The 45,698-nt window shown below is 52.9% G+C and carries 43 protein-coding genes and 3 tRNA genes; 21 read left to right on the top strand and 25 right to left on the bottom strand.

What is annotated here, in order from left to right; all coding sequences use genetic code 11:
* The first annotated feature begins 195 nt into the window (after positions 1 to 195).
* Positions 196 to 1,134, top strand: a complete 939-nt coding sequence (locus tag RBR60_RS02115) for an ABC transporter substrate-binding protein (protein ID WP_320354067.1) — start codon at positions 196 to 198, stop codon at positions 1,132 to 1,134.
* A 180-nt stretch (positions 1,135 to 1,314) separates the two neighbouring features.
* On the opposite strand, the gene RBR60_RS16780 is transcribed toward RBR60_RS02115, so the two are convergent.
* Entirely contained in the window at positions 1,315 to 1,689 is a 375-nt protein-coding gene (locus tag RBR60_RS16780) for a chemotaxis response regulator CheY (protein ID WP_413815441.1), read from the bottom strand.
* A 783-nt stretch (positions 1,690 to 2,472) separates the two neighbouring features.
* Positions 2,473 to 2,565 (bottom strand) — tRNA-Ser (locus RBR60_RS02125).
* 104 nt (positions 2,566 to 2,669) lie between these two features.
* On the opposite strand from RBR60_RS02125, the gene RBR60_RS02130 reads away from it, so the two are divergent.
* A tRNA-Pro gene (locus RBR60_RS02130) sits at positions 2,670 to 2,746 on the top strand.
* A 192-nt stretch (positions 2,747 to 2,938) separates the two neighbouring features.
* On the opposite strand, the gene RBR60_RS02135 is transcribed toward RBR60_RS02130, so the two are convergent.
* Together RBR60_RS02135 and tadA are read right to left on the bottom strand one after the other, a co-directional pair.
* Positions 2,939 to 4,225: an adenylosuccinate synthase gene (locus RBR60_RS02135; RefSeq protein WP_320354070.1), complete on the bottom strand. Its 1,287-nt coding sequence runs from the start codon at positions 4,223 to 4,225 to the stop codon at positions 2,939 to 2,941.
* A gap of 114 nt (positions 4,226 to 4,339) precedes the next feature.
* Complete coding sequence (gene tadA / locus RBR60_RS02140) at positions 4,340 to 4,822, bottom strand: tRNA adenosine(34) deaminase TadA (protein ID WP_320354072.1); 483 nt, start codon at positions 4,820 to 4,822, stop codon at positions 4,340 to 4,342.
* A 72-nt stretch (positions 4,823 to 4,894) separates the two neighbouring features.
* On the opposite strand from tadA, the gene RBR60_RS02145 reads away from it, so the two are divergent.
* The 5 genes from RBR60_RS02145 to RBR60_RS02160 all read left to right on the top strand — a co-directional run bounded on the left by RBR60_RS02145 (position 4,895) and on the right by RBR60_RS02160 (position 9,071).
* A tRNA-Arg gene (locus tag RBR60_RS02145) sits at positions 4,895 to 4,971 on the top strand.
* Between the two features lie 604 nt (positions 4,972 to 5,575).
* Positions 5,576 to 6,043 carry a GNAT family N-acetyltransferase gene (locus RBR60_RS02150; RefSeq protein WP_320354074.1) on the top strand — a complete coding sequence of 156 codons (468 nt, stop codon included), beginning with the start codon at positions 5,576 to 5,578 and terminating at the stop codon, positions 6,041 to 6,043.
* Positions 6,044 to 6,262: 219 nt separating this feature from the next.
* Positions 6,263 to 8,134 carry a bacteriohemerythrin gene (locus RBR60_RS02155; protein WP_320354076.1) on the top strand — a complete coding sequence of 624 codons (1,872 nt, stop codon included), beginning with the start codon at positions 6,263 to 6,265 and terminating at the stop codon, positions 8,132 to 8,134.
* Positions 8,135 to 8,339: 205 nt separating this feature from the next.
* On the top strand, positions 8,340 to 8,651 hold the full coding sequence (locus RBR60_RS16785; RefSeq protein WP_413815440.1) for a hydrogenase/urease maturation nickel metallochaperone HypA: 312 nt from the start codon (positions 8,340 to 8,342) through the stop codon (positions 8,649 to 8,651).
* Between the two features lie 105 nt (positions 8,652 to 8,756).
* Complete coding sequence (locus RBR60_RS02160; protein WP_320354078.1) at positions 8,757 to 9,071, top strand: hypothetical protein; 315 nt, start codon at positions 8,757 to 8,759, stop codon at positions 9,069 to 9,071.
* 6 nt (positions 9,072 to 9,077) lie between these two features.
* Here RBR60_RS02160 and RBR60_RS02165 read toward each other — a convergent pair whose 3' ends face one another.
* The 4 genes from RBR60_RS02165 to RBR60_RS02180 form a co-directional block, all read right to left on the bottom strand.
* Positions 9,078 to 10,064, bottom strand: a complete 987-nt coding sequence (locus tag RBR60_RS02165) for an MBL fold metallo-hydrolase (RefSeq protein ID WP_320354080.1) — start codon at positions 10,062 to 10,064, stop codon at positions 9,078 to 9,080.
* 94 nt (positions 10,065 to 10,158) lie between these two features.
* Positions 10,159 to 10,851, bottom strand: coding sequence for an RNA pseudouridine synthase (locus RBR60_RS02170; RefSeq protein WP_320354082.1), 693 nt, complete (start codon positions 10,849 to 10,851; stop codon positions 10,159 to 10,161).
* Between the two features lie 8 nt (positions 10,852 to 10,859).
* On the bottom strand, positions 10,860 to 11,750 hold the full coding sequence (locus tag RBR60_RS02175; protein WP_320354084.1) for a LysR family transcriptional regulator: 891 nt from the start codon (positions 11,748 to 11,750) through the stop codon (positions 10,860 to 10,862).
* Positions 11,751 to 12,119: 369 nt separating this feature from the next.
* Positions 12,120 to 12,818 carry a hypothetical protein gene (locus tag RBR60_RS02180; protein ID WP_320354085.1) on the bottom strand — a complete coding sequence of 233 codons (699 nt, stop codon included), beginning with the start codon at positions 12,816 to 12,818 and terminating at the stop codon, positions 12,120 to 12,122.
* A 357-nt stretch (positions 12,819 to 13,175) separates the two neighbouring features.
* Between RBR60_RS02180 and RBR60_RS02185 the strand changes: the two genes are divergently transcribed.
* Positions 13,176 to 14,831 carry a Na/Pi cotransporter family protein gene (locus tag RBR60_RS02185; protein ID WP_320354087.1) on the top strand — a complete coding sequence of 552 codons (1,656 nt, stop codon included), beginning with the start codon at positions 13,176 to 13,178 and terminating at the stop codon, positions 14,829 to 14,831.
* A 226-nt stretch (positions 14,832 to 15,057) separates the two neighbouring features.
* Positions 15,058 to 16,533 (top strand): methyl-accepting chemotaxis protein, encoded by a 1,476-nt coding sequence (locus RBR60_RS02190; RefSeq protein ID WP_320354089.1) that lies wholly within the window; start codon positions 15,058 to 15,060, stop codon positions 16,531 to 16,533.
* Between the two features lie 153 nt (positions 16,534 to 16,686).
* Here RBR60_RS02190 and RBR60_RS02195 read toward each other — a convergent pair whose 3' ends face one another.
* The 3 genes from RBR60_RS02195 to RBR60_RS02205 all read right to left on the bottom strand — a co-directional run bounded on the left by RBR60_RS02195 (position 16,687) and on the right by RBR60_RS02205 (position 19,157).
* Entirely contained in the window at positions 16,687 to 17,148 is a 462-nt protein-coding gene (locus tag RBR60_RS02195) for a peptidylprolyl isomerase (RefSeq protein WP_413815442.1), read from the bottom strand.
* A gap of 297 nt (positions 17,149 to 17,445) precedes the next feature.
* Positions 17,446 to 17,946, bottom strand: a complete 501-nt coding sequence (locus RBR60_RS02200; protein ID WP_320354092.1) for a hypothetical protein — start codon at positions 17,944 to 17,946, stop codon at positions 17,446 to 17,448.
* On the bottom strand, positions 17,943 to 19,157 hold the full coding sequence (locus RBR60_RS02205; RefSeq protein WP_320354093.1) for an acyl-CoA dehydrogenase: 1,215 nt from the start codon (positions 19,155 to 19,157) through the stop codon (positions 17,943 to 17,945). Before RBR60_RS02205 ends, RBR60_RS02200 begins: the two co-directional genes overlap by 4 nt.
* Positions 19,158 to 19,362: 205 nt before the next feature.
* On the opposite strand from RBR60_RS02205, the gene RBR60_RS02210 reads away from it, so the two are divergent.
* From RBR60_RS02210 to RBR60_RS02240, 7 genes are all read left to right on the top strand, one after another.
* Positions 19,363 to 20,373: a tRNA-dihydrouridine synthase family protein gene (locus tag RBR60_RS02210; protein ID WP_320354095.1), complete on the top strand. Its 1,011-nt coding sequence runs from the start codon at positions 19,363 to 19,365 to the stop codon at positions 20,371 to 20,373.
* A gap of 211 nt (positions 20,374 to 20,584) precedes the next feature.
* Complete coding sequence (gene potA, locus RBR60_RS02215; protein ID WP_320354096.1) at positions 20,585 to 21,679, top strand: spermidine/putrescine ABC transporter ATP-binding protein PotA; 1,095 nt, start codon at positions 20,585 to 20,587, stop codon at positions 21,677 to 21,679.
* Positions 21,669 to 22,526 (top strand): spermidine/putrescine ABC transporter permease PotB, encoded by an 858-nt coding sequence (potB, locus tag RBR60_RS02220; RefSeq protein ID WP_320354098.1) that lies wholly within the window; start codon positions 21,669 to 21,671, stop codon positions 22,524 to 22,526. The genes potA and potB overlap by 11 nt, the downstream gene beginning before the upstream one ends.
* Positions 22,527 to 22,545: 19 nt before the next feature.
* Positions 22,546 to 23,328, top strand: coding sequence for a spermidine/putrescine ABC transporter permease PotC (gene potC / locus RBR60_RS02225; RefSeq protein ID WP_320354100.1), 783 nt, complete (start codon positions 22,546 to 22,548; stop codon positions 23,326 to 23,328).
* Complete coding sequence (locus tag RBR60_RS02230; protein ID WP_320354101.1) at positions 23,325 to 24,362, top strand: extracellular solute-binding protein; 1,038 nt, start codon at positions 23,325 to 23,327, stop codon at positions 24,360 to 24,362. Before potC ends, RBR60_RS02230 begins: the two co-directional genes overlap by 4 nt.
* A gap of 72 nt (positions 24,363 to 24,434) precedes the next feature.
* Positions 24,435 to 26,141, top strand: a complete 1,707-nt coding sequence (locus RBR60_RS02235) for a potassium channel family protein (protein WP_320354103.1) — start codon at positions 24,435 to 24,437, stop codon at positions 26,139 to 26,141.
* A 147-nt stretch (positions 26,142 to 26,288) separates the two neighbouring features.
* Positions 26,289 to 27,746, top strand: a complete 1,458-nt coding sequence (locus RBR60_RS02240; protein WP_320354105.1) for a catalase — start codon at positions 26,289 to 26,291, stop codon at positions 27,744 to 27,746.
* Positions 27,747 to 27,937: 191 nt separating this feature from the next.
* Here the strand turns inward: RBR60_RS02240 and rbr are convergent, their stop codons facing one another.
* The 6 genes from rbr to RBR60_RS02270 all read right to left on the bottom strand — a co-directional run bounded on the left by rbr (position 27,938) and on the right by RBR60_RS02270 (position 33,659).
* On the bottom strand, positions 27,938 to 28,513 hold the full coding sequence (gene rbr / locus RBR60_RS02245; RefSeq protein ID WP_320354106.1) for a rubrerythrin: 576 nt from the start codon (positions 28,511 to 28,513) through the stop codon (positions 27,938 to 27,940).
* A 49-nt stretch (positions 28,514 to 28,562) separates the two neighbouring features.
* On the bottom strand, positions 28,563 to 28,973 hold the full coding sequence (locus RBR60_RS02250) for a transcriptional repressor (protein ID WP_320354107.1): 411 nt from the start codon (positions 28,971 to 28,973) through the stop codon (positions 28,563 to 28,565).
* 137 nt (positions 28,974 to 29,110) lie between these two features.
* A complete protein-coding gene (locus RBR60_RS02255) occupies positions 29,111 to 29,731 on the bottom strand; it encodes a PqiC family protein (protein ID WP_320354108.1) in 621 nt (206 codons plus the stop codon).
* 16 nt (positions 29,732 to 29,747) lie between these two features.
* Positions 29,748 to 31,316 (bottom strand): intermembrane transport protein PqiB, encoded by a 1,569-nt coding sequence (locus tag RBR60_RS02260; RefSeq protein WP_320354110.1) that lies wholly within the window; start codon positions 31,314 to 31,316, stop codon positions 29,748 to 29,750.
* Positions 31,297 to 32,568 (bottom strand): PqiA/YebS family transporter subunit, encoded by a 1,272-nt coding sequence (locus RBR60_RS02265; RefSeq protein ID WP_320354111.1) that lies wholly within the window; start codon positions 32,566 to 32,568, stop codon positions 31,297 to 31,299. Before RBR60_RS02265 ends, RBR60_RS02260 begins: the two co-directional genes overlap by 20 nt.
* Positions 32,565 to 33,659 (bottom strand): M20 family metallopeptidase, encoded by a 1,095-nt coding sequence (locus RBR60_RS02270; RefSeq protein WP_320354112.1) that lies wholly within the window; start codon positions 33,657 to 33,659, stop codon positions 32,565 to 32,567. The genes RBR60_RS02265 and RBR60_RS02270 overlap by 4 nt, the downstream gene beginning before the upstream one ends.
* A gap of 153 nt (positions 33,660 to 33,812) precedes the next feature.
* Between RBR60_RS02270 and RBR60_RS02275 the strand changes: the two genes are divergently transcribed.
* Positions 33,813 to 35,105 carry an NAD(P)/FAD-dependent oxidoreductase gene (locus RBR60_RS02275; RefSeq protein WP_320354113.1) on the top strand — a complete coding sequence of 431 codons (1,293 nt, stop codon included), beginning with the start codon at positions 33,813 to 33,815 and terminating at the stop codon, positions 35,103 to 35,105.
* Between the two features lie 77 nt (positions 35,106 to 35,182).
* Here the strand turns inward: RBR60_RS02275 and RBR60_RS02280 are convergent, their stop codons facing one another.
* The 3 genes from RBR60_RS02280 to RBR60_RS02290 are packed head-to-tail and all read right to left on the bottom strand — an operon-like array spanning position 35,183 to position 37,588.
* The gene (locus tag RBR60_RS02280; RefSeq protein ID WP_320354115.1) at positions 35,183 to 36,457 is read right to left on the bottom strand and encodes a D-alanyl-D-alanine carboxypeptidase; all 1,275 of its coding nucleotides are present in this window, start codon (positions 36,455 to 36,457) and stop codon (positions 35,183 to 35,185) included.
* Positions 36,458 to 36,482: 25 nt separating this feature from the next.
* Positions 36,483 to 36,935 carry a D-aminoacyl-tRNA deacylase gene (gene dtd / locus RBR60_RS02285; protein ID WP_320354117.1) on the bottom strand — a complete coding sequence of 151 codons (453 nt, stop codon included), beginning with the start codon at positions 36,933 to 36,935 and terminating at the stop codon, positions 36,483 to 36,485.
* 11 nt (positions 36,936 to 36,946) lie between these two features.
* Positions 36,947 to 37,588, bottom strand: a complete 642-nt coding sequence (locus tag RBR60_RS02290; RefSeq protein WP_320354118.1) for a hypothetical protein — start codon at positions 37,586 to 37,588, stop codon at positions 36,947 to 36,949.
* Positions 37,589 to 37,748: 160 nt separating this feature from the next.
* Between RBR60_RS02290 and RBR60_RS02295 the strand changes: the two genes are divergently transcribed.
* The 3 genes from RBR60_RS02295 (at position 37,749) to RBR60_RS02305 (ending at position 40,679) form a co-directional block, all read left to right on the top strand.
* Positions 37,749 to 38,255 (top strand): hypothetical protein, encoded by a 507-nt coding sequence (locus tag RBR60_RS02295; protein ID WP_320354119.1) that lies wholly within the window; start codon positions 37,749 to 37,751, stop codon positions 38,253 to 38,255.
* 257 nt (positions 38,256 to 38,512) lie between these two features.
* Positions 38,513 to 39,283 carry a hypothetical protein gene (locus RBR60_RS02300; RefSeq protein WP_320354121.1) on the top strand — a complete coding sequence of 257 codons (771 nt, stop codon included), beginning with the start codon at positions 38,513 to 38,515 and terminating at the stop codon, positions 39,281 to 39,283.
* A gap of 91 nt (positions 39,284 to 39,374) precedes the next feature.
* The gene (locus tag RBR60_RS02305) at positions 39,375 to 40,679 is read left to right on the top strand and encodes a CBS domain-containing protein (protein ID WP_320354123.1); all 1,305 of its coding nucleotides are present in this window, start codon (positions 39,375 to 39,377) and stop codon (positions 40,677 to 40,679) included.
* A gap of 46 nt (positions 40,680 to 40,725) precedes the next feature.
* On the opposite strand, the gene RBR60_RS02310 is transcribed toward RBR60_RS02305, so the two are convergent.
* The 5 genes from RBR60_RS02310 to RBR60_RS02330 all read right to left on the bottom strand — a co-directional run bounded on the left by RBR60_RS02310 (position 40,726) and on the right by RBR60_RS02330 (position 45,266).
* Positions 40,726 to 41,892 (bottom strand): aminotransferase class III-fold pyridoxal phosphate-dependent enzyme, encoded by a 1,167-nt coding sequence (locus tag RBR60_RS02310; RefSeq protein WP_320354125.1) that lies wholly within the window; start codon positions 41,890 to 41,892, stop codon positions 40,726 to 40,728.
* A gap of 56 nt (positions 41,893 to 41,948) precedes the next feature.
* Positions 41,949 to 42,869, bottom strand: coding sequence for a class I SAM-dependent methyltransferase (locus RBR60_RS02315; protein ID WP_320354126.1), 921 nt, complete (start codon positions 42,867 to 42,869; stop codon positions 41,949 to 41,951).
* Entirely contained in the window at positions 42,823 to 43,662 is an 840-nt protein-coding gene (locus RBR60_RS02320; RefSeq protein ID WP_320354128.1) for a class I SAM-dependent methyltransferase, read from the bottom strand. Before RBR60_RS02320 ends, RBR60_RS02315 begins: the two co-directional genes overlap by 47 nt.
* 8 nt (positions 43,663 to 43,670) lie before the next feature.
* On the bottom strand, positions 43,671 to 44,528 hold the full coding sequence (gene dapF / locus RBR60_RS02325) for a diaminopimelate epimerase (RefSeq protein ID WP_320354130.1): 858 nt from the start codon (positions 44,526 to 44,528) through the stop codon (positions 43,671 to 43,673).
* 75 nt (positions 44,529 to 44,603) lie between these two features.
* Entirely contained in the window at positions 44,604 to 45,266 is a 663-nt protein-coding gene (locus RBR60_RS02330; RefSeq protein WP_320354132.1) for a DJ-1/PfpI family protein, read from the bottom strand.
* Between the two features lie 167 nt (positions 45,267 to 45,433).
* On the opposite strand from RBR60_RS02330, the gene RBR60_RS02335 reads away from it, so the two are divergent.
* A partial coding sequence (locus tag RBR60_RS02335; protein ID WP_320354133.1) for a phage integrase N-terminal SAM-like domain-containing protein occupies positions 45,434 to 45,698 on the top strand: 265 nt, incomplete at its 3' end.

Consider the following 45,698-nt stretch of genomic DNA (forward strand, 5'->3'; position numbering starts at 1 on the left):
ATGATCGGAAGTTCATTAAAAAACCTTGGAGATCGGATTTTTCTGATCCGTGGAAAAGAAGCCCCAGGAGAATGTGTTCCCGGCATGCCAGAATTTTTTAAGTATCTGGTTTGATATGGAAAATATTCTGGTTCATCCTTGCCTGACGTGTGTGCAGTCTTTTTTTGTCAACCCCATGCTACCGGAGAGATAAAAATGGCGGAAAAACCTCTGATCAGAATCGGCCATATCAAAATTACCGACCATCTCATTCTTGGTGTTTCCAAAAGCAAGATGATGACTAATGAGGAAAAGTTTGACCATTGTTCCCTGGAAACCGTTGCCAAAATGGGGTGGAATGAAATTGCTGATGCCCTGACAGAAGGGAGCATTGACGGGGCCTTTGTGTTGGCCCCGACAGCCATGGACCTGTTCAAGTCCGGTGTGGGCATTAAGCTTTTGCTTTTTACCCACAAATCCGGGAGCATCCTTGTCAAAAACAAGGCAGCCAACATTCAGAAAATAGAGGATTTCAGCGGCAAGATTGTGCTGATCCCTTACCAGCTTTCCATTCACAATATGCTGTTTCATAAAATTTTGTCGGAAAAAGGGCTGAATCCGGGCAGAAGCGGAGAGGCTGGCGTCGATGTTTTTCTGGAAGTGATGGCTCCGGCCATGATGAACGATGCAATCAAGTATGACGATGAAGGAGAAATTGCGGGTTTTATTGTGGCAGAACCCATTGGCTCCCAGGCCATTTCCGGGGGATATGGGGAAGAGTTCTGTCTTTCCAGGGATCTCTGGCCGGATCATCCCTGCTGTGTCTTTGTTGTGCGAAGTGATGTGGTAGCTAAATATCCTGATGCAATTCAGGAAATCACCAATTCCCTTGTACGGTCGGGGCAGTTCATCCATGAAGCTCCTGAAGCGGCTTCGGAGATTGGCAGCCTTTTTCTGAGCCAGGACAAAGGGGTCATTGAGAAAGTTCTTAAGGATCCAAGGCAAAGGATCAGCACCCATGAACTGCGACCTGTGATCCAGGATCTTGAGGCTATTCAGGAGTATATGATTTCAAAGATGCATGTTATGCGCGATAAAATTGATATGGAAAAATTTGTGGACTTCCGGTTTGCGGATGCAGCTGGGGCCAAATAACGCGTCCACGGGCCCTGGATTGGAAAAAGAGGTGGGAAAATATGACAACGACGGGAGCTTCCGGAGGGAAGAAACCGTCGTTGCTCATTGGGGGCGGGGTGTGAAAAGCAAAGAGCTATGGAAGATTTGAAATTTTTAAAGACAAATCCCTGGGGCAGTGGTCGTGGGGGCGAAGTTGTATCAGGAAATGATTTTTTCCAGTTTTTCTGCAATGGCTTCCGCAGTAAAAGGCTTGACCACGTAGTTTGAAACACCAGCCTGCACAGCTTCAATTACGTTTTGTTTCTGGGCTTCTGCTGTGACCATGAGAAAGGGGATGTTTTTGTAAGCCGGGTCTGACCGGACTTTTTTCAGTAGCTCCAGGCCAGACATTTTGGGCATATTCCAGTCGGATATAATGAGGTCAAAGCTGTTTTTAGACAGCGCCTCAAGGGCTGTGGTCCCGTCATCCGCTTCTGTGATGTTGGTAAAACCCAGTTGCTTGAGAATGTTTTTAAGGATGCGTCGCATGGTCGCAAAGTCATCCACCACCAGGATTTTGATTGAAACATCCATTGTCGGGAAGCCTCCTGATTTGTGTGGCGTTGTTGTGATGGGAAGGGGTTCAAGAAGCAAAAACGCCGCACCTGTGAAAACAGTTGGAAAAACGGATTGCTGCCTTGCAGCTTGAAAGACTCGGTAGTTCTTTGAGACCTTGGCATGGTTACGTTCAATAATTATAGCAAGTTTAATTTTTTGGCAAGAAACTTTCCTTTTGGGGGGCATACACCATAGAGATGCCGTTTGGAAGGGGGACGGCAAAGATCTGGACCTTGCTGAGAGGGTATCGCCCATATAAGGAAACAGCGGAAGTCCTCTTTCGGATCTTCCGCTGTTTCATGATGGGCTCAAAGTGGGCGAGCCATGAAGGCAGGACTGTAATGATGGGACTCATCTTGTGAGTATATGGGTGTGACGATGTGGCAGGTTAATCATGAAGGAATCATACAATCCAGTCAGGTTTTTAGCCCTTTTTATCCTGGAAAGGATGAAGCCTGAGTAAAAAATCCAGAAAATAAAACGGAACGCGATAAACGCACTCCGTATTTTGTTTGTGAGAAGACCAACAACATATCCGTATTCAAAAACAGATCGCTATATACAGGGTGACGGAGTTTTTGTCAAATGTATTTTTATATTTTTTGTGATTGTCTGTATTTTAGAACGAAATAATTCTTGAGAGTATGCGGACCAAGATATTTTATGCCATGCTGGGCGGGCTTCTGAATCTTTTTTTGTGCAAATTTATGAATTTATAAATAAAAAAGGCTGTCATCTGACAGCCTTCCTTTATATGTCTGGCGGAGAGACGGGGATTTGAACCCCGGAGGCGTGTGTTGCACGCCTAACGGTTTTCGAGACCGCCGCCTTCAGCCGCTCGGCCATCTCTCCATTTCTTAATGGCCAATACCTTTTGCACATTTTTCTGTCAAGCAGAACTTGTAAAAAGGCATTGACAGTAGTTATCTCCTCATGTAAAAGTGCTGCGTTGTTGTCGGGAAGTGGCTCAGTCTGGTAGAGCACAGCGTTCGGGACGCTGGGGTCGCTGGTTCGAATCCAGTCTTCCCGACCAATAAAAAGCGTTATTCAGGGTTCTGCAATGCTGCAGAACCCTTTTTCGTTTTATCTTTGCTTTTTTGTTGGGATTTGGGAGAAACGAAAGGAAAAGACTAAGGTCTTCATTGGTTTGGGTGGGCATCACCCGGAAAGATGGATTTCCGGATGATGCCCTTGTTTTTTTACGCAAAAGACTGATCCGTGGGGATCAGAAAAGCGGACGCCGAATGATTGTGGCTTCTCTGCCAGGGCCTACGGAAACCATGGAGATGGGAACACGGCTCAGGGTTTCAATGCGTTCGAGGTATTTTCTGGCTGTTTCAGGAAGAGCTTCATATTCCAGAATACCGGAAACGTCCTCTTTCCATCCGGGCAGAATTTCGTAGACGGGAATGCAGCGCTCCAGGGCTTTCAGAGCTGTGGGTACGTAGGAGATGGGTTCGCCATCCAGAATATAGCCTGTGCAGATTTTAAGCTCAGGCAGTCCTCCCAGAACGTCCAGTTTGGTGATGACAAGGCCGGTGAGTCCATTGAGGCGTACTGCATTGTTCAGTATGACCATGTCCAGCCATCCGCATCTGCGTTTCCGACCTGTGGTGGCCCCAAATTCTGCGCCTTTTTCCTGAATGAAATCACCCGTGGCGTCCAGAAGTTCGGTGGGGAAGGGACCCGCCCCTACACGGGTGGTGTAGGCCTTCACAATGCCGAGGATTTCTGTGAGACGTCCGGGGCCTACGCCAGCGCCAGCGCCAGCATTGGCTGACACGGTGTTGGAAGAAGTGACAAAGGGGTAGGTACCATGGTCGATATCCAGGTGGGTGCCTTGGGCGCCTTCGAAGAGTACAGGGCGTCCTTTTTCCATGGTCTCGTCCAGCTCCAGTGTCACATTGGCGATATAGGGCAGAAGGCGCTGGGCATAGGCGGTGTACTCGGTATGCACGGCGTGGTAGTCCAGGCCCGGGACATGGAAAAAGGTGGTGAACATGTGGTTTTTTTCTTTGATATTCACGGCAAGCCGGTCCGCAAAGACTTCTGGATCCATGAGTTCAACAAAACGGATTCCTCTGCGGGAAGCCTTGTCCTCATAACAGGGACCGATGCCCCGGCCTGTGGTTCCAATCTTTTTTTTACCGTCACTGGACTCCCGTGCATGGTCGAGGACCTTGTGATAGGGGAAGATGACATGGGCCTTTTCACTGATGCGCAGATTGTGGGGGCCGATATCCACGCCTTTACCCGCAAGATAGTCGATTTCTTCCAGAAGCACCGCAGGATCCACCACGACGCCATTGCCGATGTAGCAGGTTTTACCCTGAAGGATGCCCGAAGGCACCAGGTGGCTGATAAATTTTTCACCGGCCACAACCATGGTATGTCCGGCATTGTTGCCGCCTTGAAAACGTACAACGCTGTCTGCATGTTCGGAGAGAAGATCAACGATTTTGCCTTTGCCTTCATCGCCCCACTGGGTTCCCACAATTACGATATTGCCCACGTCTGACTCCTTGTTTTTTCTGGTAAAAATCCAGAAAAAAACCGGAACGCCGGTGGCGCGGTTCCGGTCGAAGAGGGTTTTTGACCTTATATAATTCCAACGGAAAGAGCAGGGTTACACCTGCGGTTTTTTTGCATCCTTTGCGTTCTGTCGTTTCTGACGGAAAAAAAGCTGAAGCTTTTCCCTGCACGGGGCTTCAAGAACGCCAGCCCGTACGTCCATTCTGTGATTCAGGCGCACATCATGGGAGAGATCATAGAGGGAGCCTGCACCGCCCCATTTGATATCCGCCGCTCCGTAGACCAAGCGTGTAATGCGCGCATGTACCATGGCGCCCATGCACATGATGCAGGGTTCGATGGTAACATATAAGGTGGTATCCGGCAGTCGGTAATTTCCCATAAGCGCAGCTGCTTTCCGAAGAGCAAGAATTTCGGCATGGGCCGTAGGATCGCAGAGGCTGATGGTCCGGTTCCAGGCTGTGGCCAGGATCAGGCCGGTTTTTTGAACAATCACTGCACCTATCGGAACTTCATCCATTTGTCCAGCCTTTTCCGCGGCAGCCAAGGCGAGTTGCATGTAGTATTCATCTTTCATAAAAAACTTGTATACGCAGATTTTCTGTTTGACAAGGCTGAAAGCTTACTCTATAAAGCGTCTCAGTTTTGAGCGCCCGTAGCTCAGCTGGATAGAGTACCGGACTACGAATCCGTAGGTCGCACGTTCGAATCGTGCCGGGCGCGCCATAAAAAAACAAGGGTTTACAGCAAAAAGCTGTAAGCCTTTTTTGTTTTTTGAAAAATGGAACACCATAAAGAGCACCATAAAGAATACCAAAAAAACAGCCCTGGTATTGGGTGTTCCAGATCTCTGTGGATTTTATAATACTCCAGGTGCAGGCTCTACTTTTTGAGAACCTGCATCTTTTTATTCTATCACAATAGCCAGTCCTTCAATTTCATTTACGGCAGGGCGTTTTTCAGGTTCCTTGCGTGTGGGCGCTCTGTGGATGCGTCATAGTGCTGTCTTGCTCCGATCCTTCCCCCCGTCCTTTGAGAACCAGCCCATCTTCTTCCTGTATGCCTCGCCTATTTTTATAGCTTCCTTCGCCTGTGCCAACAATTCCGCAAGTTTCCCCTCCCGTGTTCCTTCTCTTCATCCCCGGATACCATCCCGCCTCCTTATCTCTTGAAGATCCACAAGATTCGAACATTCATCTTCCTTGTGCATCATGGTATAGTGGATCCAGTTTTCAAGACCCGCAGAAGATGCAGGGGATGGCTTCGATGGCGAAAGGACTTTGGCTCCGGAGAGGCGGGTGGAGACCTTTTTTTGAAGGGAGTAGAAGGCGTGATACGTTTACTGGAGAAAAGGGATTATGCGCACATCCTCGACCTTGCCAGGGAAGTGGAGCCTTTGTTTGGGAAAATGGCGGGGGAGAAGGCGTTCGATGATGGCATAGAAGCCTGTGTGAAAAGCAGAAGCGGTTTGTGCTGCGAAGGGCCCGGAGGTGTTGAAGGGATCCTGATCCTGGATCGGGTGGGTAATGCCATTGAATGGTTTGTGGTCAGTGAAAGGAGCAGGGGAAAGGGCTTGGGAAAAAGACTTCTGGGAGAAGCGCTGGATCGACTTGACGCGGAAAGGGATGTCATGGTCCAAACCTTTGCCCCCCATGTTCCTGAGGGCATGGCGGCAAGGGCGCTTTATATGAAAATGGGTTTTTCGGATGTTCAGAGCGCAGGGAAGAACCCGGCGGGGGTGGATACGGTGATGATGAGAAAAAGGGGCTCTGGGTCAAGGGGGGAGTTTGGCAGATAAAGGGCACCAGGATCGAAAAACCGCCAACTGAGGTTTGTATTTTTGCTGCGGCAGGCGTATGCATAAAGAGTGTTTTTATCGTGAATTGAATCTTTTATGGTTTGAGAATCTGCAAGGGGAAAAAAGACATTTGTTTTTTTTAAGAAGAGCAGACGTTTTTTAACTGAAGGCATCGGGTGATGCAGCTTGGGAATTTGAGGTTTCATAATGATGTCCGTTTTGAAAAAAAGTTTGGATATAAAAATTGCAGGCTCTCTTTTTCTTGTGGTGGTGGCGGCCTTGATCCTGATGTTGTGGGCTTTTTGGGCTGTGCAGAACCATGATGCATCCCAGCTTGCGATGGGGCTTTCGGATCAGCTTCAGAGGATAGATACAGGGACTCTGGATGCAGAGATTCAGGCCAAAGTGGCAAGACTCCGGCAGGATGTTGCGGCCATGCCTCAGACCCTGTCTTCTGGCATATGGGGCCGGATGATTCTGGCAGCGGCAGGATGTCTGTTTTTGATCATGGTGACCTTGGGGGTCATTCTCAACCGGATTTTTCTCAAGCCTGTCAAGCAGCTGAACAGCAATCTTCGAAAGGCGATTCAGGGAAAAGAAAGAAACCTGACCATCCGAATGGGTCTGGCAAGGGAGGATGAGGTGGGGACCCTTGCGGGAGGCTTTGATCTTTTTGTTTCCACGCTTGATGATATTATCATGAACATTGGCGGTAAAACGGAAAGCATTGCCGCAGCATCCTCCGAGGTTTCTCTGGTATCGGCCCAGATGGAAAACGAATCTGCGGATCTTTACAGCCGATCCAATTCCGTAGCTGCAGCCGCCGAAGAAATGAATACGAGCATGCATACCGTGGCTGCGGCCAGTGAAGAGGCATCCACCAATATCTCCATGGTGGCTGCTGCGGCGACACAGATGCAGGCCAATATTTCTGAGGTGGCCCGGAACTGCAGGCAAGCTCTGGATATTTCCACCAAGGCAAAAAAACAGGTGAAGGTGGTATCGGAAAAGGTCGGGACCCTGGGAACTGCAGCTCTGGAAATCGGGCAGGTTACGGAACTGATCACCGAGATCGCAGAGCAGACCAATCTTCTGGCGCTGAATGCCACCATTGAGGCGGCGCGTGCGGGGGAAGCGGGCAAGGGCTTTGCGGTCGTGGCCGGAGAAATCAAGAAGCTCGCGTCCCAGACATCGGATGCCACGCAGATCATACGTGAGAAAATTGAGGGCATTCAGTTTTCCACCCGGGAGACGGTGGATGAGGTGGGAACGATATCGGATGTGATTTCCAAGGTAGACCAGATTGTCAGTGAGATTGCATTGTCCGTGGATGAGCAATCCAGAACTGCATCGGAGGTGGCAGGGAACATTGAACAGGCTTCCATCGGCATTGCGGAAGTGAATGAAAATGTGGCCCAGAGCTCCATGGTGGCGTCGGAAATTGCCAAAGACATTGCCACCGTGGATGCGGTGGCCGCAGAAATGTCCGGCCGGTCCAGTCATCTGAGCTACAGCGCGCGGGATCTGGATCTTCTGGCCCTGAGTCTGAGGGAAATGATTGCCGTTTTCCGGGTTTCCCACAGGCGTTCCCCGGAAGCCCGGAAGTCCACGCTGAAAGAAGGAGATATCCCGGATCTTATGCCCTGGAGTCCCCGTCTGTCCACCTCCATTGAAACCATAGATGCGCAGCACAGAGAACTTGTTCGCCTGATTAATCTTCTGCATAAAGCCATGCGTTTACAGAAGGGTACAGGAGAGGTGGGGGGGATTCTCCGGAAGCTCACGGAGTACACGGTTTCTCACTTTGCCTACGAGGAAGAGCTTTTTGCCCGATACGGGTATCCGGAAAGCCGGGGACATCAGAAAGTCCACACCGAACTTGTTGCCAGGGTTGCGGGATTCCAGAAAGATTTTGAAGCGGGAAGGGCCACGGTCACCATGGACCTGATGGATTTTCTGAAGGATTGGCTCAATACCCATATTCTGAAGACGGATATGGCTTATGCGCCCTTTCTGAAGGAGAAAATGGACGGGAAGGTTAAGGAAAGTAAGGATTTCCGGATACCGCCCAGGGTATCCGGAAATCTGTGAAGGAGGGAAAGGAGGAGGTGGAGGGAGGATTTCCTGCTGCATCCGGGTTGGGGAGTTCCCGGATGCAGAGAAGAAATCCTGTGGGGATATCCGGAACAATGCGGGAGTGCGTCCCGGATCTGAGAATGATCAAACCATGTCGATGTTTGGTGGGGATGAGGATTGCATCAGAATCTCATGTACCCTGAAGAATGGAAGATGGACCATGCATGAGTTGCCGGTCATGACAAAAATTCTGGCTGTGGCATGTCGCCATGGGACCATGCATGGTGTAAGGCAGATCCGGAGCATTACCGTAGGGGTGGGTGTTCTGTCGGATCTTGAACCTGAATGGATGCAGCATTACTTTGACCGCATTTCCAGAGGGGGCCCTGGCCTTCGGCGCTCTTTTGCATGTACGGCGCATGCCTGCCCTGTCTGCGGGCAGAAGGGGGAAGCGCGGCTGTATTCGGCGTGGGATACCAGGTTCTGGACATGGAAGCTCTGTGAGCATTGTTTTGAGCGGGTTTCCGCATAGCCAAGCCTGGATTATGCTGCTGAGTCCATGGAGGGAAGCGGTGGAAGAGGCCGGGAAACGGGTGCCTCGAATGTTAAAACTTGAGGGAGAGCAAGAATCGTGTCTATGGAAATGAGTATTTTTGAGATTATGATGCTGCTGTGCTTTGGATTGGCCTGGCCCGTGTCCATATGGAAATCCTGGCACTCCAGAAGCAATGGGGGCAAAAGTCCTGTTTTTCTTGTTATCGTCTGCCTGGGCTATGTCGCTGGCATCCTGCATAAGGTGATTTATCATTATGATGCTGTGATCTGGCTTTATGTTGTCAATGGAACCCTCGTCTTTGTGGATCTTCTTTTGTATTTCAGAAACGGAATACTGATGCGCAGGGCCTTGATTTCCTGCGACAGCACCTGCATGCAGGAGCCCCTTAAGAGTTGAAGAATGTCAGACCCGGAAGCGCCATTTTCCTCCCTTTTTTTTCGCACGCACCTTTTCTTTTTTCATGAGCATGCGCAAGGTGAGTACAACCCAGCCTTCGGCGCTGATCCGGGTGATGGGGGAGGCGAGGGGATAAAGCCGACTGAGGAGCCTGGGAAAGGATATGCCGCAGGGACCGGCATGGGAGACGATTTCTAAAACCCTCTGGGTACGGCGTTGCGAATGCTCCAGGGCGGCCAGGAGACGTTTGGACGGATCTTCGATGGGAGAACCATGGGCCGGGAAAATACGCCGAAGGAAAGGGAGCTCTGCAAGGCGCTTTAAGCTCTCCTCATAGGCTTCGATACTGGCGCGGGGAGGGCCAAGCCAGGGCGTGATAGTGCGCAGCACATGATCTCCGGACATAAGCAATCCTTCGGAAGGACAATAAAGGGCCAGGTGGTCATCTGCGTGGCCGGGGATGGGAAAATAATGGAGTATGCGGCCTCCGGCCCGAAGTGTGCCGGATTCGGGAATTTCCATGTCCGGGTCCGGCATCCACTGCATGCCAAAAAGATGATCCTGGATCCATTCAAGAAGGGGAAGGAGCATGCGCACAAGGGCCGGTGCATGGGGACGGAGCATGTTCGGGTTCTCTTCCCAGGATTTGCGGTAAGCGGCCCTGGAAGCAATGCGTGCGGCGGTTTTTCCGGTCAGAAGAACACGGGCCTGGGTGATACGGCGCAGCGCGCTTAAACCGGCAAAATGGTCACCATGACCGTGGCTGATGAGTATCCGGGTGATCCTGCACAGGTCTCCCCGCGCCTCCATTCGGGAGGCAATCCTCTGAAGATCTCCCGCGACGCTCCGTATATCTGCCCTGCCTCCGTATCCCGCATCCCACAGAAGGCCGTCTTCACCGGCAAAAAGGTACAGATTGACAGGCGGTTTCAGAATGGGAAACCTGGATTGGACCCGGATGCGGAAGAGATTTTTTTCCACTTCATCAAACATTGAACTTTCCTTAAAAAGAACAGGCGGCAAGGTTGTTGTTGAAGGTCCGGGGATTCGGGCTTTGGGGAAGCCCCTGCGGCGGATTCAAAGGATTTTACAGCGCAAGCAGGTGCATAAACGCCTGGGGGATATCGGGGATTTCAAGGGTTAAGGGGCTTGCGCTTTCCGGAGGCTTAAAGGAAAGTTTTTGGGCCTGAAGACCCAGGCGCATGTCCGGCCAGTTTTTTTTGAGAAAAGCGAGGGCGCGGGTAGGGGCATAGCGGGTGTCTCCTGCCAGCGGATGACCTGCCAGGGCCGCATGGCGTCGGATTTGGTGGGTTCTGCCTGTGCGCAGGCTACAGCGCAGAAGGGCATGCCGCTCCGAAGCCCGGAGGACGGCATAGCTGGTTTCGCAGATCTGGAGATGGCCTGTTCCCTGGGGATTTTTCCGTCCCTCGGCCCGGCTGGAAAGGGGAAAGGCCCAATGTCCCCTTTCTTCTGGGACGCCATGGACCAGGGCAAGGTATTCCTTTTCCACCTGATGATTTTCAAACTGCAGGCTGAGGCTCCGAAAAACATCCCTGTGAAAGGCCAGGAGCACAAGACCACTGGTTTCAGCATCAATGCGGTGTACCGGATGGAGGCCGAAGGGCGCACCCTTTCCTGGGCGGGCTTTTCCAGCCTCTTCTGGGAGCAGGGCTGAAGCAAAGGATATAAGATCCTGACCGGGTGTGTTGTGTATGCTCATGCCGCAGGGTTTTTCCATGACCATCCAGCCCTCCCCCAAAGCCTTAAGCCGTGGCTGCATAGGGGTACTCATTTTTCGCCACTCGGGGTAAGTGCGCTGCTGACCATGGCGGAAAAGGTTTCCATGGGCCGTGTTTCGTATTTATCCCTGTGGAGCAAACGATAAAAACGCCGCGGAAAACTCAGATCATGGACGGCCACGGCAAAGAGTTTTTCTTGTTTGAGTTCGGGCGCAATGGCATAGGGCGACATGCAGCTTAAGGTATCGGGGTTCTGCAGTACCCGCTTGACGGATTCGGTATGGTCAAACTCCAGGAAAACGTGAAGATGAACCGCCTGATCTCCCAAGCCCTGAAGAAAGGTATCCCGTGTGCCTGACCCCGGTTCCCGCAGGAGCCAGCGCCGACTGAGGAGTGTATCCATGGCGTAAGGCCCTTTGCGGGCAAAGTCTGCGTCTGAGGAAGCGATGATCATTTCCTCCTCACCAATGGGAGTGGTCATGACCACAGCGCTTTGCACCTCTCCTTCCACAAAGCCCATATCCAGTTTTCCGTTTTCCACATTCTGGGTAATCTCGCTGGAGTTGGCCGAGGTGGTTGTGATGGATACATCGGGGTAAAGATCCCGAAAGCGGTAAAGAATCTGGGGCAGGACATAGTCGGCAATGGTGGCGGAAGCGCCGATGTGCATGTGACCGCTCATGCGCTCGCCTTTGAAAAGGCCGATGGTGTCGTGAAATTGCTGCATGAGGGGAGCAAGCTGCTCGGAAAGGGCGCGGCCGTTTTCATTGAGCACAAGGCGTCGGTTCAGGCGGTCAAAGAGGGGGACGCCCACTTCATTTTCCAATTCCTTCAATGCGCTGGATACAGCAGCCTGGGTAAGAAAATGCTGCTCGGCCACCTTCCTGACATGGGGAGTACGGGCCAGGGAGAGAAAAAGCTCCAGTTGACGAAAGGTCATGGGATCTCCGTGTGTTGCGTGTGTTGCGTGTGTTGCCGGATGGCTTGGGATGATGGGACTTGTCGCGTGTTCTTTTTCAGGAGGATGGAAACGCCTGATGAAAAACAATAAATAAAAATTATGTCTTTGTCTAGAATTATCAATTTGTTTTTTCATCTCTGGAAAATTATAGTCCAAACAGCATAAGGCTTGTACCGGAATACCCCGTTTCTGACGAGAAATGGGATCCCCCTCAGAATTCCGGTACCCGTTCCTTCATGCAGCACACATCACCCTCCATCATCAAATAATACCTCCCTTCAGGAAAACGCCGGACTAAGTCCGGCGTTTTCTTTTGTGCGTTCAGCGCCAATCCTTTCATGCAGATTTTCAGGCTTTTTTTTCGGTTTTGAAAGGCTGAGAGAGGCTATTCAGAACAAAAAAGACAAGCCGGGCCATTTCATCGGAATCCTCGGTGATTCTTTCCACAAGGCTTGCCAGCTCCATGAGATGGATCATGGAAGCCGCACTGATACTGCTTTCCAGGATTTTACTTTTGGCCCTCCTGGCAATGCCCTGGGCTTTATCGGTTTTATCAAGGATTTCCTGGGCTGCGGCCATGCATTTTTTTCTGTTCCTGACATTGGGTTTTTTCATCCAGAGGCTGGTGGCAAGGGATAATTTTTTAAGTTCTTCCACCGTTTCTCCCGCAGCATCGGCAAGGAGAAAAAGTTCGGTTTCCAGAGGGTTGGCCACGGAGTCTTCCCGAACAAGAATCCATTCGAGGACCATCTCCATGTGCAGGGCAATGCGACCGTGGGCACGAATATAGCGGTAGCAGAGAGTGGGGCGGATGGTGAGTCTCCGGAAAAAACGGGGCCTGAGCAGACCTTCACACTCCAGGCGCTGGATTTCCTGGCGCAGGCGGAAGACATCCTCTTTAAAGGGAAGGGCCATGTCTGTTTTTTTCGAGATGATGCATTCCATGGCCTGCTGAAAGGCAAAGGCGCATTCCCGGAGCAGGGCTGTGAGGTGACTTGTCTGGCCAAATGGATTTTCAATGAAAAAAGACATTCCTGGGAAGTGCATGGGGATTTCCATTTTTTTATTGGGGGATACTGTGCGGAAAAAGGCCTGCTGAAAGTGCCCGGCCTTATTTTTCCTATAGAATGCAGGGCATACCACCATTGGATATCAGGAATCAAGTCCGCTGTTCAGGGTAAGGGAAAGCAAGCATTCGCATTGACAGTGGGAGCCTGTGGTGTATAAAAACCCCGATTGGCTGACAAAGCATCTTGAGGTGCGTGTCCCCATGGGACTCCCCGGGCTTTGTCTGCTGTGGGGAATCCGGGGCGTTGAAGGGGAGTGGGTACCTTGGCGTTGGGTCTGGAGAGGCGGACCTGCGCCCGTAAATGGGTATCCGGGTGAGGATGAGGGAGAAAAAAGATGCATGAAATCAACTGGATAACCTTTGTTTGTCAGCTTTTGGGAGGCCTGGGGCTTTTTCTTTTCGGTATGCGCCTGATGTCCGATGGCCTGCAGAAATCCGCAGGGGATTCCCTGCGCAGCATTCTGGAAAGGCTGACTTCCAACCGTGTGATCGGCGCCATGGTGGGAATTGTGGTGACAGCCATGGTGCAGAGCAGCTCCGCCACAACGGTGATGGTGGTGGGTTTTGTCAATGCGGGGCTCATGAACCTGACCCAGGCCTTAAGCGTGGTGCTGGGGGCCAATGTGGGCACCACGGTAACCGCCCAGCTCATTGCATTCAAAATCACAAGCCTTGCACTCCCCGCCATTGGCGTGGGAGTTTTTTTACGCCTTTTTTCAAGAATTTCCAAACTGCAGTACTGGGGAGAGATCCTTATCGGATTTGGTCTTCTGTTCCTTGGGCTTCAGGTGATGACCGATGGTTTTGTCCCCTTGCGTAAAAGCGCCATGTTCCGTGAGGCTTTTATCTATTTTTCCGTCAATCCCCTGGCTGCCGCCTTTGCGGGCGCAGTGCTTACCATGCTGGTGCAGAGCAGTTCCGCCACCATGGGTATTACCATTGCCCTTGCCAGTACGGGTCTCATTGATTTTTATGCCGCAGCCGCCTTTGTGCTGGGGGAAAATATCGGAACGACCATCACGGCCAATATTGCGGCCATTGGTGCGAATAAGACGGCCAAACGGGCGGCTTTGGGTCATTTTCTTTTCAATGCCCTGGGTGTCGCTTACATGCTCATCCTGCTGACCTTTTTTACGGGCTTTGTGGACAGCATCACTCCGGGAGATCCCAATTTTGTCAATGCAGACGGTTTCCATCCCTATGCAGCCCGTCACATTGCCAACGTCCATACCCTCTTTAACCTCATCAATATCGTTATTTTCCTGCCCATGATCGGTTTTCTGGCCCTTTTGTGCGAGCGGATTATTCCAGGGGCGGATATACCGGATGCGGACGGTTCTTTTCTGGACGAGAATCTCATCGAAACACCGGACATGGCCGTGCGTCAGGCGAGAAAAGAGGTACACCGCATGAGCGGCTATGCGCTGGAAATGCTGATCATGGCGCGCAAAGCTCTTTTTGAGAGGGATCTTAAGCTCATCAACCGGATCTATGAGCTTGAGGGCAAGGTGGACCGTATGGAAAAAGAAATCGGTACCTATCTTGTGAAGCTTTACCAGACACCTATGACCGAGAGAAATTCCCGTTATATCAACAGTATGATGCATGTGCTGCATGATATCGAGAAGATTGGGGATTACAGTGAATCCATCGCCCGGTATGCGGAAAAAATGATCCAGGAAAAAATGACTTTTTCCGATACGGCGCGGGAAGAGATGGCGGATATTTTTGATGTGGCCATCCGTTTCTGCACCCATGTTTTTGAAGGGTATAATACGGGAAAATTCGGTATCTGGGTGGATACGGCGGATGAAAATCTCATTGACCAGATGAAGATCCAGTTCAAGAACAACCACATGGATCGCTTGAGTTCGGGCGTGTGCAGCGTGGCCATGGGTATGCTTTTTGTGGATATCCTGAATAAGCTGGAAAAGGTGGGGGACAACGCCTTTAATATTGCCCAGGTTCTTGTGCAGCGGGAGCTGGGGTAGACTTTGAAGGGGGCCTTGTTTTTTTAAAAAGGCCCCCAGGTAAACAGTTGTTTGAGACTCTGGGTGCTTCCAGGCGGGTTTGGGCCCGCTTGTTTTTGTTTTTAAGTGTGAATGGCGTTTTGTCTGGAATGGCCTGTTATCGGGTGCCGTGATTTTTTAAGGAAAAGTGAGTCAACCATGTCTCTGGGGCTCCTGTGCGGGCCTGGCCAGGGGAAAAGGGGGAAAGATGGCAAAGCCTGTGAACGCCTTCTGGGGCTTTTTTATTTCTGAGCCTTTGGCTGGGGATCCGGAAAAAAGGAGAATTGGTACCTTTCTGGTTTTTCTCTCCTTTTTTGCTCAGATTCTTTTTCTCATGACAGCCCTGCGCTGGTTCCGCATGGGAGAAAACGTCCTTGCCATCAATATTCTTGTGGTGATGGTGGTGGTTCTGGCGGCTCCTTTTTTGTTGCGTATCACGGAATCCACTAAAATTGTGGCGGCTTACCTGATGACCGCCTTTTGCTGGTACTTTTTTTTCTATATATGGCGCACAGGCGGGATTGCATCGAGCGCTGTGAACTGGCTTCTGATTTTTCCCATGCAGGCGGCGGTCTTTCAGGGGCTGCGGGCTTGCGTGATCTGGTCCGTTGTCATGGGGCTATCCCTTGTTTTTTTTCAGTATGGACCTGAGGCGGGTGTGGTTTTTCATCATCTCAACCTGGACGCCAAGGAAGCTTCAGCCATGCGTTTTGGGGACCTGATGCGCCAGCTGGCTGCGGTGGCTGTATGCATGTATGTCATTGAGCGTGTACGTCTCCAGGCCATGGCGGCCCAGCAGGAGGCGTATACGGAGCAGCAGGCGGCGGTTCGGGAGCAGGAAAGGGCTGCCACAGCCCTGGCCCGTCAGATGGATACACTCCAGCATGTGTTTGAGCGCACCACCCAGAATGCCTGTGACCTCCTGGGTGCTTCCAGGAGTCTGGCCTCAGCCAGTACGGATATGGGAGAAAAAGTCAGTAAGACCGCTCTTTTCTCAAGGGAAGTGAGGGAAAACACCGAGGAAATCCAGGAAATTCTTCATATCATGGCCAGCTCTGTGGAAGAGACCTCCGTTTCCATCCGGGAAGTCCGGGATCGGGTGAATGAAGGGGCGGGCGTGGCAAGAAAGGCCGTGCAGGAAGCGGAAAATGCCAGCACCATGATTCTGAAGCTTTCGGAAAGCAGCGAGCGCATCGGTAGGGTGACGGCTGTGATTCAGGAAATTTCCGAACAGACCAACCTGCTTGCCCTGAATGCCACCATTGAAGCCGCAAGGGCTGGTGAGTCGGGTAAGGGCTTTGCTGTGGTGGCGGGGGAAATCAAGGAGCTTTCCCGTAAAACCCATGCGGCAACCGAAGAAATCCGCAGCCACATCGCAGGGAACGAGGCCACAGTGGTGGAGGTGGTGGAAAATAACAGGCGCATCAGCCGTATCATTGATACGATCCGGGAAGGGGAGGAATCCATTGCCGCCGCCGTGGAAGAGCAGAGTGTGGTGATCCAGGAGGTGGCGGAGCGCATCGCAGAGTCGGCTCACCGCAGTGATGCGGTGTCTGAGAATGTAAAGTCCCTGAACGAGGCCGTGGAGCAGATTCGGGAGGGCATTGAAAAGATGGTGGCCTCGGCGGCTTTTCTGGAAGGATTGGCCAAGGATCTCAATGATACCTGTGAAGTACGACCCTGATGGATTGAGATGAGGGGAAAAACCCTAAGGGGGACGCTGGCGCGGAACCCTGTTTCAGTGAGGCCTGGGATCAAGGGGCTGTACTGGAAAAGTGAGCCCCAGGCCGGAAAGTTCTTTTAAGGCCTGGGGCTGAGATTTTCTGTTTTTTAAGAATCAGGAGCGCTGGATAGTGACTTTTTGCATGACAACGGGTTCTTGGGGCTTATCCTGGCGATCCGTGGCTACCTTGCCGATGTTCATGACCACATCAAGACCCTTGGTGACCATACCGAAGACCGTGTGACGGTTGTTGAGATGGGGGGTGGGGGCCAGGGTGATAAAGAACTGACTGCCGTTGGTGCCAGGTCCGGCATTGGCCATGGAGAGGATTCCTGGGGCATTGTGCTTGAGATCTTTGTGGAATTCATCCTTGAAGCGGTAACCGGGATCTCCCATGCCGTTGCCCATGGGGCAGCCGCCCTGGATCATGAAGCCATCAATGACTCTGTGAAAGGTGAGGCCATCGTAAAAGTTACCCTGGCGGAGGGTGCGCTGGCGGCCTTCGGCGAGATTGACAAAATTCCAGACGGTTTCCGGAGCTTCCTTAACAAAAAGCTGAATTTCAAAATTGCCCATGCTGGTTTCAAAAAGGGCGGTGAGACCGGCAACGTCTTCTTTGTAGTCGGATTTCTTAAGCATTGTTTCTCCTTGAACGATGGGAATCTGGCCGTTGAAATGGCGCTTATGTCAGGGCCTTGTAGCAGCTTGCGCCAAAGCTTTCAAGTAAGTCCCGGTAAAATGTGATTTCTCCACCCATGCGCCGGATGCCAGGCCCTTCCCAGGCTGTCTGGCGGAGCAATGAAAAAAAGCTCCCCGGAATCCGGGGAGCCATGGGATGGGCAGGGAGATTTCAGGCCTTGATAGCCTTCAGTCCTATGGATTCATGTGGTAGGCATCCACAAGGCTGTAGATTTCGTTTTCAATGATGCGCTTGTAGCGCTCGAGGTTCACCACAGGTTTTTTGTACATCTTGGCGCACAGTTCCTGCTGCTTGGCGTTGGTGGCCTGTTTCATGGCGAGGTTCATGGCATAGGTGGACATGTCCCGTACAAAGACATCAAAGAGGGAATCCATGATGTCGTCTGAAATGCCTTCCATTTTGGCGGATTCACAGATCAGCTGGGCATAGGGCACCATGGCGAAGCATTCACCCAGGGCGTAGAGGAAGTCGAAGTTCTTCATCTGCTCCATGAGATCCATGCCGGAACCCATGAGGAACTCCTTGAAGGCTTCAATCTGCTCCATGAACACCACCACGTTGGGCAGGTGGGAGAGGGCCTTGAAGGTGGGCATGTAATCATGGAACTGGATCTTGCCGTAGCCCTTGGTGGGGCCCTGGGCAAAGAGGAAGTCATCGTTTTCTCCGCCGTTCATGCGGGGAACTTCGGGGTAGGCCTTGGATTGAAGATGTAGTTGGGAATCAGTTTGGCGATGAGGGCCATGTTCACATGCTTTGTACCTTCAAGCTTGGGCATGCCCTTGATTTCAACTGCGGCCTGCTCAAAGAACATGTCCTTTTCAAAACCGCGTGCTGCCAGAATGTCCCAGAGCAGCTCCATGACCATCTCGCCCTGGATGGCCACCTTCATCTTCATGAGGGGGTTGAAGAGGAGGTAGCGGCGGTCTTCGGCATTGGCGGCCCGCATGTAGTCCGTGGCCCGCAGACCAAAGAGTTTCATGCCCACGATGCGGCACCAGGAGTCAAAAAAGAGCTGCTGGATGTGGGCGAACTCCGTCACATATTTGCCAAAGAGATTGCGCTTGGCGGCATGGTTTAAGGTTTCATAGAGGGAATGCTCACAGAGGCCGATGGAGGCGGAGCCGATGTTGAACTTGCAGATGTTGATGGTGTTCAGCATGTCATCCCAGGCTTTCTGGCCACGGGAGAGGATTTCGGCTTCTGTGATGGGATAATCATGGAGGGCGAATTCCGCCACATACATCTGGTTCTGGGCAATGACGTTTTTGATGCACTCATACTTTTCATGGCTGGAATCCACCACGAAAAAGACATATTCATCGGTATCCGCCATCTTGGCGAACACGGTGACCGTGCCTGCAAGGTTGCCGTTGCCGATGTAGTATTTGGAGCCCCGTGCGAGGTAGGTGCCGTCGGCCTGGGGATAGAGCTTCATTTCACTGGAGTAGATGTCCGCACCATGGGCCCGCTCGGAAAGACCAAAGGCGCAGAGGGGGTTTTCCTTGAGTTTGGCTGCGGCCTTGTGCTTGGCTTCTTCATTGTCGCCCAGAAGGACAGGGTCGAGGCCTAAGGTAGAGACATGGAACATATACCAGTAGGCGGAGCCGTAGAAACCGAGGATTTCGGAAAACTCAAACATGCGGTAGGTGGAGTAGTACTGGTTGGGATCTTCCCCATAGCCCTTGGGCAGGAAAAGGGTTTCAAAGATCCGCTCTTTTTTGACAAATTCCGCAAAATCATGGGTGAATTCCCGGCTGTGGAAATCCTCTTTGAGTTTGGCAAGGCCCTTGGCTTCAAAGAAATCAATGGTTTTTTTCATGATTTCAGCAGATCTTGCGTCCGGGTAGTTGCGGTCTTTGTACTTTTTGGGATTAAAGAGAACCATTGTGCCTCCTTGGCGGATCATGAAAGAAGTTTTATGGATTTGTGTTTGTGCTGGCCCTGCGATCGGGTCGACGAGGAATTCATAGCGCTTTACTAGTTTGTGTACAAGACAAAAATGCGGAGAGTGATCCCTGATGGATCAGACCTGCGCCTTTTTGGATCAGTTTTGTTCTCGGCCGGAGAGGGCCGGATGAAAAGGATGGCAGATGCGGATGATCATGGCGCCCATGCGGGGCTATACGGATGCGGTGTTTCGGGAGGTCTGGTCCCGTCATTTTACAGGACTGGACGAGGCAGTAGCCCCTTTTATTTCCTTGCACAAAGCTTCGGAAGTATCCTTGAAAACCCTGGGTGAGCTTGGACAGAAAGGGACTTTCTCCCTGCCTGTGACGCCCCAGATGCTGGGGAACCAGCCCGAAGCCTTTCTGGATTTAGCCCGCTTACTTGCGGATCAGGGATATACGGAGCTGAACTGGAATCTGGGGTGTCCCTTCCCCATGGTGGCGAAAAAGGCGAGGGGATCGGGGCTTCTCTGTCACCCGGATCGGGTGGACGCCTTTCTGGAGCGGGTTTGCGCTGCATCCCCTGTGGAGGTTTCCGTAAAAATCCGGCTGGGTCGTCAGAGAAAGGAAGAGATGGAGGCCATTGTCCCGATTCTGAACCGCTATCCCCTGAGCCGGGTGATGGTGCATCCCCGCATCGGAACCCAGATGTACACGGGCAGGCCGGACCTTGCGGGGTTTGAGCGTTTCCGCGCCGCCTGTCACCATCCTCTGGTCTACAATGGAGATATCTGGTCGCAAAGGGATTTTACGGGACTTACCCGGCGTTTTCCAGGAATTACTTCCTGGATGCTGGGGCGGGGACTTCTGGCGGATCCCTTTCTTGCGGAAAGACTCCGGGGAGGGTTCAGAGGGGAAAGGGAAGAAACCCTTGCCCGTTTTGTGGCCTTTTATGAGGAGCTTGAAGCGGCCTACGCAGCAAGGCTTTCCGGGCCCTCCCATCTTTTGGCGCGCATGAAGGGATGGTGGGCCTGCTTTCATCAGAGTTTCACAGAGGGGGAACGCTTTTTCAGAAAAATCCGGAAAATTGAAAACCTGGAAGCCTTTGGTAAGGCGGTACAGGCCTTTTGGGACGCAGAGCCCGACTGGCAGTTTTCACCCAACGAAGGCTGGGTGGAGGAAGCCGAAGGCAAAGGGATGAACAAAGAAGCATAAAGACAGGGTGTTGTTATGGATTTTTTTTAAAAATGCTTGTTATCGTTGACAGCGTCTTCCTTGTTTTTTATATGACGGCTGCGCCAAAAGCTTTTTTGAAAAAAGGCTTTTGGCGTCCTGCTTTTCGGCCCTGGAGGAGATCGCTCCGGGATGGGGACGTTTCCCCCTTGGTGTTGTTGATGTTATGTCCGAAAGGAGGGCCCCATGCCCTATGACACAGCCGGTGATTCAGCTTAAAAATGTCACAAAGCGTTTTGACGACGAAACCGCAGTGGAAGGCTTCAGCCTGGATGTGCATTCCGGAGAATTTCTGACCCTTCTGGGACCTTCGGGATGTGGCAAGACGACGGTGCTTCGCCTCCTTGCGGGCTTTGAGCAACCCACGGCAGGAGAGGTGATCCTGGCCGGTCGCTGCGTGAACCAGGTACCACCCAACCGCAGGGATGTGAATACGGTTTTTCAGTCCTATGCCCTTTTTCCCCACATGAGCGTGTTTGACAATGTGGCCTTCAGTCTGAAACTCAAAAAAACGTCAAAAAGGGAGATCCAGGATCGGGTGACCGAAGCCCTTTCCATGGTCAAACTTTCGGAATATGCCCACCGCAGGGTGCATCAGCTTTCAGGAGGTCAGCAGCAACGAGTGGCCATGGCCCGCGCCATTGTGAACCGTCCTCTGGTTCTTCTTCTGGATGAACCCCTTTCCGCTCTGGATTATCAGCTGAGAAAAACCATGCAGCTGGAGCTGAAGCGTTTGCAGCGCCATCTGGGGATTACCTTTATTTTCGTGACCCATGATCAGGAAGAAGCCCTTTTCATGAGCGATCGGGTGGTGGTGATGAACGAAGGCCGTATTGAGCAGGTGGGCCGACCCCAGGAGATTTATGAAGAGCCTGTGAACATGTTCGTGGCCCGGTTTGTGGGGCAGATCAACGTATTTGAAGGCCATATTCTCAAGGCCAGGGAAGGGGGCGGATATCTCTGCCGTCTGGGTAAGATGGATTTTCCCCTGAACACCCGAAAAAGCTTTGGGGAAAATGAGGCTGTCCGTATCCTGCTGAGACCTGAAGACCTCAAGATTGAGCGCCTTTCCGATGGTTGCGCGCCCCCTTACCTGCCGGGGGTGGTGGAAGAGCTTCTCTACAAAGGCTCCACCGTGGATCTGGTGATTCGTCTGGATTCCGGGGAACAGATTTTTGTGACAGAGTTTTTCAATGAGGACGCAGAGCATATCTTCTATGCCGAGGGCGAAAAGGTCTGCGTGAGCTGGATCGAAGGATGGGAGGTGGTCTTTTCCCATGCACAGTGAAAGAAGTTTTTTTAAAAACGGAGTGATCCTGCTGGTCTGCTTCTGGCTTGGGATTTTTGTCTTTACGCCCAACATCCTTGTGCTGATCACAAGTTTTCTTGAACGGGATGCCGCCTCCTTTGTGGCGCCCCGTTTTTCCCTTGGAGCGTATAAGACCCTTTTTGATCCGGTTTTTGTCAGTATTTTTCTTGCGTCTTTCCGGATTTCCCTCATGGTGACCCTGATCTGCCTTGTGGCGGGTTATCCCTTTGCCTACGGCATTGCCCGTTCTCCCCGGAAGTGGCGTCGGCTTCTGCTGGTGCTGGTCATCATTCCCTTCTGGACCAGCTCTCTGGTGCGTACCTATGCGCTCATGATGCTCATGCGGGCCAATGGTCTCATCAACACCTGGCTGCAGAAACTGGGACTGATCGAAACGCCCTTTTCCATGCTCTATACGGAAGGGGCCGTACTCTTCGGCCTGGTGTATAACCTCCTGCCTTTCATGATTCTGCCCCTTTATGCTGCCATCGAGAAAATGGATTCAAGGCTTCTGGAAGCTGCTGAGGATCTGGGAGCCAACCGCTTTCAGCGTTTTACGCGGGTGGTGCTGCCCCTGACCCTGCCGGGTATTATCGCAGGCTCCATTCTTGTGTTTCTGCCTGCCATGGGTCTTTTTTACATCCCCGATATTCTGGGAGGTTCGCGGAGCATGCTGGTGGGCAACCTCATCCGGGACCAATTTCTCACGGCGAGGAACTGGCCCTTCGGATCTGCGGCCAGTGTGGTGCTGACCCTGATCATGGCCCTGATGCTGCTGGCCTACTGGCGCAGCATGAAACGCTTCAACGAAAGCATCATTCGCTGACCTAAGGGAGAGGGCTGACATGGCAAAACGGGAAAAGCGCCTGGGCCGGACCTTGTACATGGTTCTGGTCTATGGTTTTCTGTATACCCCCCTTGTGATCCTCATTGTGTATTCCTTTAACGCGGCCCGCTACGGCAGCGCCTGGACAGGTTTTACCCTGGACTGGTACAGAAGCCTTGCCAGCAACCAGCGACTGTTGGAAGCGGCCTTTCATACGCTGGAGGTGGCGTTGATTTCAAGCTGCATTGCCACCCTCATCGGAACCCTTGCGGCCCTGGCTTTTTACCGCTATCGTTTTGTGGGACGTAAGGTCTTGTATACGCTGGTGTATATTGTGATGATGAGTCCGGATATTGTGATGGGGATCTCCCTTCTTATCCTTTTCATCCTCATGGGGCTGCCTGTGGGTTTCCTGACTCTGGTGATCGCCCATGTTACTTTCTGTCTGCCCTTTGTGGTGGTAACGGTGTATGCCCGGATTTCCGGTTTTGACCGGAATGTGATTGAAGCGGCCAAAGACCTTGGAGCCGATGAATTCCAGACCTTCCGGCGGGTGATTCTGCCCATGATCATGCCTGCGGTTCTGTCCGGCTGGCTTTTATCCTTCACCCTTTCCGTAGATGATGTGATCGTGAGCTTTTTTGTAACCGGCCCTGCCTACGAAATTCTGCCTTTACGGATTTATTCCATGGTGCGTCTTGGGGTGAAACCGGAAGTGAATGCCCTTTCAACCCTGATGTTCGCCATCACGCTGGTTTCCGTGCTGGCTTCCCAATGGCTGATCAAGGAGAGAAAAGAATGAAAAAAAGTATCCTCACCCTGGTTGTCGGGTTTTCTTTGTTGCTTGCGGGTCTTGCCCAGGCAAACGAGAGACTTTTTGTGTACAACTGGTCCGAATACATGCCCGAAGCGGTGATCGCGCTTTTTGAAAAGGAGACGGGCATCAAGGTGGTCTACACCACCTATGACGCCAATGAAGCCATGTATGCGAGGATCAGACTCTTGGATGGCAAGGGCTATGATCTCATTTTTCCCTCCACCTATTATGTGGATAAAATGAGAAAGGAAGGCCTGCTCATGCCCCTGAACAAGGAGCTTCTGCCTGGCCTGGTCCATCTGGATCCTTCCCTGCTCAACAAATCCTACGACCCGGAAAACCGTTACTCCCTTCCCTATCTCTGGGGATCCACAGCCATTGGCGTGCATGCAGGCCTGGTGGACGCCAGCAAGGTGACAGCCTTTGCGGATCTCTGGAAACCTGAATACAAGGGCCGGGTCATGCTCACCAACGACATGCGGGAGGTGTTTGGTCTGGCTCTGCATGTGCTGGGGTATTCGGGGAACAGCGTCAAGGAGGCGGAGATTGCCGCAGCCTATGAAAAGCTCAGGGATTTGATGCCCAGTCTGCGGCTTTTTGCTGCGGAAAACCAAAAGCAGGTGCTGCTCAGCGGTGAGGCCGTGATCGGAGCCATCTGGAACGGAGAAGCCTACATGGCTGCGGAGGAAAACCCGGATATCCGCTATGTGTATCCCAAGGAAGGGGCGGTTTTCTGGGTGGACTCCATGGCCATTCCCAAGGGAGCGGCCAATCCTGAAGGGGCCCATCGTTTCATTAACTTCATTCTCCGGCCGGAAATTGCAAAAATGATCACAGAGGAGATCGGTTACGCCACCCCCAACAAAGCGGCTAAAGCCTTCTTGAGTCCTGAAGTGGCCTCCAATCCCACCGTGTATCCGGATGCGGAGCTGGTGCACAACGGCGAGTTTCAGAATGATGTGGGCGATGCCATTCTGATCTATCAGCGGTATTGGGAAAGATTGAAGACCGGACGCTGAAAAACGGAAAACAGCGGGCAGGAATTCTCCTGCCCGCAGAGTTTTTGACCCCCCCAACCCAGAGGGGCTTGCATGAAGTTTCTTCCCTCCCAGCTGATGTACCTGCTTCAGGATCGCAGGGCGCGGCGGAACATCCGCCTTCTTTCCCGCTTCATTCTGGTGCTTTTGGGCATCATCACCCTGTACAGCATCCTTTTTCATCTTTTCATGCTCATGGAAGGGCAGAGCCATTCCTGGGCCACAGGGGTGTACTGGACCCTGACGGTCATGTCCACCCTGGGGTTTGGGGATATCACCTTTCAAAGTGATATCGGCCGTATTTTTTCCATCGTGGTGCTGCTTTCGGGCATTGTGTTTTTGCTTGTCATGCTGCCTTTCACCTTCATCCAGTTTTTTTATGCCCCCTGGCTGGAAGCGGAAACCCAGTCACGGGCGAGGCAGAAACTTCCCGATGATGTGGAAAACCATGTGATCATTGTTGGTTTTGACCCCGTGGCCACCAGCCTTATTACAAGGCTTGTGAAGTATGAAAAGGAGTATGTACTCCTTGTCCCGGAAGTGCAGGAGGCCATCAATCTCAGGGACCAGGGGTACAAGGCCCTTGCCGGGGATCTGGATGACCCGGAAACCTACCGCCGCCTCCATATCCACAAGGCAGCCATGGTGCTGGCCCTTACCGATGACATGAAAAACACCAACATCGCCTTTACCCTGAGGGAGCTTTCCAAGGAGATTCCCATTGTGGTGAATGCGGAAAATGACGAGTCCGTGGATATTCTCCGCCTTGCCGGAGCCACACGGGTGTTTCAGTTCCGTAAAATGCTGGGAGGTTTTCTTGCGCGCCGCATTGTGGGGGCTGGCTTGCAGTCTGCCATCATTGGTCGTTTTGAAAAGCTTGTGATTGTGGAAGCCCCTGCCATGCGTACGCCTCTGGTGGGAAAAACCCTTCTGGAGTGCGGCCTGCGCCAGGCCACGGGCATGAACGTGGTGGGGCTCTGGGAAAGGGGCGTTTTCACCCTGCCGAGACCCGAGAGCCGGATACAGTCTGAAACCGTACTGGTGCTGGTGGGATCCATGGAACAGGTTCTTGTCTATGAGCGTTTTGTGGGGAATCAGGAGGAAGCCTCCTTGGATCCTGTTCTGATTCTGGGAGGAGGCCGGGTGGGCCAGGCTGCGGCGGAAATCCTTGAATCCAGGGGCGTTCGTTATCGGATTGTGGAAAAAAATCCCAAGGTAGCTGCAAAAAGCGCGCATATGGTTCTGGGCAGCGCCGCGGATCTGGATGTTCTCCTGGATGCGGGGATCAAGAAGGCCCCTTCGGTTTTCATCACCACCCATTCCGATGACATGAACATCTATCTCACCCTGTATTGCCGCAAACTGCGCCCGGATATCCAGATCATCAGCCGGGCTACTCTGGATCGGAATATCAGCATTCTGCACACCGCAGGTGCTGACCTTGTCATGTCTTACGCCGCCCTTGCGGGCAATACCCTTTTTAATCTCTTAAGTCCGGGCAAGGTGCTGATGGTCACAGAAGGCCTGAACATCTTCCGTGTTCGGAGCCATAAGAGCCTTTGGGGAAAAAGCCTTGTGGATAGCGGCATTCGTAAACACACGGGGTGCAACGTCATTGCCATGTCCTCAGGGGAAACCATGGAAATCAACCCGGATCCCTTTAAGATCATTGAAGAGGCTACGGAATTGATTGTCATGGGCAATGCAGAGTCGGAAAGTCTTTTCAGACGCCGTTATCCGGAAAAGGATGCCAGGGTGTAGGTGACTTTTTTTGCCCTGAGCGGAGAAATTACCATGTACCCTGGACTTTTTTTCCTGTAGGCTCTTTTTATCCTGTTTTATTCGCGTCTGTCCCCCCATTTCTGAGTCCGGCTGTCCCTGGGCTCAGCACCAGAAAGGAGACCTTGCATGACGGATAAAAAGAAGCTGACAACCAATGGCGGAGCCCCGGTTCCGGATAACCAGAATGTACTGACAGCAGGCCCCCGCGGGCCCATGCTTCTTCAGGATGTCTGGTTTCTTGAGAAACTGGCCCATTTTGATCGTGAGGTGATTCCGGAGCGGAGGATGCACGCCAAGGGGTCGGGTGCTTATGGGGTTTTTACGGTCACCCACGACATCACCCAGTACACAAGGGCGAAAATATTTTCTGAAATCGGCAAGAAAACGGAGCTTTTCACCCGCTTCAGCACGGTGGCCGGAGAAAGGGGCGCTGCGGATGCAGAACGGGATATCCGGGGTTTTGCTGTGAAATTTTACACGGAAGAGGGGAACTGGGATATGGTGGGCAACAATACGCCTGTGTTTTTCCTGCGAGATCCCCTGAAATTTCCAGACCTGAACCATGCGGTGAAGCGGGATCCCCGCACCAATATGCGAAGTGCGAAAAACAACTGGGATTTCTGGACTTCTCTGCCCGAAGCCCTGCATCAGGTGACCATTGTGATGAGTGATCGGGGCATTCCCGCCACCTATCGTCATATGCACGGGTTCGGCAGTCATACCTTCAGTCTCATTAATGCAAAAAACGAACGCTATTGGGTGAAGTTTCATTTTAAAAGCCAGCAGGGAATTAAAAATCTTACGGATGCGGAAGCCGAAGCCCTCATTGGTAAGTGTCGGGAAAGCCATCAGCGGGATCTGTACGAAAGCATTGAAAACAAGGATTTTCCCCGCTGGACCCTTTTCATTCAGGTGATGCCGGAAAAGGAAGCCGCCACCTGCCCCTGCCATCCCTTTGACCTGACCAAAGTCTGGTTTCACAAAGACTATCCTCTGATTGAAGTGGGGGTGATGGAGCTGAATCGCAATCCGGAAAATTATTTTGCCGAGGTGGAGCAGGCGGCCTTTAACCCGGCCAATGTGGTGCCGGGTATTGGCTTTTCTCCGGACAAGATGTTGCAGGGTCGCCTCTTTTCCTATGGCGATGCCCAGCGTTACCGTTTAGGGGTCAACCACCACCTCATCCCCGTGAATAAGGCCCGTTGTCCTTTCCACAGTTACCACAGGGATGGTGCCATGCGGGTGGATGGCAACCATGGCAGCACCCTTGGATATGAGCCCAACAGTTATGGGGAGTGGCAGGAACAGCCCGATTTCAGTGAGCCGCCCCTGAGTCTGGAAGGGGCTGCCGATCATTGGAACCACAGGGAGGACGCGGATTATTATTCCCAGCCCGGTGCACTTTTCCGTCTGATGCGTCCGGAACAAAAAGAAGTTCTTTTTGGTAACACGGCCCGCTCCATGGGGGATGCGCCCCAGGAAATCAAGCAGAGACATATCCGCAACTGTTTTAAGGCAGACCCGGCCTATGGCGAGGGAGTGGCAAAGGCCCTGGGTATGGATCTGAGTGAGGCGCTTGCATGAACGGCGGTAGAAGAAGGTTTCGCCTTAAACCCTGAAAAAGGTCCGGTGAGTTGACGGGTGTGAAGATTCAGGGCGGTTAAAATGACAGAGGGGCAAGGCGGAAAAATAATTTTCCCCTTGCCCCTTTATTTTTTCGATTCAGCGGAGTCCGGTGTGGCGCGGATCCCTATTTTTCAGGGTATCCGCCCGACTCAATAGTTGGTGGGCTTAAGTTCAAAGTGAGCCTGGGGATGGGCGCAGGCGGGGCACATTTCCGGAGCTTTTTCTCCGGTGTGCACATAGCCGCAGTTGCGACATGCCCAGGTAGCGCTTGCTTCGCGCTTGAAAACCCTGCCTGCTTCAATGTTGGCGGCAAGGGCTCTGTAGCGGTTTTCGTGGTGTTCTTCTGCAATACAGATTTTTTCAAATACAATGGCGATGGCTTCAAAGCCTTCTTCACGGGCGGTTTTGGCATATCCGGGATACATGGAGGTGAATTCCTCATGCTCTCCCTGGGCCGCAGCCTTGAGGTTTTCAAGGGTTGTTCCGATCACACCTGCAGGGAAATTCCAGCGTACTTCCACTTCTCCGCCTTCAAGGAATTTGAAAAAGCGCTTGGCATGCTCTTTTTCCTGGTTGGCTGTTTCCTCAAAGATGGCGGCAATCTGTACGTAGCCTTCCTTCTTGGCCTGGGCTGCAAAATAGGTATAGCGGTTTCTGGCCTGGGATTCCCCGGCAAAAGCTGTGAGAAGGTTTTTTTCGGTCTGCGTTCCTTTGATGGATGCCATGCTGAACTCTCCTTTGAATGGTTTTGGGTTTCTCGGTTTAAAAGAAGGATCATCGTTTCTGGCATTTGGGGCAGAGGCCCCTTACCTCGACAATGATGTCGTGAATCTGGTAAGGACTTTCCACCTGTTCCCGAAGAAGGCTTTCCAGGGGAATACTTGCGGGTAGGTCTTCCAGACTGTCGCAAGCCGTGCAGCGGATATGGGCATGGGTATGGGTGCTGCCATCGTAACGTCTGGGACCTGCGCCCGTATCAATCCTTGCAATGTAGCCCGCCTCACTGAGGCTTTCAAGGTTTCTGTAAACGGTTCCAAGACTGATGCGTGGAAGCTTGTTCTGTACCCAGCGGTATACCATGTCCGCTGTGGGGTGGCTCTGGGTGGCGAGAACCACATCCAGAATGATGCGTCGTTGCGCACTGAGGCGGATGGCTCCGAGTTTCTCTTTGTGTGAATGTTCCATGACGCCTCCCCCTTTTTTTCAGTAATAATTACTGTTAATGGTTTTTTCTGTCAAGGCTTTTCTGCATATGCGCAAAAAGGATTGAAATCTTCTTTTTCTGGCCCATAGAAAAGAACCTGCAAAGACTAAGGAATGGATCAGAAGAGATTCCGAACTTCCGCCATCAGTTGTTCGGCCAACCCATCCAGGGCCAGGCTCTGGGAGGCGGCCAGGGCTTCGGGTTCGATGGAGGTGCTGAAGACACGGACATCAAAGGGCACTTCTTTGGGGAGTTTACCCGGAGCTTCTAGGGAAAACATACCGCTTAAACGCACTTCACCCTTTTCATCTCCTGAAAAATCGATGATCTGCAGACGTAGGCGCAAGGCGGGAGGGGGATAGGCCGGCCCGAGTTCTGCGGGTATGACCCGGAATCCGGGGAGCCTGGCATCCATGCGTAAAGCCAGGCTTTCTCGCATGAGCCGGTCAAGGGGAGCGGACCAGCGGTGGTGTTCATGTACAACCAGCTGAAATCCGCCCTGACGCGTGACCATCTGGGGACGGTCCAGGTGGCGGGGGATGGCAGATGTTTCCAGAAGCAAAACGGGACTCCCGGCTTTTTTTTGCATAAGGGGAGGGTCCGGAATGCCCAGATGGTAGAGCTGGGGATGGGGCTTGGCGGCACAGCCCGCAAGCAGGAGAAGAAAAAGGACAGCCTTCACAGCATGCCCCAGTCCGGGAGAGGAGGAAAGGGGGGATCTTGCGCGGTGTCTGTGCATGGGACCTCCGGATCTTTTATTTTCCGTAAAGAAGGGTGTCGGGTCTTGCCTCCAGGCTTTCGGCAAGAATGCGAATGGCCCGGGCGGACTCGGCCAGTTCCTGGGCTGCCCGGTTGATTTCCATATAAAGGGGACTTCCCTGTTGAAGGGTGGCAAGTCCCGCATTGAGCTGATCCAGAGTGGTGTTGATGCCCGCAAGGACTTCCCGGGTATCCTGGAAGACGGGTCTGAGATCTCCGGGGATGTCTTCCATGCGAAGCATGAGTTTTCTGGCGCTTTCCAGGGTTGTGATGGTGTTCTGGGCTATGCCTTCCAGGGGGAGTTCACGGATGCGGTTGAGAATGCGCAGGGCGTTTTCCGTGAGCTGGGCAATGGGATGGGGCAGAGTGGGGATGACAGGAATGCCTTCGGGACTTAAGGGCAGCTCCTTTACGGGATTTGCCGGATCCATTTCCATGGCCACAAAGAGCTGGCCTGTGAGAAGGCTGCCCATTTCCAGCCGGGCCTTGAGACCCTGATGCAGCATCTGCATGAAGAGGGCATCGGGATCCGGATGCTTGGGTCCTGTGAGACGGCGGGTGAGGATGGCAATCCTGACAGGAATGCGCAGGGCTTGGGTGGCCTGGTCATAGTAAAGGTTCACGTCCAGTACCTCCCCGATCTGAACGCCACGGAAATCCACAGGCGCACCGGGGCTGAGGCCGCGGACGGATCCGTCAAAATAGACGACAAAGGGGAGTCCCATCTGCATGGACCTGGACTGAATCTCTCTGAAATTGGGAAACAGGGGAAAATGGGTTCCGTTTTTTACCCGTGGGGCCTCGGGATCGGGATTGTCAAAGGCGATGCCTCCGGAAAGCAGGCTTTCCAGGGATTCGGTGCGAAGGCGTATGCCTTCGGCGCTCAGGGAAAAATCAACCCCGGTTTCCCGCCAGAATCGGGTGGCTCTGCTGATGTGTGCGTCATAGGGAGAACGGACAAAGATATCGAGAAAGATACGCTGCTGATCCGAAGACACGGTGAGCGCCTCCACAGCGCCGACCTGGATTTTCCGGTAATAGATGGGGGCGCCCACATCAAGACCACCGGATTCGGTTTCGAGAACCAGCCGCAGTCCAGGCGTTTCCGAAGGGGTGAGGGGAGGATTTTCCAGCCCCACGAAGGAGGTGGCGGGTTTTCCGGGTCCGGGTTCTATGGCGATATAGGCTCCGGAGAGCAGGGTGTTGAGTCCGGAGATGCCCTGTTTGTCGATGCGGGGACGCACCACCCAGAAGCGGCTGCTTTCCGTGATATGGTGCTGCATGGTGCGATGGACGCGGATCCGGGCGCTGATGTGGGAAAGATCCGGGGCCAGGTCGATGTTTTCCAGGGTTCCGATGGCAAGATCCTTGAACCGCAGCTGGGTTTTTCCGGGGACAAGTCCGGCTGCGGTTTCAAAGCTTACGGTGATCAGTATGCCACGCTGGGCATAGTGTTGCCAGAGAAGCCAGCCTCCGGCCACCAGAGCGGTCAGGGGGATGAGCCAGATCCAGAAGCGGGCCTTGGCTGTGGTGATTTCCGGAAACTCAGAGGCAGGCAGGTTCATGGGCGTCGTTTTCCTGAGATGGCCGATCCCAGAGCAGTCTGGGGTCAAAGGTTTCAGCGGCAAAGAGGGTGATGACGACCATGCCCGCAAAGGCGGTGGCGGCAATACCCGGTTCAATGGTGGCGATACGGCCCATCTGTACCATGGCGGCGAGGGTGGCCACCACAAAAACGTCAACCATGGACCATTTCCCAATGAATTCAGTAAGTCGGTACAGAGCGGTCTGGTCCCTGGGGCAGGCGATTGTGCGGAAGCGGACGCAGATGATGAGGTAAAACAGGGCAAGGAGCTTGGCCATGGGGATGAAGACACTGGCAAAAAAAACCACAGATGCGATGAGAAAGGCCTTGTCCTGCCAGAGGAGAATGACGCCTCCGAGGATGGTGCTGGAAAGGGATTGCCCGAAATTTTCAACGATCATGATGGGATAGAGGTTGGCCGGTATGTAGAGAATGAGGGCGGTGAGGGTCAGGGCAAGGGTGCGGTTGAGGCTTTGGGGTTTGCGGGCATGCATGGGGCTTGCGCATCGGGTGCAGGAAGGGGTCGCCAGGGTGTGAAGGCGGCCGCAGGTGTGGCAGGGGGCAAGGCCTGCTTTTCTCGCCTCCTTTCCCGGCAGAGGCGTGGGGGGCAGGGGGGGCTGGCTGAGGTTTTCCCAGATATCCCGTACGGGCATGGCGGCAAAGGCGAACTGAAGAAAGAAAACCTGAAGACAGAAGGCCCAGAAACCGTAAGCCAGGTGGATTTCCGCCATGTGGACGGCCTTGACCAGCACCACGAAGATACTGACAAGATAGACATCGGTCATATCCCAGAACCGGGCGTGTGCGAAAAGCTTGAGAAAAAAACGGTAAAAGGGAGGTTTTCGGTTCTGCCTGAGAAAAAAGAGCAGATAAATCAATAAGAGGATGGCGCACAGGGGGGCGAGGATGAGAAGCAGTCCCACAAAAAGAGCAAGGCTAGGCATTCTGTGCTGAAAGAGGGTCAGAACCGCAGAAGGCAGGGAGATGGTCTGGCTTTGTCCGCTGATGCCAATGGATATGAAGGGCAGGGAGATGGCGATGATCCAGGCGATGAGCGCGGCAAGGCAGAGGGCAAGGGGCAGATCCGGGCCGTAAAAGCAGCGTCCCCTGAGGCGCGTGCCACAGCGACGGCAGAGGGCCACCTGGCCGCGCTGGAGGGGGATTTTGAGGTGCAGGCGATCGCAGGCCGGACAGGCCATCCAGTCGGGAAAAAAAGGTGTCTCCTTTTTCATGCGTCCCCTTTCTTTTGTGCCTCACAAAGGGAGAAAAAGACCCTCAGGCGGCTGAGGAGCAGGGCCAGGGAGTCGATGCGGACCCGTTCTTCATCGGAGTGCTGGCTCATTTCTCCGTCTGCTCCCCAGACAACGGCGGGGATGTGGTTTTCCGAAAAATAATGGGCGTCACTGGCGCCGTGTTCGTGTACGTACCGGGCCTGGGGAGCGGCCAAAGCCAGAAGGCTGAGGTAGGAAGAGTTTCCGGCTGTGAAAACAGGGTCCAGGCTTTCCTGGGTCAGGCGGCTGAAGCGGAGTTTTTTTTCCATCTCCCGAATCATCTGTGTGGGGTCGTCTTTTTCCGTAAAGCGGACATCCAGCAGGGCAAAGGCGCTGTCAGGTACCTGATTCACGGCGTTTCCGCCCTCCATGCGGCCGATGTTGAGGGTTTTTTCCCAATAAAGGGCATCCTGATGGGAAAAGAGGCTGCGGATTTGCCCAAGATCGGCCATCAGTCCTTCCAGGGCGTTTTGCCCCAGCCAGGGACGAGCGCCGTGGGCGTTTTTCCCTCTGGCCTCAAGGCGGAGCCGCAGAATGCCCTTTTGCCGGATAACGATTTCATCGGGGGTTCCGCCGTCAAGAATAATGGCGAAATCACAGGAAAGTCGGGGAAGGATAGCGCCCGTGCCCCGTTCTCCGCCGGTCTCTTCATCGGAGGTGATGAGAAGGCCAAAGGGCAGGTCCTTTGTGTCCAGGCCTTTTTTTCGGAGTTCCAGGGTTTTTTCAAGGAGAAGGTGCAAAGAAAGGGCAATGGCGTATTTATCGTCTACAGCGCCGCGTCCCCAGATAAAACCGTCCCGGATGCAGGGGGTGAAGAGGGCTTCGGGCGCACGGACCACATCCATATGGCTGACAAGGAGAACAGGGCTTCTTTCCGGTGCTGGGGTGATGAGAATGGAGGGCGCGCCCTGGACATGAAGAATTTCATGGCACAGCCCATGCCGGGTGAGGAAGGTGCGGATGAAATCCGTACACCGGCGGATCTCGTCGGGCCTGGATTCCATGGTCTGAAAGCCCATGAGTGTCTGTGTCAGGGAAAGGAGATCCTGCATGGCAGCGCCCGTCCTTGTGGATGAGGATGACAAAAGCTGTTTTCCGCACTACAATACATCAATATGCGGTTTTTGCAAAAACCATGAATGCGTCTGTGCCAGAAAAGTGGCGGGGAAGCTATTCTGAAGAGCAATGGAAAGGATCAAAACGCCATGAAGCATGTGCTCATTGTGGGCGGAGGTTTTGTGGGCCTGAACGCCGCCAAGGCCCTGGGGAAATCGGGAAAGGTGGAGGTGACCCTCATTGACAAGAGGAACTATCACCTGTTTCAGCCCCTTTTGTATCAGGTGGCCATGGCGGGCTTGAGTCCTGCTGAAATTGCAGCTCCCCTGCGCAGTCTCCTTTCCGGTTATCGCTACGTACGGGTACTCCAGGCCGAGGCCTTTTCCGTGGATGCCAAGGCGAAGAAGGTGGAAACCAGCATCGGTTCTCTGACCTATGATTATCTGATTCTGGGGTGTGGAGCGCAGCATGCCTATTTTGGCAGAGAAGAGTGGGAGCCCCTGGCTCCCGGTCTCAAAACCGTGGAGCAGGCCACGGAAATCCGCAGGCGCATCCTGTATGCCTTTGAAAGGGCGGAGTGTACCACCAATCTTGAGGAAAAGATGAAGCAACTCACCTTTGTGGTGGTGGGCGGAGGCACCACAGGCGTGGAGCTTGCGGGGGCCATCGGCGAGATGAGCCGGTATACCTTTTCCAAGGATTTTAAAAACATTGATCCCAAACTGACGCGGGTGATTCTGGTGGAGGCCGGGGAACGCATTCTGCCGGGTTACCATCCGGATCTGTCCGCCCGGGCCGCTCGGGATCTGGAAAGTCTCGGTGTGCAGGTCTGGACCTCGAAAAAGGTGTCAGGCATTGACAAGGACGGGGTGGATATCGGCAAAGAGCGTATCCAGGCTGCGACGGTTCTCTGGGCTGCGGGCATTGAGGCGGCGGCAATCAATACCACCCTGGGCCAATCCCTGGATTGGCTGGGCAGGGTTCCGGTAAAGCCGGATCTCAGCCTTGAAGGGTTTCCCGAGGTTTTTGTGGGAGGAGACCAGGCTTCTTTCATACCGGAAGGTGCGGGTAACGCCCTTCCCGGTGTAGCCCCCGTGGCCCTCCAGCAGGGGCGTCATATGGCAGGGAATATTCTGCGGGATCTTGCGGAAAAACCTCGAAAGGATTTTACGTATTTTGACAAAGGTCAGATGGCCACCATCGGCCGCAGCCGGGCTGTGGTGGAAGCCGGAAAAATCCGGTTTGCAGGATTCTTTGCCTGGCTGACCTGGCTTTTCATCCATATCTATTTTCTTACGGGCTTTAAAAATCGGCTTTTTGTCGTGCTTCAGTGGGCAGGGGCTTACTTCACCTTCAACCGGGGCGCACGTCTGATTGTGAATAAGGAGTGGCGTTTTTACAGGCCGAAGGAGGACAAGGACCAGAGGTCTGGGGATTCATGAGGCCGATGCCCCGTCAGAGGACGGGGCATCCCACTCCTTTTTCACCTTAAATAACAGCTTTTTTCCGGAGATCCTTTTCACGGACTGGCTGTTTCCATGGAATCCGCAGCACGGGTCAGGTTCTTTCTGGACCTGACCTTTTGTTTGAGCGTCTCCAGATGACGAAGGTAGGCCTCATTTTCTCCCTGGGTCATGAGTACGTAGGGATACCAGCCTTCAGCTCCCTTGAGGAATCCCGCACGGGTGCGCACATCGGAAAGGGTGCCTGTTTTGTAGCGGCCCTGAACTTCCCTGCGCATGAGATCCATGTAGGGGATGAAGACATCCAGGGCTTTGATCATTTCCTGGCAGGAAATCTGGTTTTTCCGGGAGAGCCCCGAACCCTCCTCGATGAAAAAATTCTGGATGCCAAGGCGTTTTTCCACAAAAAGACTTAAATCCTTGCGGGCATCTTCCAGGCCTATGGGTTTTGGGTCTTTGACGTTCTGGGAGGCTGTGAAAAGAAGAAGCTGGTTGGCGATGACGTTGTTGGAATGGGCCATGAGCTGGTGGACAATGTCAGCAATGCTGAAGTTTGATGGCACTTCAAGGAGCAGGGTGTCGGGTTCGGTGGGTGGATTTTCACGGAATCGGGTTTCACTGTTTTCAAAGGTAAAGCCTGCTTCTTCCAGAAAATGGCGGGTGAGGGCTGCGGCATAGCGTATGGGGAAATCACTTTCCTCAGGAAGGGCGATGCGGCCTGAAGCCATGCGAGAGGCCTGGATGGGACCGATGACCATGGGTAAAAGGGGGGTTTCCTCTTCTCCGGAAACAAGGCGGCCTTTTTCCGTTTTAAAGGATACGGAATTGAAATTCACGGCAAAGGCAGTGAGGGGGGCGTTGTAACTCCGAAGGGAGCGGGCGGATCGTCCGTCTATGGGAATTTTTTTTTCAAAACGGGAAACATCCACAACAAGCCCTGTAAAGTGGCGGTGAGGAGTTTGCTCGGCAAGCCTTGCAATCATGGTTTTCAGGGGCATGGAAGTGAGAAGGGGGTCGGAGCGGGAGGTGAGTACGAGGTTACCCTCACTGTCCGTGTGCCAGGGTGTGACAATGCGGTATTCCGGTCCCAGGGTTTCCAGGGCGTAAAGGGAGGTGAGGATTTTCAGAATGGAGGCCGGCGGCATGCCTTCGGCGGGGTTTTGGGAGGCAAGCACTTCTCCATCCGGTGTTTTCAGAAGCCAGGCGTTGCGTGCGGTTGTCTGTTCCGCTGCCCAGGCGTGGAAAAGAGGAGAGGCGAGCAAAAAAAACAGCATGACAAGGATATGCGGCATGTGGGGAATCCTGATGATGTGGGTGATGGGGATACGCATGGCGGCAAGACCTGTTCTGAAAGAGTTATTTTTTTCGCATACGACTGTCGAGGATGAGGGTCACGGGCCCATCGTTAAGCAGAGACACAGCCATTTGCGCCTGGAACCTGCCTGTCTGGACATGGACTCCTGCGTTTTTACAGCGCTGGATGAAGTCCTCGTACAGGGGAATGGCCGTGGCCGGAGCTGCGGCAGCTGTGAAGGAAGGCCGTCGGCCTTTCCGGCAATCTCCCAGGAGGGTGAACTGGGAGACCACGAGGAGTTCCCCGGCGGTCTCCAGAACGGAGCGATTCATTTTTCCCGTCTCATCCTCAAAGATTCTTAGATGGACAATTTTGTCGGCAAGAAAGGCGCTGTCTTCCTCCCTGTCGTCTTCAGCAACGCCCAGAAGCACAAGAAGCCCCTGGTCGATCTTCCCTTCGATCTCATTATCAATGCGGACATCGGCATGGCGGACACGCTGCACAACGGCGATCATAAGACTTTCCTTTACTCAAAAACGGAAAAAATTTCCCGGAGAGTTTCCTGTCTTTTTTTCTTCTGTCTCAGCCTTTCCCACTGGTCGGGAAAGGCGAGGGGGGCAAACCGGGCTTCCAGGGTAAGGTGCACACTTTCCTTTTCCCGCACAAAGGAGACAATGCGGATGGGATCCTGAACAAGACCTTCATAGCGGAGGGTCATGCGGGATTGTATATGATTGCCAGTTATCTGGTTGTGGCCTGCAATGCTCTGGGCGCCATGCTGAAGAAGCAGGGTTTCCCAGGCCTTGCGGAGGGCGGGCATGCGGCCGTCTTCACCGGGCTGAAGGGGAAGATGCACGGACACGGATAGGGTCTGCCAGTGGCCCATCCTGTATTCTGTGGGCGCAGACGCCATGATGAGGCGGTTTTTTGTGAGCATGCCATCTTGGGTATCCTGTTCCAGGGTGATGCAGAAAGGGCCGCTTTGGAGGGCTGGATGGGGTCTCGCGCAGGCCATGGCCAGGAAAAAGAGGGCAATGAGGGCCCCGGAAAGGACGGGTAAGCGGAGCAGGAGGGCTTTTTTTTGCCGGATCCAGGGGCTATGAGCCTTGCGGCCCCCAACGCCAAGGGCCTGGGGCTGCCTGGTATTTGCACAGAAGTTCACCCGCATTTGTTTTTTCTTGCCCCGTTTGCGCTTAAGAAAAAAATCCCGATGGTCGAAAGATGAAAAAAAGAATATTGAGACTTAAGGCTTATACCATGGTCCTTCTTTGGGAATAAACAGTCTCCCCTGGATTTTTTTTAAGGGTTAACGGAAAACAGGAGGCGCTATGCGTCAGTCAAAGGGAAAGTCATGGCGGGTCTGGTTTGTGCTTGGGATATGGACGGGCCTGCTGCTGGTATCCGCCCTGGGGTGTGCAACCCGAAATCAGGTTCTCTGGCACAAGAGCCCCGCCATCCGTTCTGCTAACCTGATTCCCGGAGTGGAGCCGGAGGAAAGTGCGGTGAAGCTGATGGTACGGGTACAGGGCCAGGGGTTGGCTCCGGAAAAGGGATCGCCTGCCAGACGCCGTTATTATGCCGAGCGCGCCGCTGTTCTGGATGGTTACCGAAGGCTTTCCGAACGGATTGCGGGCATTCTGCTGGATTCCTACACCCTGGCCGGAGAAGGGGAAATGGGCCAGGATCGCATTCTCTCAGAAACCCGCGCTTATCTGCGAGGCGCTCAGGTCATGGAAGTGGCCTACTCCGAAGGTATGGCAACGGCGGAAGTCCGGGTTTTTCTTGTTCCGAGGCAGTCGGTCTTTCAGTGGGATGGGACGGTGGCAAGTCCTTAGGCCAGGGTTGAGATAAAGATTGAGACGCATTTTGTGTGTTTTGGGCCCCATCGGCCTTGCAAGTGGGCATGTGCCGTGGTTTTGGGGCTGAAGACTGAAAACCAGAGGGTTCTTTTCATGATGACGGATATCTGAAGTCCTGTTGTCCCGGCTCTGGGGCTGTGTTAAGGAAAAAGGCAGTCTGACCCTGCTGCGGGGTCGACTGTCTTTTGCTTTTTGTGTGAACCTGAGAAGGGGAAAACCCTGAGGAAGGTGGCATGTCCCAGAACATACCGCAGTTGGGTCTGTCTCGCAGGCTGGTTCTGGTTCTCCTGATTCTGCTGACCGTGGGAGAACTCCTTGCCTTCATGGTGGCCTGGAACATGTCGGGCAAAAAGGCCTGGCTTCAGGTACAAAACGCCACAGGCGAGGTGATTTATGAGACCCGGGGCGATACCCTGACCCGTTTTGATCGTTACTATTTTGAGCAGAATTTCGGTCCTCTGGAATCCTTTCATACCCGTCTTGTGACAAGGGAAACCCCTTTTCCCCTCACGGCCTGGCTCTTTGCGGCCATCGGGGTTCCTGTGGGACTGGTGCTTTTCTTTGCCTTTCTTGTGAAGGTCTGGCATTCGCTTTTTCTGCGGGAAGAAGCTGCACATGCGCAACCCGAAGAGGGCGGCGGTTGGGAAAAGGTGCTGTCGCGCATGGACAGGCCGGGCGTCTTTACAGTGGGAGGCCTGGTTTTTGTTTCCGTTCTGGCGCTCTGGGTGCTGCCCGTGCTGCTTTCCCGTGCGGCCCTTTCCGCTCTGGAGCTGGTTTTACGTTTCAAGTGGATTTTTGCAGTGCTTTTTCTGGGGGTTTTAAGTCTTTGCTTCTGGTTTCTGTATCTGCGGTATCGTCTGGCGAGCAAGGCCATGGATGCGAGGCTGGAACTGGAGCGTCTGCGTCTGACCCTGGAAATGGAGCAAAAGGAATTGACTTATCCTGAGAAAAAGACCCTTCTTTTATCGTCTCCGAGGGATGAAAAAAAGATGAAGGATACCTGAGAAAAAAAGACGTTGATGGGGACCCCACAAACCAGGAAGGCTTTTTCTTCCGACACCCAAGACGCTGTACGACCCCCAGGATGTGAGAATCATGGATATCATCACCACCCATAAGAACGCGGATTTTGATGCTGTGGCCTCCATGGTGGCGGCGACCCTGCTGTATCCGGGAGCCATCCCCGTGCGGCCCAATGACCTGAACCCCAATGTGAAGGCTTTTCTATCCATCCATAAGGATATCTTTGACACCTATCTTCCCAAGGAAACGGAGCTGAAAAAGGTACAGCGCATGGTCGTGGTGGATACGGGGTCCTGGGCACGTCTGGACGGGCATCTCCGCAAGCTGAAAGACCAGAAGGATTTGGAGCTGATCCTCTGGGATCACCATCCCGAAGGCGATATTGAGGCCGGATGGACATGCCGGGAATCCATGGGGGCCACGGTGACCCTCCTTGTGCGGAAAATGCGGGAACAGGGAATGCGGCTGACGCCCATGCAGGCGACCTTGTTTTTACTGGGACTTTATGAGGATACGGGCAATCTGAGTTTCAGTTCCACCAAGGCGGAGGATGCCCTGGCAGCTGCCTACCTTCTTGAAAACCGGGCGGATCTCAATGTGCTTTCCACCTTTTTAAGGCCGGTTTATGGTGAGCGGCAAAAGGAAATCCTCTTTGAGATGATTCAGGCCGGAGAATCCGCCAAGCTGGATGTGAAAGGACATCGTATCGCCATCAGTCGCATGGTGATCGAAGGACATGTGGGCAACCTTGCTGTGGTCATCAATATGTACCGGGAGATCATGAACGTGGACGCCGCCTTTGGCGTGTTCACGGATCTGGAGCGACAGCGTACCTTTGTCATCGGTCGCAGCAAGACCGAAGATCTTAATGTGGGTTCCATTATGCGCAGTCTCGGCGGGGGAGGGCATCCTGCCGCAGGTTCCGCCATGCTGGATCTTGTGAATACCGATGTGGTGGTGGAGCAGATCGTAACCCTTCTTCAGGGCAATCAGCAGAGTTCTGTGCAGCTCAGCGACATCATGAGTTATCCCGTGAAAACCGTGGAAGAGGATACGCCCATGGATGTGGTCTGGGAGGTGCTTGTGGAAAAGGGATGTACGGGGCTGCCCGTGGTGCAGGACGGGGTGCTGACCGGGGTGATTTCGCGGCGGGATTTCCGGAAAATCCGCAAGGATTCCCAGAGAAAAGCACCGGTACGGGCTTTTATGAGCCGCAACGTGGTTACCATTGATCCCACCAAGAGTCCCATGGAAGCGGCAAAGATCATGGTAAAGCATGACATCGGCCGCCTGCCTGTGGTGAAAGACGGAAAGATCATCGGCATTGTGTCACGATCCGATGCGATGCGCTATTTTTACGACCTTCTGCCCGATTGAAAGAAGGTGGGGACCGAAATTTTTTTCCTTTGAGATCAGGGCCTGGTTAGGGTGTTTGGGTATGATTTATTAAGGACCTGAATTCATTTGTGAATGCGTAAAAATCCTTTTCCTGCACGGTCAGGGGAGGATCAATCCTGAAAAAAGTTTTTCTGTTACCAACGATATAGCCTCTGGCAATCAGTTCCTTGAACAGTCGGTCTCCGGTGCCTTCATCGCAGACCTCAACCGCAAACATGAGGCCCCGTCCCCGCACGTCGGTGATGAGGCGTTTGTCTTTTAAGGATGCGAGCATTTCAAAAAATCTTTTTCCTTTGATTTCAGCTTTGGGAATCAGATCCTCATCCTTGATGATTGTTATCACCTCCTTGACAATGGCCGCTCCCAGCGGATCATTCTGATGGGACTGCATATACCTGAACGTACCTTTTTTCAGCTCTCTGACGGTTTCTTCGTTTATTGCGGTCACGCTGACGGGATAGCCGTTTCCTATGCCCTTTCCGATTGCCACCATATCTGGCTTGATCTGGTAGTGATCATAGCCGAACCATTTCCCAGTCCTTCCGGTTCCAGTGGTCACCTCATTGGCAATGACCTTGCCGCCCTGTGATCTTACAATGGCAACGATATTCTGGATCAACGCCTTCGGCGGGAATCTGACAAAGCCAGAAGAACTGCCCGGCTCAAAGATGAAGTCCGAAATATCTCCAGGAATATCCTTGAGCTTTTCACATCCGATATCACAGTGATCCTGATGGGGGCAGCCCATGCATGCTTCCCAGTTGAAGATGTACCAGTTTCTTTTTCTGTCGGTCACGGAACTGTATGAGCCCAGATAGGAATCGTGAAGGGTCATGGACTGCTTTTTGCCGGTGACATGTTTGGATATCTGCCTGGCAAGTTCGATGGCCTCACTGCCGGAGCATAGGAATACGCAATTGCCATTTTCAAAGCCAGTGACAGAGAGAACAGAATCCGCTGCATTTTCAACGATATCTCCGGAATAGCAGAAACCAGCATGCATGAATGTTTCAATCTGCTTTTTGATCGTGCTGTTTATCCGGACATTCCCGTGACCCAGTGATGTACACCAGACTCCCGACTCCAGATCCATGTATCGTTTCCCCTTACCATCCAGCAGATAAATGCCTTCACAGCTGACAATGTTGGGGATTTCAATGCTATGATTTGTGCAGTTGAATATTTTGCTCATTCTTTATATCCGTTACCTTCACTTTATCTTCACTGCCTGAGTCGCCAGCTTCTTGCTCAGGACCGCGCCATTAGAGCGAATACGCCCCATCCAAGGTATTCACGGGTGTAGGCCGTATGGCGTTTGGGGGCTGTGGTCAGTTGGGCTCGGACTTCTTCTGCAAAATCGTCTTCTGGATTCGCTTCAAGCCATCGACGCATGGTGAGCCACTTGGCGGCCTCGTATCTGTCCCAGCCTTCCTGATCCGCCAGAACCATTTCCACAAGGTCGTAGCCTAGCTCGTCGAAAAACGCGCAAAGCTCAGGAAGCATGAGAAAATCGGAGATGGAATTGGCAAAGCATCCCCTGGCAACGTCTTCTGTTGGTGGTAATTGCCGCCAGTAAGGCTCGCCGATGAGGATGATTCCCTTGGCGCTAAGGCTTTTTGTCAGAAGATCGATGGTTCCGGCGACTCCCCCACCGATCCACGTGGCACCGACACAGGCAGCCACACCGCACTTTTCGTCGGTTACATAGCCGACAGCGTCACCATGGATGAACTCGACCCGATCAGCCACGCCAAGTTCTTCAGCGCGGAGTTTTGCTTGTTTGCAGAACAACGGACTCATGTCGATGCCAAGGCCGGTGATTCCGTAGTCACGTGCCCAGGTACACAGCATTTCGCCCGAGCCACTACCGAGATCAAGGACGCGAGTCCCTGGCTCCAAGCGCAACACGGCACCGAGAGTGGCGAGTTTTTCTGGTGTGAAAGGGTTATGGATGCGGTGAGCACTTTCGGTGATGTTGAAGATTCGTGGAATATCCAATTTGAAAAACCTCCTGCAGGGATGAATAAATTCGGTCACTGTCTGACACAGAATCTGACAGCCATCGGTGGTGAAGCGCAGCGGAATTTTCGTTTCTGAGTTCCTGAGATGGATCTGTGCCGGGCTATGACTTCTTTCCAATGACCGCAAATTCGCTTGAGTTTCGGTCATATGGGGTTCCAGCGACGTCTGAATAGAACGACTCAATGGAAAATCCGCTTTCCATAAATTCCCTCTCCAGTTCCGCAGGTGAGAAAAATTGCAGCCAGTTGTACACCGTTCGGGTTCGATCCGATTCGATAATCGTGTATTTGTCAAGTACAATCTTTTCGTTATCGTACTTGAAGGTGTTTAAAAATCCATAGTACTTGTTTGCTGACCAGAATCCGTTGAGGAGATTGACTGCGTATGTTGCTGCTTCTTCCCGTTGCTCAAATGCTGTCAGCGAATACACATCAAGAAGGATCGAACCGCCCGGTTTCAGGATTTTGTGAAATTTGCTCAGAATGTCTCTTCTTTGGGCAGGACTGAGGGCGCAGAAGTCACACATGATCATCATAACAAGGTCGAATCGCTCTTTAGTCTCAAAATCCAGGTAGTTCTGGATCACATAGTTGATGTTCAGGTGCTCGCTGGCCGCAACCTCCCTTGCGTACTCAATGGATCTTCTTGAGAAATCTATCCCTGTCACATTTGCCTGGTGCCGGGCCAGTCTCGTTGTGTACAATCCTGGGCCGCAGCCGAAGTCGGCGATTTGGGTATCCTTTCCGATGTTAAAGAGGCAAGTGATCCATTCCACCGATCGATTGATGAACTGCATATTTCTCGAAGAGAGGTCCATACCCTCATTCAGATGGCATGAGAGCATTTGGGCTGATGTATGCTCGTCGGTCCATAGATCGCTTGCGGTGTAAAATTGGAACGGTGCAGGCCGTTCGTTGGTGATCTCCAACTTTTGAAACATTTTTTTTCCTATCGGTTCGAAGGTCTATCTTCCTCAAACATTTCCCGGTCCATGAATCCTTCACAAACACGTGTTACTGGCCCTGTCATTGTGGCACTAAAGTTCTGAGCCAAGTGGATGGCGAGGCTGCCGCCAGGCATGTGAACGGTGATGGCGGGGCCGCAAAGACCGAGCCTGAAAGCTACAGCTGCTGCAGCGGTACTGCTGCTGCCCGACGCTAAAGTGTAACCTGCCCCTCGCTCCCATATTTCGATCTGGATGTTCTCACGGTCGATGGCTTTTAGAAACTGGACGTTGGTCCGATTGGGAAAACGGGAGTCTGTCTCAATTAAAGGCCCGTAATGCCGGGCAAGCTCTGGAGAAACGTCGTTGCAAAGGATGACGCAGTGCGGATTCCCGACCGTGGCTGCACAGTACTCAAAGATTGCGTCTTCGATGTCCATGGATTCTCGCAATACTTCTCGTTCTTCTCCAGCAACAGGTACCTTTGTGCTCATGAAACTCACTTCTCCCATTTCCACAGTTACCATCCTTCCGCCCTTGTGAACATGACAGACGACAGTTCCGCCAAGGGTCTCTACCGTGAATGGGGTCTCGTAGATTGAGCCCAAGTCCCAAAGATAGCGAGAAAAGATACGAAGGCCATTCCCGCTCTTTTCCGCTTCACTGCCGTCAGGGTTCAAGATTCTGAGACGGAAGTCACAGGTATCGCTGTGGAGGGGACCAAGAAGAATCCCATCTGATCCAATGCCATAGTTGCGGTCACAAATGAGCCGAATCTTCTTCGGGCTAAGGTCTCCGCTGACATCTGCCGGATGAATCACTACGTAGTCGTTTCCAAGGCCGTGGTACTTAAGGTATTTCATGTTTTCCCTCGAACGCCATGCCCAGCAGCAGCCACAGGGCTGACACTGAATTTGTAAAATACACTTAACTTCAGACTACTTGATCCGGTCAGAATTGCCACGGCCCTGGCTGTCTGCTGCAGCTACAGGTTGGGAGTTTTCATGCCAATGATAGTCCATTTGACGAGCCGTTCGCACTGATAGCTCCCGCCCAGCAAGACGCTCTACTAAATATAAACTCATGTCTAAACCGGCTGAAATTCCCGCTGAGGTTACGATTGAGCCTTCATCGACCCAACGCTGCCCTTCAAGGACCGTAACTGAAGGAAACATTGCACGCATTTGGGCAACGTCTTCCCAATGGGTTGTGGCGAACTTACCATCTAACAAACCAGACTTAGCCAAAAAGAACGCCCCTGTACACACCGATGCGATAAGCTTGGGCCTTGGAGACAAGCTGGAGGAGATCCAATCAGAGACCGTTGGTTCAGCAAGCTCGCCAGCGACAACTCCTCCGGGAACAAGGAGTAGGTCAATTGGTGGATGATTATAGATGGTATAGTCGGCTTGCACTTTGAGGCCAGCACGAGTCCGAATTATGTTTTTATCCTTAGCGATTGTGAATACATTGAATGGGATGGGGCTTGACACATCATCTCGACAAGACACACGCGATGCTGTTGTAAATACTTCGTATGGTCCAGCAAAATCCAAAACTTCGACCTCATCGAAAACGAATATTCCAACTGAGATGGTCATCAAGGCTCCTAACGTTTCAGCTCACCGGACCCACGCTGTTTGCGGGTTCCGTGTGAAGACGGTGGCTGAACGCAGCCGCTTCGCGGCAGAAAAGAGTTAAACAAGGTACACTCCTTCAATGCAGCGAACAGCTGCAGCCTAACAACGCATTGGAGAAGGAGTGCCCCATGAACCAGCAGGAACAGGAGCGATTCGACAGGCTTTACCAGCATCTGAAAACCCTGAAGCTTCAGGGCAAAGCCCAAAAAACCATTGATGCCTATGCCAGAGCCGTCCGCAGGATCAGCAGGCATTTTGACTGTTGCCCGGACAGACTCAGTCCTGGGAATCTGCAGGACTATTTTGCAGATCTGGTAGAAACCCATTCCTGGAGCACCATCAAGATCGACAGAAACGGTCTTCAGCACTTCTGGAAGTTTGCTCTGAAAAAGG

The organism is Desulfobotulus sp. (assembly GCF_034006065.1).
Taxonomy (GTDB): Bacteria; Desulfobacterota; Desulfobacteria; order Desulfobacterales; family ASO4-4; genus Desulfobotulus.

Excerpts from the sequence above, each read along its gene's own strand:
- RBR60_RS02320 (WP_320354128.1), bottom strand. The coding sequence starts at position 43,662 with ATGTTTCAAAAGTTGGAGATCACCAACGAACGGCCTGCACCGTTCCAA.
- RBR60_RS02255 (WP_320354108.1), bottom strand. The coding sequence starts at position 29,731 with ATGCACAGACACCGCGCAAGATCCCCCCTTTCCTCCTCTCCCGGACTG.
- RBR60_RS02280 (WP_320354115.1), bottom strand. The coding sequence starts at position 36,457 with ATGCGTATCCCCATCACCCACATCATCAGGATTCCCCACATGCCGCAT.
- RBR60_RS02115 (WP_320354067.1), top strand. The coding sequence starts at position 196 with ATGGCGGAAAAACCTCTGATCAGAATCGGCCATATCAAAATTACCGAC.
- rbr (WP_320354106.1), bottom strand. The coding sequence starts at position 28,513 with ATGGCATCCATCAAAGGAACGCAGACCGAAAAAAACCTTCTCACAGCT.
- potA (WP_320354096.1), top strand. The coding sequence starts at position 20,585 with ATGACACAGCCGGTGATTCAGCTTAAAAATGTCACAAAGCGTTTTGAC.
- RBR60_RS02195 (WP_413815442.1), bottom strand. The coding sequence starts at position 17,148 with ATGGGCAATTTTGAAATTCAGCTTTTTGTTAAGGAAGCTCCGGAAACC.
- RBR60_RS02170 (WP_320354082.1), bottom strand. The coding sequence starts at position 10,851 with ATGCAGCCACGGCTTAAGGCTTTGGGGGAGGGCTGGATGGTCATGGAA.
- RBR60_RS02240 (WP_320354105.1), top strand. The coding sequence starts at position 26,289 with ATGACGGATAAAAAGAAGCTGACAACCAATGGCGGAGCCCCGGTTCCG.
- RBR60_RS02185 (WP_320354087.1), top strand. The coding sequence starts at position 13,176 with ATGCATGAAATCAACTGGATAACCTTTGTTTGTCAGCTTTTGGGAGGC.
- RBR60_RS02265 (WP_320354111.1), bottom strand. The coding sequence starts at position 32,568 with ATGAAAAAGGAGACACCTTTTTTTCCCGACTGGATGGCCTGTCCGGCC.
- RBR60_RS02330 (WP_320354132.1), bottom strand. The coding sequence starts at position 45,266 with ATGACCATCTCAGTTGGAATATTCGTTTTCGATGAGGTCGAAGTTTTG.
- dtd (WP_320354117.1), bottom strand. The coding sequence starts at position 36,935 with ATGATCGCCGTTGTGCAGCGTGTCCGCCATGCCGATGTCCGCATTGAT.
- RBR60_RS02190 (WP_320354089.1), top strand. The coding sequence starts at position 15,058 with ATGGCAAAGCCTGTGAACGCCTTCTGGGGCTTTTTTATTTCTGAGCCT.
- RBR60_RS02305 (WP_320354123.1), top strand. The coding sequence starts at position 39,375 with ATGGATATCATCACCACCCATAAGAACGCGGATTTTGATGCTGTGGCC.
- RBR60_RS02250 (WP_320354107.1), bottom strand. The coding sequence starts at position 28,973 with ATGGAACATTCACACAAAGAGAAACTCGGAGCCATCCGCCTCAGTGCG.
- RBR60_RS02160 (WP_320354078.1), top strand. The coding sequence starts at position 8,757 with ATGGAAATGAGTATTTTTGAGATTATGATGCTGCTGTGCTTTGGATTG.
- potC (WP_320354100.1), top strand. The coding sequence starts at position 22,546 with ATGGCAAAACGGGAAAAGCGCCTGGGCCGGACCTTGTACATGGTTCTG.
- RBR60_RS02315 (WP_320354126.1), bottom strand. The coding sequence starts at position 42,869 with ATGACCGAAACTCAAGCGAATTTGCGGTCATTGGAAAGAAGTCATAGC.
- RBR60_RS02300 (WP_320354121.1), top strand. The coding sequence starts at position 38,513 with ATGTCCCAGAACATACCGCAGTTGGGTCTGTCTCGCAGGCTGGTTCTG.
- RBR60_RS16780 (WP_413815441.1), bottom strand. The coding sequence starts at position 1,689 with ATGGATGTTTCAATCAAAATCCTGGTGGTGGATGACTTTGCGACCATG.
- RBR60_RS02210 (WP_320354095.1), top strand. The coding sequence starts at position 19,363 with ATGCGGATGATCATGGCGCCCATGCGGGGCTATACGGATGCGGTGTTT.
- potB (WP_320354098.1), top strand. The coding sequence starts at position 21,669 with ATGCACAGTGAAAGAAGTTTTTTTAAAAACGGAGTGATCCTGCTGGTC.
- RBR60_RS02205 (WP_320354093.1), bottom strand. The coding sequence starts at position 19,157 with ATGGTTCTCTTTAATCCCAAAAAGTACAAAGACCGCAACTACCCGGAC.
- RBR60_RS02295 (WP_320354119.1), top strand. The coding sequence starts at position 37,749 with ATGCGTCAGTCAAAGGGAAAGTCATGGCGGGTCTGGTTTGTGCTTGGG.
- RBR60_RS02230 (WP_320354101.1), top strand. The coding sequence starts at position 23,325 with ATGAAAAAAAGTATCCTCACCCTGGTTGTCGGGTTTTCTTTGTTGCTT.
- RBR60_RS02260 (WP_320354110.1), bottom strand. The coding sequence starts at position 31,316 with ATGAACCTGCCTGCCTCTGAGTTTCCGGAAATCACCACAGCCAAGGCC.
- RBR60_RS02165 (WP_320354080.1), bottom strand. The coding sequence starts at position 10,064 with ATGTTTGATGAAGTGGAAAAAAATCTCTTCCGCATCCGGGTCCAATCC.
- RBR60_RS02310 (WP_320354125.1), bottom strand. The coding sequence starts at position 41,892 with ATGAGCAAAATATTCAACTGCACAAATCATAGCATTGAAATCCCCAAC.
- dapF (WP_320354130.1), bottom strand. The coding sequence starts at position 44,528 with ATGAAATACCTTAAGTACCACGGCCTTGGAAACGACTACGTAGTGATT.
- RBR60_RS02270 (WP_320354112.1), bottom strand. The coding sequence starts at position 33,659 with ATGCAGGATCTCCTTTCCCTGACACAGACACTCATGGGCTTTCAGACC.
- RBR60_RS02235 (WP_320354103.1), top strand. The coding sequence starts at position 24,435 with ATGAAGTTTCTTCCCTCCCAGCTGATGTACCTGCTTCAGGATCGCAGG.
- tadA (WP_320354072.1), bottom strand. The coding sequence starts at position 4,822 with ATGAAAGATGAATACTACATGCAACTCGCCTTGGCTGCCGCGGAAAAG.
- RBR60_RS02180 (WP_320354085.1), bottom strand. The coding sequence starts at position 12,818 with ATGCACTTCCCAGGAATGTCTTTTTTCATTGAAAATCCATTTGGCCAG.
- RBR60_RS16785 (WP_413815440.1), top strand. The coding sequence starts at position 8,340 with ATGCATGAGTTGCCGGTCATGACAAAAATTCTGGCTGTGGCATGTCGC.
- RBR60_RS02275 (WP_320354113.1), top strand. The coding sequence starts at position 33,813 with ATGAAGCATGTGCTCATTGTGGGCGGAGGTTTTGTGGGCCTGAACGCC.
- RBR60_RS02175 (WP_320354084.1), bottom strand. The coding sequence starts at position 11,750 with ATGACCTTTCGTCAACTGGAGCTTTTTCTCTCCCTGGCCCGTACTCCC.
- RBR60_RS02290 (WP_320354118.1), bottom strand. The coding sequence starts at position 37,588 with ATGCGGGTGAACTTCTGTGCAAATACCAGGCAGCCCCAGGCCCTTGGC.
- RBR60_RS02200 (WP_320354092.1), bottom strand. The coding sequence starts at position 17,946 with ATGAACGGCGGAGAAAACGATGACTTCCTCTTTGCCCAGGGCCCCACC.